The sequence below is a fragment of the Roseivivax lentus genome, assembly GCF_900156805.1.
GTDB lineage: Bacteria > Pseudomonadota > Alphaproteobacteria > Rhodobacterales > Rhodobacteraceae > Roseivivax > Roseivivax lentus.
On the sequence record NZ_FTOQ01000008.1, the window covers coordinates 1 to 54,944 of the forward strand.

General features: G+C 66.8%; 62 protein-coding genes and 1 tRNA gene (1 of these 63 running past the window's edge). 36 read left to right on the forward strand and 27 right to left on the reverse strand.

What is annotated here, in order from left to right; all coding sequences use genetic code 11:
* From BW990_RS13170 to rpsL, 4 genes are all read right to left on the reverse strand, one after another.
* The coding region (locus BW990_RS13170) for a GTP-binding protein (RefSeq protein ID WP_143526125.1) at positions 1-95 on the reverse strand (95 nt) is incomplete at its 3' end.
* A gap of 86 nt (positions 96-181) precedes the next feature.
* Positions 182-2,323 (reverse strand): elongation factor G, encoded by a 2,142-nt coding sequence (gene fusA / locus BW990_RS13175; RefSeq protein WP_076448518.1) that lies wholly within the window; start codon positions 2,321-2,323, stop codon positions 182-184.
* 28 nt (positions 2,324-2,351) lie between these two features.
* A complete protein-coding gene (rpsG, locus tag BW990_RS13180) occupies positions 2,352-2,822 on the reverse strand; it encodes a 30S ribosomal protein S7 (protein WP_076448519.1) in 471 nt (156 codons plus the stop codon).
* A 12-nt stretch (positions 2,823-2,834) separates the two neighbouring features.
* On the reverse strand, positions 2,835-3,206 hold the full coding sequence (gene rpsL / locus BW990_RS13185) for a 30S ribosomal protein S12 (protein ID WP_005862801.1): 372 nt from the start codon (positions 3,204-3,206) through the stop codon (positions 2,835-2,837).
* 475 nt (positions 3,207-3,681) lie between these two features.
* On the opposite strand from rpsL, the gene BW990_RS13190 reads away from it, so the two are divergent.
* Positions 3,682-4,512, forward strand: a complete 831-nt coding sequence (locus tag BW990_RS13190; protein ID WP_076448520.1) for a putative rhamnosyl transferase — start codon at positions 3,682-3,684, stop codon at positions 4,510-4,512.
* Here the strand turns inward: BW990_RS13190 and BW990_RS13195 are convergent.
* Positions 4,445-5,353 (reverse strand): DMT family transporter, encoded by a 909-nt coding sequence (locus BW990_RS13195; protein ID WP_076448521.1) that lies wholly within the window; start codon positions 5,351-5,353, stop codon positions 4,445-4,447. The genes BW990_RS13190 and BW990_RS13195 overlap by 68 nt on opposite strands.
* Before the next feature lie 256 nt (positions 5,354-5,609).
* Between BW990_RS13195 and parE the strand changes: the two genes are divergently transcribed.
* The 4 genes from parE to BW990_RS13210 all read left to right on the forward strand — a co-directional run bounded on the left by parE (position 5,610) and on the right by BW990_RS13210 (position 10,119).
* Entirely contained in the window at positions 5,610-7,568 is a 1,959-nt protein-coding gene (gene parE, locus BW990_RS13200) for a DNA topoisomerase IV subunit B (RefSeq protein WP_076448522.1), read from the forward strand.
* A gap of 823 nt (positions 7,569-8,391) precedes the next feature.
* Positions 8,392-8,523, forward strand: coding sequence for a hypothetical protein (locus BW990_RS22465; protein WP_268794339.1), 132 nt, complete (start codon positions 8,392-8,394; stop codon positions 8,521-8,523).
* A gap of 169 nt (positions 8,524-8,692) precedes the next feature.
* Positions 8,693-9,391 (forward strand): DUF1194 domain-containing protein, encoded by a 699-nt coding sequence (locus tag BW990_RS13205; protein ID WP_076448523.1) that lies wholly within the window; start codon positions 8,693-8,695, stop codon positions 9,389-9,391.
* A gap of 41 nt (positions 9,392-9,432) precedes the next feature.
* Positions 9,433-10,119: a hypothetical protein gene (locus BW990_RS13210; protein ID WP_076448739.1), complete on the forward strand. Its 687-nt coding sequence runs from the start codon at positions 9,433-9,435 to the stop codon at positions 10,117-10,119.
* A gap of 32 nt (positions 10,120-10,151) precedes the next feature.
* On the opposite strand, the gene BW990_RS13215 is transcribed toward BW990_RS13210, so the two are convergent.
* The 6 genes from BW990_RS13215 to BW990_RS13240 form a co-directional block, all read right to left on the reverse strand.
* Positions 10,152-10,562: a cytochrome c gene (locus tag BW990_RS13215; RefSeq protein ID WP_076448524.1), complete on the reverse strand. Its 411-nt coding sequence runs from the start codon at positions 10,560-10,562 to the stop codon at positions 10,152-10,154.
* Positions 10,563-10,716: 154 nt separating this feature from the next.
* Positions 10,717-10,914, reverse strand: coding sequence for a CsbD family protein (locus BW990_RS13220; protein WP_076448525.1), 198 nt, complete (start codon positions 10,912-10,914; stop codon positions 10,717-10,719).
* Between the two features lie 90 nt (positions 10,915-11,004).
* Positions 11,005-11,484: a DUF6505 family protein gene (locus tag BW990_RS13225; protein WP_076448526.1), complete on the reverse strand. Its 480-nt coding sequence runs from the start codon at positions 11,482-11,484 to the stop codon at positions 11,005-11,007.
* Positions 11,484-12,203, reverse strand: coding sequence for a DUF4444 domain-containing protein (locus tag BW990_RS13230; protein WP_159441655.1), 720 nt, complete (start codon positions 12,201-12,203; stop codon positions 11,484-11,486). The genes BW990_RS13225 and BW990_RS13230 overlap by 1 nt, the downstream gene beginning before the upstream one ends.
* Positions 12,196-13,260, reverse strand: coding sequence for an Mrp/NBP35 family ATP-binding protein (locus BW990_RS13235; protein ID WP_076448527.1), 1,065 nt, complete (start codon positions 13,258-13,260; stop codon positions 12,196-12,198). Before BW990_RS13235 ends, BW990_RS13230 begins: the two co-directional genes overlap by 8 nt.
* A gap of 8 nt (positions 13,261-13,268) precedes the next feature.
* Positions 13,269-13,457 (reverse strand): DUF6494 family protein, encoded by a 189-nt coding sequence (locus tag BW990_RS13240; protein WP_076448528.1) that lies wholly within the window; start codon positions 13,455-13,457, stop codon positions 13,269-13,271.
* A gap of 88 nt (positions 13,458-13,545) precedes the next feature.
* Between BW990_RS13240 and BW990_RS13245 the strand changes: the two genes are divergently transcribed.
* Positions 13,546-14,280, forward strand: a complete 735-nt coding sequence (locus BW990_RS13245; RefSeq protein ID WP_076448529.1) for a hypothetical protein — start codon at positions 13,546-13,548, stop codon at positions 14,278-14,280.
* Positions 14,281-14,470: 190 nt separating this feature from the next.
* Here the strand turns inward: BW990_RS13245 and BW990_RS13250 are convergent, their stop codons facing one another.
* Entirely contained in the window at positions 14,471-16,435 is a 1,965-nt protein-coding gene (locus tag BW990_RS13250; RefSeq protein WP_076448745.1) for a 4Fe-4S binding protein, read from the reverse strand.
* Between the two features lie 146 nt (positions 16,436-16,581).
* Here BW990_RS13250 and BW990_RS13255 point away from each other — a divergent pair, with 146 nt between their 5' ends.
* The 9 genes from BW990_RS13255 (at position 16,582) to BW990_RS22120 (ending at position 25,341) form a co-directional block, all read left to right on the forward strand.
* Positions 16,582-17,166 (forward strand): DUF3305 domain-containing protein, encoded by a 585-nt coding sequence (locus BW990_RS13255; protein ID WP_076448530.1) that lies wholly within the window; start codon positions 16,582-16,584, stop codon positions 17,164-17,166.
* Entirely contained in the window at positions 17,163-17,849 is a 687-nt protein-coding gene (locus BW990_RS13260) for a DUF3306 domain-containing protein (protein ID WP_076448531.1), read from the forward strand. Before BW990_RS13255 ends, BW990_RS13260 begins: the two co-directional genes overlap by 4 nt.
* Positions 17,846-18,457 (forward strand): TorD/DmsD family molecular chaperone, encoded by a 612-nt coding sequence (locus tag BW990_RS13265; RefSeq protein ID WP_076448532.1) that lies wholly within the window; start codon positions 17,846-17,848, stop codon positions 18,455-18,457. The genes BW990_RS13260 and BW990_RS13265 overlap by 4 nt, the downstream gene beginning before the upstream one ends.
* 125 nt (positions 18,458-18,582) lie before the next feature.
* Positions 18,583-18,777, forward strand: coding sequence for a twin-arginine translocation pathway signal protein (locus tag BW990_RS13270; RefSeq protein ID WP_076448533.1), 195 nt, complete (start codon positions 18,583-18,585; stop codon positions 18,775-18,777).
* 97 nt (positions 18,778-18,874) lie between these two features.
* Entirely contained in the window at positions 18,875-21,850 is a 2,976-nt protein-coding gene (locus BW990_RS13275) for a formate dehydrogenase subunit alpha (protein ID WP_076448534.1), read from the forward strand.
* Positions 21,851-21,865: 15 nt separating this feature from the next.
* Positions 21,866-22,459, forward strand: a complete 594-nt coding sequence (gene fdh3B / locus BW990_RS13280) for a formate dehydrogenase FDH3 subunit beta (RefSeq protein ID WP_076448535.1) — start codon at positions 21,866-21,868, stop codon at positions 22,457-22,459.
* Between the two features lie 173 nt (positions 22,460-22,632).
* Entirely contained in the window at positions 22,633-23,871 is a 1,239-nt protein-coding gene (locus BW990_RS13285) for a formate dehydrogenase subunit gamma (RefSeq protein WP_076448536.1), read from the forward strand.
* 7 nt (positions 23,872-23,878) lie between these two features.
* Positions 23,879-25,177, forward strand: a complete 1,299-nt coding sequence (locus tag BW990_RS13290) for a c-type cytochrome (RefSeq protein ID WP_076448537.1) — start codon at positions 23,879-23,881, stop codon at positions 25,175-25,177.
* The gene (locus tag BW990_RS22120; RefSeq protein WP_200798049.1) at positions 25,174-25,341 is read left to right on the forward strand and encodes a hypothetical protein; all 168 of its coding nucleotides are present in this window, start codon (positions 25,174-25,176) and stop codon (positions 25,339-25,341) included. The genes BW990_RS13290 and BW990_RS22120 overlap by 4 nt, the downstream gene beginning before the upstream one ends.
* Positions 25,342-25,397: 56 nt before the next feature.
* Here the strand turns inward: BW990_RS22120 and BW990_RS13295 are convergent, their stop codons facing one another.
* Positions 25,398-26,651 carry an MFS transporter gene (locus BW990_RS13295; protein WP_076448538.1) on the reverse strand — a complete coding sequence of 418 codons (1,254 nt, stop codon included), beginning with the start codon at positions 26,649-26,651 and terminating at the stop codon, positions 25,398-25,400.
* Between the two features lie 436 nt (positions 26,652-27,087).
* Here BW990_RS13295 and BW990_RS13300 point away from each other — a divergent pair, with 436 nt between their 5' ends.
* Positions 27,088-28,413, forward strand: coding sequence for an FAD-dependent oxidoreductase (locus tag BW990_RS13300; RefSeq protein ID WP_234990257.1), 1,326 nt, complete (start codon positions 27,088-27,090; stop codon positions 28,411-28,413).
* 196 nt (positions 28,414-28,609) lie between these two features.
* Here BW990_RS13300 and BW990_RS13305 read toward each other — a convergent pair whose 3' ends face one another.
* Positions 28,610-29,323: a hypothetical protein gene (locus BW990_RS13305; protein WP_076448539.1), complete on the reverse strand. Its 714-nt coding sequence runs from the start codon at positions 29,321-29,323 to the stop codon at positions 28,610-28,612.
* A 78-nt stretch (positions 29,324-29,401) separates the two neighbouring features.
* On the opposite strand from BW990_RS13305, the gene BW990_RS13310 reads away from it, so the two are divergent.
* The 10 genes from BW990_RS13310 (at position 29,402) to BW990_RS13355 (ending at position 37,947) form a co-directional block, all read left to right on the forward strand.
* The gene (locus BW990_RS13310) at positions 29,402-30,010 is read left to right on the forward strand and encodes a winged helix-turn-helix transcriptional regulator (RefSeq protein ID WP_076448540.1); all 609 of its coding nucleotides are present in this window, start codon (positions 29,402-29,404) and stop codon (positions 30,008-30,010) included.
* A gap of 322 nt (positions 30,011-30,332) precedes the next feature.
* Complete coding sequence (locus BW990_RS13315) at positions 30,333-30,563, forward strand: hypothetical protein (protein ID WP_076448541.1); 231 nt, start codon at positions 30,333-30,335, stop codon at positions 30,561-30,563.
* Between the two features lie 249 nt (positions 30,564-30,812).
* Entirely contained in the window at positions 30,813-31,376 is a 564-nt protein-coding gene (locus tag BW990_RS13320) for an ester cyclase (RefSeq protein WP_159441656.1), read from the forward strand.
* A gap of 319 nt (positions 31,377-31,695) precedes the next feature.
* Complete coding sequence (phnD, locus tag BW990_RS13325; protein ID WP_076448543.1) at positions 31,696-32,646, forward strand: phosphate/phosphite/phosphonate ABC transporter substrate-binding protein; 951 nt, start codon at positions 31,696-31,698, stop codon at positions 32,644-32,646.
* Positions 32,647-32,729: 83 nt separating this feature from the next.
* Positions 32,730-33,551: a phosphonate ABC transporter ATP-binding protein gene (gene phnC, locus BW990_RS13330; protein ID WP_076448544.1), complete on the forward strand. Its 822-nt coding sequence runs from the start codon at positions 32,730-32,732 to the stop codon at positions 33,549-33,551.
* Positions 33,548-34,354, forward strand: a complete 807-nt coding sequence (phnE, locus tag BW990_RS13335) for a phosphonate ABC transporter, permease protein PhnE (protein WP_076448545.1) — start codon at positions 33,548-33,550, stop codon at positions 34,352-34,354. The genes phnC and phnE (BW990_RS13335) overlap by 4 nt, the downstream gene beginning before the upstream one ends.
* Positions 34,351-35,163: a phosphonate ABC transporter, permease protein PhnE gene (gene phnE / locus BW990_RS13340; RefSeq protein WP_076448546.1), complete on the forward strand. Its 813-nt coding sequence runs from the start codon at positions 34,351-34,353 to the stop codon at positions 35,161-35,163. The genes phnE (BW990_RS13335) and phnE (BW990_RS13340) overlap by 4 nt, the downstream gene beginning before the upstream one ends.
* The gene (locus BW990_RS13345) at positions 35,127-36,053 is read left to right on the forward strand and encodes a TIGR01459 family HAD-type hydrolase (RefSeq protein ID WP_076448547.1); all 927 of its coding nucleotides are present in this window, start codon (positions 35,127-35,129) and stop codon (positions 36,051-36,053) included. The genes phnE (BW990_RS13340) and BW990_RS13345 overlap by 37 nt, the downstream gene beginning before the upstream one ends.
* Before the next feature lie 211 nt (positions 36,054-36,264).
* Positions 36,265-36,819 (forward strand): P-loop NTPase family protein, encoded by a 555-nt coding sequence (locus tag BW990_RS13350; RefSeq protein ID WP_076448749.1) that lies wholly within the window; start codon positions 36,265-36,267, stop codon positions 36,817-36,819.
* A gap of 405 nt (positions 36,820-37,224) precedes the next feature.
* Positions 37,225-37,947 carry a hypothetical protein gene (locus tag BW990_RS13355; RefSeq protein ID WP_076448548.1) on the forward strand — a complete coding sequence of 241 codons (723 nt, stop codon included), beginning with the start codon at positions 37,225-37,227 and terminating at the stop codon, positions 37,945-37,947.
* A 166-nt stretch (positions 37,948-38,113) separates the two neighbouring features.
* Here BW990_RS13355 and BW990_RS13360 read toward each other — a convergent pair whose 3' ends face one another.
* Positions 38,114-39,058 (reverse strand): LysR family transcriptional regulator, encoded by a 945-nt coding sequence (locus tag BW990_RS13360; RefSeq protein WP_076448549.1) that lies wholly within the window; start codon positions 39,056-39,058, stop codon positions 38,114-38,116.
* A gap of 98 nt (positions 39,059-39,156) precedes the next feature.
* Between BW990_RS13360 and BW990_RS13365 the strand changes: the two genes are divergently transcribed.
* A complete protein-coding gene (locus tag BW990_RS13365) occupies positions 39,157-39,792 on the forward strand; it encodes a sulfotransferase family protein (RefSeq protein ID WP_076448550.1) in 636 nt (211 codons plus the stop codon).
* A 241-nt stretch (positions 39,793-40,033) separates the two neighbouring features.
* Here BW990_RS13365 and BW990_RS13370 read toward each other — a convergent pair whose 3' ends face one another.
* The 4 genes from BW990_RS13370 to BW990_RS13385 all read right to left on the reverse strand — a co-directional run bounded on the left by BW990_RS13370 (position 40,034) and on the right by BW990_RS13385 (position 43,526).
* Positions 40,034-41,353, reverse strand: coding sequence for a TRAP transporter large permease (locus BW990_RS13370; RefSeq protein ID WP_076448551.1), 1,320 nt, complete (start codon positions 41,351-41,353; stop codon positions 40,034-40,036).
* A 1-nt stretch (position 41,354) separates the two neighbouring features.
* Positions 41,355-41,912 carry a TRAP transporter small permease subunit gene (locus tag BW990_RS13375; RefSeq protein WP_076448553.1) on the reverse strand — a complete coding sequence of 186 codons (558 nt, stop codon included), beginning with the start codon at positions 41,910-41,912 and terminating at the stop codon, positions 41,355-41,357.
* Positions 41,913-41,983: 71 nt separating this feature from the next.
* Positions 41,984-42,988, reverse strand: a complete 1,005-nt coding sequence (locus BW990_RS13380; protein WP_076448555.1) for a TRAP transporter substrate-binding protein — start codon at positions 42,986-42,988, stop codon at positions 41,984-41,986.
* Positions 42,989-43,025: 37 nt separating this feature from the next.
* The gene (locus BW990_RS13385; RefSeq protein ID WP_234990258.1) at positions 43,026-43,526 is read right to left on the reverse strand and encodes a gluconokinase; all 501 of its coding nucleotides are present in this window, start codon (positions 43,524-43,526) and stop codon (positions 43,026-43,028) included.
* A 100-nt stretch (positions 43,527-43,626) separates the two neighbouring features.
* Here BW990_RS13385 and gntR point away from each other — a divergent pair, with 100 nt between their 5' ends.
* Positions 43,627-44,661 carry an HTH-type transcriptional regulator GntR gene (gntR, locus tag BW990_RS13390; RefSeq protein WP_076448559.1) on the forward strand — a complete coding sequence of 345 codons (1,035 nt, stop codon included), beginning with the start codon at positions 43,627-43,629 and terminating at the stop codon, positions 44,659-44,661.
* An 86-nt stretch (positions 44,662-44,747) separates the two neighbouring features.
* Here the strand turns inward: gntR and BW990_RS13395 are convergent.
* Both BW990_RS13395 and BW990_RS13400 read right to left on the reverse strand, forming a co-directional pair.
* Positions 44,748-44,824 (reverse strand) — tRNA-Arg (locus BW990_RS13395).
* A 41-nt stretch (positions 44,825-44,865) separates the two neighbouring features.
* Positions 44,866-45,177: an ETC complex I subunit gene (locus BW990_RS13400; RefSeq protein ID WP_076448561.1), complete on the reverse strand. Its 312-nt coding sequence runs from the start codon at positions 45,175-45,177 to the stop codon at positions 44,866-44,868.
* A gap of 162 nt (positions 45,178-45,339) precedes the next feature.
* Here BW990_RS13400 and BW990_RS13405 point away from each other — a divergent pair, with 162 nt between their 5' ends.
* Genes BW990_RS13405 through BW990_RS13415 form a run of 3 tightly spaced genes read left to right on the forward strand, consistent with a single transcriptional unit; the run spans position 45,340 to position 46,941 of the window.
* Positions 45,340-45,795 carry a hypothetical protein gene (locus BW990_RS13405; protein ID WP_076448562.1) on the forward strand — a complete coding sequence of 152 codons (456 nt, stop codon included), beginning with the start codon at positions 45,340-45,342 and terminating at the stop codon, positions 45,793-45,795.
* Between the two features lies 1 nt (position 45,796).
* The gene (locus BW990_RS13410; RefSeq protein WP_076448563.1) at positions 45,797-46,375 is read left to right on the forward strand and encodes a hypothetical protein; all 579 of its coding nucleotides are present in this window, start codon (positions 45,797-45,799) and stop codon (positions 46,373-46,375) included.
* Complete coding sequence (locus tag BW990_RS13415; RefSeq protein WP_076448565.1) at positions 46,372-46,941, forward strand: SCO family protein; 570 nt, start codon at positions 46,372-46,374, stop codon at positions 46,939-46,941. The genes BW990_RS13410 and BW990_RS13415 overlap by 4 nt, the downstream gene beginning before the upstream one ends.
* Before the next feature lie 2 nt (positions 46,942-46,943).
* Here BW990_RS13415 and BW990_RS13420 read toward each other — a convergent pair whose 3' ends face one another.
* Positions 46,944-47,621, reverse strand: coding sequence for a DUF2270 domain-containing protein (locus BW990_RS13420; RefSeq protein WP_076448567.1), 678 nt, complete (start codon positions 47,619-47,621; stop codon positions 46,944-46,946).
* Between the two features lie 146 nt (positions 47,622-47,767).
* Here BW990_RS13420 and uvrB point away from each other — a divergent pair, with 146 nt between their 5' ends.
* Complete coding sequence (gene uvrB / locus BW990_RS13425) at positions 47,768-49,969, forward strand: excinuclease ABC subunit UvrB (protein WP_076448569.1); 2,202 nt, start codon at positions 47,768-47,770, stop codon at positions 49,967-49,969.
* Positions 49,970-50,035: 66 nt separating this feature from the next.
* On the forward strand, positions 50,036-50,797 hold the full coding sequence (locus BW990_RS13430) for a DUF6782 family putative metallopeptidase (protein ID WP_076448571.1): 762 nt from the start codon (positions 50,036-50,038) through the stop codon (positions 50,795-50,797).
* Between the two features lie 10 nt (positions 50,798-50,807).
* Here the strand turns inward: BW990_RS13430 and BW990_RS13435 are convergent, their stop codons facing one another.
* Complete coding sequence (locus tag BW990_RS13435) at positions 50,808-51,077, reverse strand: GlsB/YeaQ/YmgE family stress response membrane protein (protein WP_076448573.1); 270 nt, start codon at positions 51,075-51,077, stop codon at positions 50,808-50,810.
* A gap of 72 nt (positions 51,078-51,149) precedes the next feature.
* Positions 51,150-51,770: a rhodanese-like domain-containing protein gene (locus BW990_RS13440; RefSeq protein WP_327214088.1), complete on the reverse strand. Its 621-nt coding sequence runs from the start codon at positions 51,768-51,770 to the stop codon at positions 51,150-51,152.
* A 98-nt stretch (positions 51,771-51,868) separates the two neighbouring features.
* On the opposite strand from BW990_RS13440, the gene BW990_RS13445 reads away from it, so the two are divergent.
* Positions 51,869-52,054, forward strand: a complete 186-nt coding sequence (locus BW990_RS13445) for a PLD nuclease N-terminal domain-containing protein (protein ID WP_076448575.1) — start codon at positions 51,869-51,871, stop codon at positions 52,052-52,054.
* A gap of 87 nt (positions 52,055-52,141) precedes the next feature.
* On the opposite strand, the gene BW990_RS13450 is transcribed toward BW990_RS13445, so the two are convergent.
* Positions 52,142-52,549 carry a universal stress protein gene (locus tag BW990_RS13450; protein ID WP_076448577.1) on the reverse strand — a complete coding sequence of 136 codons (408 nt, stop codon included), beginning with the start codon at positions 52,547-52,549 and terminating at the stop codon, positions 52,142-52,144.
* Between the two features lie 76 nt (positions 52,550-52,625).
* Positions 52,626-52,937 carry an I78 family peptidase inhibitor gene (locus BW990_RS13455; RefSeq protein WP_234990259.1) on the reverse strand — a complete coding sequence of 104 codons (312 nt, stop codon included), beginning with the start codon at positions 52,935-52,937 and terminating at the stop codon, positions 52,626-52,628.
* Positions 52,938-53,030: 93 nt separating this feature from the next.
* Between BW990_RS13455 and BW990_RS13460 the strand changes: the two genes are divergently transcribed.
* Complete coding sequence (locus BW990_RS13460; protein ID WP_076448579.1) at positions 53,031-53,423, forward strand: hypothetical protein; 393 nt, start codon at positions 53,031-53,033, stop codon at positions 53,421-53,423.
* 126 nt (positions 53,424-53,549) lie between these two features.
* Positions 53,550-54,554, forward strand: a complete 1,005-nt coding sequence (locus BW990_RS13465; RefSeq protein ID WP_076448581.1) for a glycosyltransferase family 2 protein — start codon at positions 53,550-53,552, stop codon at positions 54,552-54,554.
* 134 nt (positions 54,555-54,688) lie between these two features.
* Here the strand turns inward: BW990_RS13465 and BW990_RS13470 are convergent, their stop codons facing one another.
* Positions 54,689-54,944: the 3' portion of a S1C family serine protease gene (locus tag BW990_RS13470; RefSeq protein ID WP_076448583.1), read on the reverse strand. 890 nt of this gene lie beyond the right edge of the window; only the last 256 of its 1,146 coding nucleotides appear in the window; its start codon lies beyond the right edge, outside the window; the stop codon is at positions 54,689-54,691.

The window sequence follows — 54,944 nt, forward strand, 5'->3', positions numbered from 1 at the left end:
ATCGCCGCCGTCAGCGTGGTCTTGCCGTGGTCGACGTGACCGATCGTGCCGATGTTGCAGTGCGGCTTCGAGCGGTCGAACTTTTCCTTTGCCATGATATGGCCTCCTGTTCTTTTGCGGATGGTGGGCTTTCGCCCACCCTACAATGGTGGGTAGGGCGGGGTTTCCCCCGCCACCCGGCTTATGCGTATTTCGCCTGGATCTCGTCGGAGATGTTCTGCGGAACCGGATTGTAATGGTCGAACTGCATCGTGAACTGCGCGCGGCCCGAGGACATCGAGCGCAGGTTGTTGATGTAGCCGAACATGTTGGCCAGCGGCACCATCGCATGGATCGCCACGGCATTGCCGCGCGGCTCCTGCCCGGTCACCTGGCCCCGGCGGGACGTCAGGTCACCGATGATGTTGCCGGTGTAATCCTCGGGCGTCACGACCTCGACCTTCATCATCGGCTCGAGGAGCTTCGCGCCGGCCTTCTTGAGGCCTTCGCGCATGCCCATCCGTGCCGCGATCTCGAACGCGAGAACCGAGGAGTCCACGTCGTGGAACTTGCCGTCGATCAGCGCGACCTTGAAGTCGATCACCGGGAAGCCCGCGAGCGGACCGGAATCCATCACCGACTTGATGCCCTTTTCGACACCGGGGATGTATTCCTTCGGCACCGCGCCGCCGACGATCTTGCTCTCGAACGAGTAGCCTTCGCCCGGCTCTGTCGGCGAAATCACCAGCTTGACCTCGGCGAACTGACCCGAACCACCCGACTGCTTCTTGTGGGTGTAGGTATGCTCGACCTCGTGGCCGATGGTTTCACGGTAAGCCACCTGCGGCGCGCCGATATTGGCCTCGACCTTGAACTCCCGCTTGAGGCGGTCGACGAGGATGTCGAGGTGAAGTTCACCCATGCCCTTCATGATGGTCTGGCCCGACTCGATGTCGGTCTCGACCTTGAAGGACGGGTCCTCGGCGGCAAGCCGCTGCAGACCGGCGGACATCTTCTCCTGGTCGGCCTTCGTCTTGGGCTCGACGGCGATCTCGATCACCGGATCGGGGAAGGTCATCGTCTCGAGCACGACCTGCTTCTGCGGATCGCAGAGCGTGTCGCCCGTGGTCGTGTCCTTCAGGCCCGCGATGGCGATGATGTCGCCGGAACCGGCCCAATCGATCTCTTCGCGCGAGTTCGAGTGCATCATCATCATCCGGCCGATGCGCTCTTTCTTGCCCTTCGTCGAGTTCATCACCGAACCGCCCTTCTCGAGGAGGCCCGAATAGATGCGGGTGAAGGTCAGCGAGCCGACGAACGGGTCGTTCATGATCTTGAACGCGAGGCCCGCGAAGGGCTGCTCGTCGCCGGGGCGGCGTTCGATGTTGCGCGTCTCGGTCTCGTCATCCGGTGCGAAGCCCATGTAGGGCGGCACGTCGAGCGGACCCGGCAGATAGTCGATCACGGCGTTCAGCAGGGGCTGCACGCCCTTGTTCTTGAACGCGGAACCGGCCAGCACCGGAACGAAGGACATCGACAGCGTGCCCTTGCGGATCAGCGCCCGCAGGGTCGGCAAATCGGGCTCTTCGCCTTCGAGGTACTTCTCCATCGCGTCGTCGTCCATTTCGACGGCGAGCTCGACGAGATTGGCGCGATATTCCTCGGCCTTGTCCTTCATCTCGTCGCGGATGTCCTGGATGACCCAGGATGCACCGAGATCCTCGCCCTTCCAGACCCATTCCTTCATGGTCACGAGGTCGATGATGCCCTCGAGCTGATCCTCCGCCCCGATGGGCAGCTGGATCGGCGCCGGGGTCGCACCGGTGCGGTCCTTGATCATGTGGACACAGTTGTAGAAGTCCGCGCCGATCTTATCCATCTTGTTGACGAAGACGATCCGCGGGACCTTGTAGCGGTCGGCCTGACGCCACACCGTTTCGGTCTGCGGCTCGACGCCCGCATTCGCGTCCAGAACGGCAACCGCACCGTCGAGCACGGCCAGCGAACGCTCGACTTCGATGGTGAAGTCCACGTGTCCGGGCGTGTCGATGATGTTGAAGCGGAACTTGGCTTCCTGCGGCGTGTCGCCGTAGATGCCGGTCGGGTTCTCGCCGTCCTCGGTACGGAACCAGAAGGTCGTGGTCGCAGCGGAGGTGATGGTGATGCCCCGCTCCTGCTCCTGCTCCATCCAGTCCATGGTCGCGGCGCCGTCATGGACTTCGCCGATCTTGTGGGACTTGCCGGTGTAGAACAGGATGCGCTCGGTGCAGGTGGTCTTGCCTGCATCGATATGCGCCATGATCCCGAAGTTCCGGTAGCGGTCGAGAGTGTATTCGCGTGCCATTGGGAATGGTCCTCAGGCTAGATTGTTATTACCAGCGGTAGTGGCTGAACGCCTTGTTGGCATCGGCCATCTTGTGCGTGTCTTCGCGCTTCTTCACCGCGGAACCGCGGGACTGAACCGCGTCCAGAAGCTCGCCCGCGAGGCGCTCTTCCATGGTGTTCTCGTTGCGGCCGCGCGACGCGATGATGAGCCAGCGGATGGCCAGCGCCTCACGGCGCTCGGGACGCACTTCGACGGGCACCTGGTAGGTGGCACCACCGACGCGGCGCGAGCGGACCTCGACGGCGGGCTTGATGTTGTCGAGCGCCTCGTGGAACACCTCGACGGGTGCCCGTTTGATCTTGCCTTCGACGCGATCGAGCGCGTTGTAGACGATCCGCTCGGCGACGGATTTCTTGCCGTCGACCATCAGGTTGTTCATGAACTTGGTCAGCACCGTGTCGCCATATTTGGCGTCGGGCAGAATCTCGCGCTTTTCGGCGGAATGACGACGGGACATGGTGTAATCCTCTTACTTCGGACGCTTGGCGCCATATTTCGAACGGCGCTGCTTACGGTCCTTGACGCCCTGGGTATCCAGCACACCGCGCAGGATGTGGTAGCGCACACCGGGAAGGTCCTTCACACGACCGCCGCGGATGAGCACGACAGAGTGCTCCTGCAGGTTGTGGCTTTCGCCCGGAATGTAGCTGATGACCTCGTAGCCGTTGGTCAGACGCACCTTGGCCACCTTCCGCATCGCCGAGTTCGGCTTCTTCGGCGTGGTGGTGTAGACGCGCGTGCACACGCCCCGCTTCTGCGGGCACTGCTCGAGGTGCTGCGACTTCGAGCGCTTGACTTTGGGCTGCCGCGGTTTGCGGATCAGCTGCTGAATCGTTGGCATTCCGGATTCCCCGTATAGCTCACATATGGGTGCGCAAGGCCCGGGCCCGGCGCGGTTTCTCTGGGTCGGCATGCCCGCGCGTCCGCGGGAACACCTGCTGTCTCGCTGAGAGGGCCTCCGGGGCGCCTGAATGGCTGCGCCGCCGTCTCCGGTCTGGTCCCCGCCATGGCCACGATAGCCCGACGCAAAAAGCCGCATTCGTTCCCTCATCTCGGGAACGACGCGGGAGATACCAGAGGATCGGGGCAACAGGGCCCGGATCATGACCGCTTCTCGTCTGTATGGTCAGACCGGATGCCACGTGGCAGGCCGGTCAGGATGGGCGGCGTATATGGGGAGTCGGGTACCTTGTCAACAGCCCGGGGGACACAGTTCCCGGCAGCGATTTCGCCCTGCAGGGACGGGCCTTGCCCGCATCGCCGCCCGCTGTCAGCCTGCGCCCCGAAGGCACGGTTTCGCGCGAGGCACAATCGACATGCAGGTGATCGGATTCTGCCGCTTCTCCTATCCCGCCGAGGGCGGCTTCCAGGTCGAGCATGACGACCTCGCCGCGCGCATGGCCTATCTCTACGCCCCCGCGCGGCTCGATGAAAGGTTGCGGCTCTTCGAGACGATCTGCCTGCCCTCCATCGCCGCGCAGACCGATCCCGACTTCACCTTCGTCATTCTGATCGGCGACAGCCTGCCCGAACCCGCCAAGGCGCGGCTCGAGGCGCTGGTGGCGGGCGTGCCGCAAGCGGTGATCGACGCCCGCCCGCCCGGCGCCCATCGCAAGGTCTGCCAGGACGCCATCAACGCCGCCCGATCCGACATGGCCGCGCCCTGCCTGCAGTTCCGCCATGACGACGACGATGCCATCGCGGTGGATTTCGTGGCCGCGCTGCGGCAGGCGGCGGCGGATTGCGCGGCGCTTTGCGCGGCGCACCGGCTCGTCGGGTTCGACTGGAACCGCGGCCACCTGGTCAGCGCCGATGCGCAGGGGCTCTGCGCCGAGCCCGTGGTGCATCCCTATTGGGGGGTGGCGCAGGCCCTCCACGTGCAGGGCGGCGTGCGGCAGAGCGTGATGAATTTCGGTCATCAGAAGATCGCCCTGCACATGCCGACGGTGACCTTCAACGCGCCCGACATGTATCTGCGCGGCCATAACGGCTTCAACGATTCGCGCCAGAAGGCGCATGTGAAGCCGCATCCCCTGCCCCGGCTCGATGCCGCGGGCGAGGACGCGATGCGCGCGCGCTTCAACGTGGACGCGGACCGGATCCGGCAGGTATTCGCGTCTGCGTCCGGACCGCGCGCCCGCGCCTGAGGGTGAAGACGCCCGCGCCGACGATGATCGCCGCACCCGCGAAGGTCAGCGGCTCGGGCCATTCGCCGAAGACCGCCCAGCCCAGCACCAGCGCCCAGATGAGCGAGGTATAGCGGAAGGGCGCCACCGCCCCCACATCGCCCACCCGCATCGCCGCGACCGACAGGAAATAGCCCGCGGTCACGAAAAGCGCCGAGCCCAGCACCAGCCCCGACAGGCGCGGCGTCATCGGCGACCAGCCCTGCACCGCCGTCAGCCCGACCGAGAACAGCGTCACGGCGATGGCCGCCGACAGCGTCACCAGCAGCGACGGCACCGCGACCGACATCCGCCGCGTCACCAGATCGCGCAGGGTCACGAAACCCACCGCGATGAGCACGTAGACCGAGGCCAGCGTGAAATCCCCGGTGCCGGGCCGGGTGATCAGCAGCATGCCGACAAAGCCCGCCGCGATGGCCGACCAGCGCCGCCAGCCCACCGCCTCGCCAAGAAACAGCGCGGCACAGAGCGTCACGGTCAGCGGCACCGATTGCAGGATCGCGGTCACGTTGGCGATGGGCAGCGCCAGAAGCGCGGTGAGGAAGAAATAGGCCGCGCCGATCTCGGCCGCGCAGCGCAGCGCGATCAGCCGCGCGTCGCGCGCGGGAACACGCCGCAGCGCATGGAAGCGGCGCGCGAGCAGCAACAGAACGGCGATGGCGATCACCCCGCGCAAGAGCAGGATCTGCCCCAGCGACAGGTCCGTCGCCGCCGCCTTCACGAAGACATCGTTGATGGTGAAGGCCGCCATCGAGGCCATCATCAGACCCGCCCCGCGGCGATTGTCGGCATCCGTGCTCATGGAGTTCGCTCTTAGACCTCCGCAAGTCCCGCGCAAGTGTTTTCAGGGCGGCGCGGAAAGGCTCGGCGCGGCGGGCTTGTCCGACCGTGGAGCCCGTGCGGCGCCCGGCCGCCCTGCCCCAAGTCCGAAAACACGGCACGACCGAACGCCACGAGCCTCGGCGGCGCAACCCACATATAGTGACGCTTGCCCCGCCCTGCGCCAGATGGTCTAATCCCTCTTCAACCCAACCACAGAATCCGGGACCGAGCAGCGCATGGCCGAAGACCTTCTCGCGGGGCACGAGCCCACCGATTACGACGCCTCCTCCATCGAGATCCTCGAAGGGCTGGAGCCCGTCCGCAAACGCCCCGGCATGTATATCGGCGGCACCGATGAACGCGCGCTGCATCACATGGTGGCGGAAATCCTCGACAATTCCATGGACGAGGCCGTCGCGGGCCACGCCAACCGCATCGAGGTGGAGCTGCTCGCGGACGGGTCGTGCCTGATCCGCGACAACGGGCGCGGCATCCCGATCGACCCGCATCCGAAGTTTCCCGACAAGTCCGCGCTCGAGGTCATTCTCTGCACGCTGCATGCGGGCGGCAAGTTCTCGGGCAAGGCCTACGAGACCTCGGGCGGCCTGCACGGGGTCGGCGCCTCGGTCGTGAACGCCCTGTCGGACCTGATGGTGGTCGAGGTGGCGCGCAACCGCGAGGTTTACGAACAGCGCTTCTCGCGCGGTGTGCCGCAGGGTCCGGTGGCCCGGATCGGCCAGGCCCCGAACCGGCGCGGCACGACGATCACCTTCCACGCGGACCCGGAGATCTTCGGGCATCACAAGCTCAAGCCCGCGCGGCTCTTCGCGATGGTCCGCTCCAAGGCGTATCTCTTCTCGGGCGTTGAGATCCGCTGGAAAACCGCCATCGACGACGGCGAGACCCCGAAAGAGGCCACGTTCCACTTCCCCGGCGGCCTCTCGGACTACCTGACCGAAAGCCTTGGCGGTGCGGCCACCTACGCCGCCGCCCCCTTCGCGGGCACGGTCGGTTTCCAGGAACGCTTCGGCAAGCCCGGCAAGGTGGAATGGGCGATCAACTGGACGCCGTCCCGCGACGGCTTCCTGCAAAGCTACTGCAACACGGTGCCGACCCCCGAAGGCGGCACGCACGAGGCGGGTTTTTGGGCCGCGATCCTCAAGGGCATCCGCGCCTACGGCGAACTGGCCAGCAACAAGAAGGCCGCCAACATCACCCGCGAAGACCTGGTGACGGGCGGTTGCGCGCTGGTCTCGTGCTTCATCCGCGAGCCGGAATTCGTGGGCCAGACCAAGGACCGGCTGGCCACGGTCGAGGCGGCGAAGCTCGTCGAAGGCGCGGTGCGCGACCATTTCGACAATTGGCTGGCCTCCGACACCAAGTCCGCGGGCGCGATCCTCGATTTCCTCGTGCTGCGCGCCGAGGAACGGATGCGCCGCCGGAAAGAGAAAGAGACCGCGCGCAAATCCGCCACCAAGAAGCTGCGCCTGCCCGGCAAGCTGACGGATTGCTCGTCGAAGACCCGCGAGGGCACGGAGCTTTTCATCGTCGAGGGCGATTCCGCAGGGGGTTCGGCCAAGGGCGCGCGCTTCCGCGAGACCCAGGCGCTGCTGCCGCTCAAGGGCAAGATCCTGAACGTGCTGGGCGCGGCCTCGTCGAAGCTGGGCTCGAACGCCGAAATCTCCGATCTCTGCGAGGCGCTCGGCGTGGGTCTCGGGACCAAGTTCAACCTCGACGACCTGCGCTATGAGAAGATCATCATCATGACCGACGCGGACGTCGACGGCGCGCATATCGCCTCGCTCCTGATGACGTTCTTCTTTTCGCAGATGCGTCCGCTGATCGATAACGGGCATCTCTACCTCGCCTGCCCGCCACTCTATCGCCTGACCCAAGGCGCCAAGCGCGTCTATGTCGCCGACGACGCCGAAAAGGAGCTTTGGCTCGAAAAGGGGCTCGGCGGGAAGGGCAAGATCGACCTGCAGCGCTTCAAGGGTCTCGGAGAGATGGACGCGAAGGACCTTAAAGAGACCACGATGGACCCCGCGACGCGCAAGCTGATCCGCGTGACCATCGACGAGGACGAGCCCGGCGAGACCGGCGATCTGGTGGAGCGGCTGATGGGCAAGAAGCCCGAGCTGCGGTTCCAGTACATCCAGGAGAATGCGCGGTTCGTGGAGGAGTTGGATGTTTGAGACTCAATTTAGATCAGGTATCTTTACCGCGCATCACCTACTAAATGCTGGGCGCGATTGAGCTGTGATACCTAAATATTGACAAGTCGGCAGGTATCTGGCTGAGTCGAGATAGCCCGAATCGACGGGGCAGACTGGAGCAGTCTCTTGACCAAGCTTTTGAATGTCCCTTGCCGAAGATCGAGAGCGGCAACTCGAGATGAGCGCCCAAAAGGGCTCAACTGGTAAGGTTTAAATCGCACCACGCTTTTGCCGAAGTGTGGTCCGCAACACCACGAATAAAGGCGCTTTGGCCCAACAGCGTGAAGCTCGCGGCCCCCGAGGCCCCTGGAAAAGGCTCGTAACCTCGCGGATAAGATCTTAGGCGCACCGTCTGGGCGTTCCCTGCTTGGCTCCAAGGCCCCACAAGTGTGGCAAACCCTTGAGGCTTGCAGGCGGAGAGAGACGGTGCGCCGCGCCGACATCTTCAAATAAAACAGCGCACCGTATCGAGCGCCGGTCCGGCGGGCTGGCGCTTAAACGGCTGAGGTCCGCACTTTACCTCCCCACATCATCGCGCCGCCGGAACCGCGCGCCAGCGGCCCCAAAGCGCCGGTCCGGTCGGGCCGGGCGCTTCACCGCCGCCAGACACGGAACACGCGGCGAAAATATCCCGCGCCGCAGCCCTTGCGCTGCACCCGTCGCCCTCCCCATTTCTAACGCGCAGCGCGCGTGGCGCGTCTGTCTCACCGGTGACATCGCCCTGACCTGTCAGGCAACCCTGCCCCTCTGAGCGCGACCCCGGGAGGCATTGGGCCTGCCGGAGCTACAAGGGAGACCTCCAATGTCCAAGAGCAAGAACCGCGGGAACCGCGAAGCGAAAAAACCCAAGAAGGAAAAGCCGAAGGTGCTTGCGACCGCGACCAGCGCGGCCGGCAAGTCGACGACGACCATCGCGGGCAAACCCGTCAAATAAGCCGCCTTGCGGCCGGCGCTCATGGCCTGCCCCCGGGGCGCGCGGGCCATGAGCGCACCCGGCATGATGCCATGACCCTGGCAACCAGTCCGGGGCGGTGCCGTTGCGCCCAAGAGATCACCCACCAAAACGTGAGCCGCCCCGCGCGCCGCCATGCTACGCTCACCGGATGCGCCACGTCCTCACAGCCCTCGCCCTCCTCGCCACGCCGCTTGCCGCGCAGGACACCGACCTCGAACTGGTCCTCCTCGCCGACGCCTCGGGCTCCATCGACGCCGCCGAGATCGCCTTCCAGCGCGAAGGCTACGCCCAGGCCATCACCGACCCCGAGGTGCTCGCCGCCATCGCCGACACCGCCTATGGCTCCATCGCCGTGACCTATGTGGAATGGGCCGCGAACCAGGCCGTGGTCGCGCCCTGGACCCGCATCGCCACCCTCGAACACGCCGAACGCTTCGCTGCCGACCTGCTGTCGAAACCGCGCCAGGCCTATGGGCGCAACGCCATCGGCTCTGCGCTTCTGGCGGGGCTCGAATTGATGGAGACCAACGATATCGACGGCTGGCGCCGCGTCATCGACTTCTCGGGCGACAGCGTCAACAACTATGCCGGCCCCTCCATCGCCGACGCCCGCGCGCAGGTGCTGGCCGCGGGCGTCACCATCAACGCCCTGCCGATCCTCAGACCCGACGATCCGGGCCGCGCCCATGGCGGGCTCGAAGCCGCCTACGAGGCCCAGATCATCGGCGGAATGGGGGCCTTCGTGGTCACCGCCGAAAGCCGCGCAAGCTTCGCCGAGGCGGTGAAACGCAAGCTTATCCTCGAGATCTCGGGCACCCACGCCCTGCCCCGCCATGCCGAACGGTGACGGGCTTGCCGCGCCCGCCGCTTTGCGGTTCCATGCCCGCCATGCGCCCGATCCTGTTTCTCGCCCTCGCCCTTCTCGCCACGGCCTGCGGCCGCCCGCTGACCGACAACGAGACGGCCTTCGCCCGCGCGCTGCACGGCGACGCGATCAACCCCGCGCGCGTGCGTTTCCATGACGGGCATTTCGCGGGCTCCTACAATTACACCCGCCCGGCGCGGCCCCGCGTCACCTGCCAGGAACGCATCTTCCCGCCGCGATCGGGCGAGGTCACGGTGTCGCCCGGCGCCACCACCTTCTTCAACCGCGTGCTCTACCGCGAGGACCTCTACCGCGACGATTTCCTCGGCGAATTGCCGGAGGTGATCGACCTTTTCGACGCGATGCTCTTCGCCCACGAGATGACTCATGTCTGGCAGTGGCAGAACCGCGACCGCACCGGCTTCACGCCGTGGCGCGCGGCGCTGGAACACACGGCCTCCGCCGACCCCTATCTCTTCGAGACGGACCAGGGCGATTTTCTCGATTACGGCTATGAACAGCAGGGCTCCATCGTCGAGGAATACGTCTGCTGCCGCCTGCTCGACCCGGATGCCCCGCGCACCGCGCGGCTGCACCGGATGATCGCGGGGGCGATGGATATCTCGGCGCTCGACACGGTTCTGAACGCGCCGCGTATCCGCATTCCCTGGGCGGAGGCCGAGACGGAGAATATCTGCCACGCGGAGTGAGGCGCGACGCGCCCCCGGCCGGGCGCGCCCGATCAATCCTGCAATGTCATCAGGTAGGCCGCGATGTCCGCGATCGGCGCGGGCATCATCACCGGCTGGCCCGACGCGGTCTTCAGCGCGACCGATTGCACCCCTTCGAAAAAATCGCCGTAGACCGGCATGGGCGAGCCATGCGCGATCAGCGGATCGCGCCCGTCGATGCGCATCACGACCCGCACCAGCGGGAATTTCCCGTCCTCGGCCGCGGACAGCGCCGTGAGGTCGGTGGGCTGGATCAGGAGCGCGGGCGCCATCGGCCCGCCCCCCGTCGCATCGAGACCGTGACAGGTGGCGCAATGCCGCGTGAACAGGGCCTCGCCCGCCTCGAGGTCCTGCGCCGCCAGCGCGACAGGCCAGAGAAACGAGACGCTCAGACAGATGGACAGCACGAGCAACCGGCGCATTGGGGCATCCTTTCGTGACGGGACGCTGCAGCCTGCGGCCGAATCCGCGCCGGCGTCCTTGATCCGCGTCAAGAACCGGCGCGATGCACCGCCCGTACGGCAAAAAGGCGGCTCGGGGGCCGCCTCTTGCAGGGATCGTCGCGATGGCGCGGGCTCAGAGCTTGGCGAGCCACTCGTCGAACTCACGCTCCGCCTCTTCGCGGGTCTTGCCGTACTTGGCCTGGATCTTGCCGATCAGCTGCTCGCGCTCGCCGCGGGTCTCGGCGACCTCGTCGTCGCTCAGATCGCCCCATTGCTCGCGGATATGGCCTTTCATCTCGGTGAAGCGGCCCTTCAACTCGTCCATGTTCATGTCGTCTCTCCTTCAGTTTCCTGAAGGACCAACGGGCCGGCACGGCGCGCTGTTCCGTCTTCGCGAAAAAATACGACTCTCGGGGTAATCTTATTCCTCCATGTCGCCATGCACCGCGAAGGCCTCGAGCTCGGCCTCCTGCGGCTCGATCACGCGGTAGGCCTCGCGCACCCCCGCATCGGTCAGCTCGCGCGACACGGTCAGGATGGTGTTCGGATTGAAATCGGCGCACATCTCGGCCATTTCGGCGATCTCGGCCTCGGCCACCGCGCGCGCATCCTCGATCGAGGGCGCGCCGTAGATGGCGACGAAATGCTCGGCCAGCCCCTCCACGAGGCGCACGCGCTCGGCCTCCTCGATCTGGGTGACGGCGATGAAGGTCACCCGCCCGAAGGTCTCGAGCCCGAGCCAGCCATTGGCGAAGGCCTGCCGCGCCTTGCCCTCGAGGTCGCCCTCGCCCCAGTTGGAAAACTCGAAACCGCCCGAGATGCACCATTCCCCGGTGCGCGCGGGGCTGGCGAAGACACGGGTGTCGCTTTCGTCGAAATGGATCGCACGGGCGAGGTTCATCAGGGCTGCTCCATCATGAGGGAGAGGGGAAGAAGATGCGTCGTGCCGTCCGCTTTCACAAGCGCGCCGAGCCGCTCGTCGAGGCCCAGGAAATGCCCGCTGCGGCCCGCCAGCGTGACCTCCTCGCCAAGCTGCCAGACCAGCCCGGAATATTCCCGGTGCAGCCCCGAAAGGCCGTCCGTGTCCCAGTCATGCAGCCAGTGCAGAAGGTGCCGCGCATAACTTTCGAGGACCGGCATCGGGGTCAGGTTGCCGCAGCCCTCCGCATGGAGCGTGGTCTCGTCGGGATGCATCCCGCCATCCGCGTCGCGCGGCACGAAATGCAGATCCAGCGTCACCACCAGCCAGTCCGGCGCGGCGTCATCGGCCGAGGCCGGCGCGATCATGGCGATGCGCCCGGCGCGCCCGCCATTGACATGGACCGAACCGTCCCAGCCGAGATGCACCGCCACCTCCGGCGGCGCGACGCTGCCCAGCGCGTTCTGCAGCGCGACACCCGCGAGCGGCAGCATCACCGCCGCCTCTTCCCGGGGCCGGTCGGGGGCGAAGACGATGGCCGCATGCAGGTCCTCGGCCAGCGCATCATACAGGATCAGCCCGGGATCAGCCCCCGCCTCGGCGGCGCGGATCGCGGCGGCGCGCGGCGCCTCGCCCGCCACCGCCCGGCCGGTCAGCAGCGGCGGGAAATCCGGCGCGCCCCCGCCCATGCCGTCACGCATGCCCGTTCCTGATGAGGTCGCGCGCCACGGTCCGGAAGGCCTGCGCCTGCGTGCTGTCGGGCTTGGAGACGACGATCGGCGCGCCGCCATCGGACGCGGTGCGGATATCGAGATGCAGCGGGATCTCCGCCAGAAGCGGCGCCCCCAGCTTCTCGGCCTCGCGGGCGACGCCGCCATGGCCGAAGATGTGTTCCTCGTGCCCGCAATTGGAGCAGATATGCGTCGACATGTTCTCGATCATGCCGATCAGCGGCACCTTGAGCTGGGTGAACATGTCGATGCCCTTGCGCGCGTCGATCAGCGCCACGTCCTGCGGGGTCGAGACGACGATGGCGCCGTCCACCTGGAACTTCTGGGACAACGTCATCTGCACGTCGCCGGTGCCCGGCGGCAGGTCCACGATGAGCACGTCGAGCGCGCCCCATTGCACCTGGTTCATCATCTGCTGCAGCGCGCCCATCAGCATCGGCCCGCGCCAGACGACGGCCTGGCCCTCGTTCATCATGAGACCGATGGACATCATGGTGACACCGAAATTCCTGAGCGGCAGGATGGTCTTGCCATCGGGGCTCGCGGGCCGGCCCGAGACGCCCAGCATGCGCGGCTGCGAGGGCCCGTAGACATCCGCATCGAGCAGGCCGACGCGGCGCCCTTCGGCGGCCAGCGCACAGGCGAGGTTCGACGACACGGTCGACTTGCCCACGCCGCCCTTGCCCGAGGCCACGGCGAGGATGCGGTCGATCCCCGGCACCTTCTGCGGCCCCTTCGGCTTGGGCTTGGCGCCGGTGCCCAGGTCGGGCGGCGGCTTCGGCGCGGAATGCGCGGTCATCACCACCGAGACCTTCTCGGCCCCCAGCGCCTTGACCGCGGCCTCGGCGGCCTCGCGCACCGGCCCATAGGCCGCGCCCTTGTCGCCCGGCACCTCGAGGACGAAGCGCACGGCGCCGGTCTCCTCGACATTCAGCGCCTTGACGCGGTTCGCACCGACGATGTCGCCGCCGGCGGGATCGGAAATGCCTTTGAGTGCGGTCAGAACCGCGTCGCGTGTCAGAGCCACTTTTGTGCTTATCCCTTGATTGTGCCGGTCACGGTATGGGTCAGGTCGAGCCCCTCGATCGTCAGGGTCACCCGCGCCTCGAAGCTTTCGCCCTCGATGCCGCCCTTGGCCGCGACCGCGTCCTCGATGGCCTTCTGCGACGTGACACCCACCTGCTTCAGGAACTTCCGCATCGACATGTTCAGTTCTTCGTTCATCGCCTGGCCTCCCCCATCAAAGCGTTGACCTCTGTAGGATAGGCCCACTAGCCTTGCAAGCCACGACACCACCGGCAGGGAGGGCCGGATGCGCCTCATCACCGTTCTGTGCGCGCTCCTCGCGGGCGGCCCGGCTCTCGCCGAGGCCGACAAGCGCTTCACCCTCGCCGCGCCCGCCGCGCTGGAAGACAGCGGCCTGCTCGATTTCCTGCTGCCGCGCTTCGCGCTCAAGACCGCGACGCGGATCACCCGCGGCGCCGATCCCGCCAGCGCCGACGCGGTCTTCGGCGACGGCGGCGCCGCGGTCTTCGAAGGGCCCGACCGGGTCTGGTCGCTGGCGGTCTCGGACGACCCGGATGCGCAGGCCTTCGCGGACTGGCTCGGCTCCGATATCGGGCGCGCCACCGTGGCGGCCTTCACGCGCGACGGCCGGGCGCCCTTCTCACCCGAGTTGAAGGTTGCGGTCGCGGTCAAGGCGCTCGAATTCGACGGCGACGCCGCGACCGGTGCCGACCTCTCGCTCAGCCTCTGCGGACGCTGTCATGTGGTGGGCGCCATCAACCGGATGAATTCCATCGGCTCGACCCCGTCCTTCGGCATGCTGCGCACCCTGCCCGACTGGTCCCGCCGCTTCGAGGGCTTCTACGCGCTCGCCCCGCACCCGGCCTTCACCCAGATCGCCGAGGTGACCCCACCCTTCGACCCGCGCCGCCCCTCGCCCATCGCGCCGGTCGAGATGACGCTGGACGAGCTCGACGATATCCTGGCCTTCGTCGCCGCGATCCCGCCCGCCGATCTCGGCGCCCCGGTGCAATCCCGCTGAGCGCCGCAACCCCGACCGGACCCACGCGCGCCCAGACAGGCCGAACACGCCCGGGCCATTCCGGCGTCCCGCGCCGACGCCCCGGGCGCCCCGCCCTCTCACGATCGGACCGGAAATACCTCCGGAGGTCTGGAGGCAGCGCCTCCAGCGCGGCCGGAGGCCGCGATCCCCCGCGCCGCAGGCCGCGCGATCAGTGATCGCGCCGCTTCGAGGGCCCCTCGGCGATGTAATCCTCCGAGGTCCGCACGCGCGGACGCTCGCCCGCGGCGAAGGGATTATTGGTCGAGTGGAACTGCGCCTTGACCCGGCAATCGTCGCACATCTGGATCATCCGCACCGCGTCCGGGTTCGCGAACATCGCATGGTTCCCGGCGAGCTTCTCGGTGATCCGGTCGATGGTGGATTTCACCCCGAAGAGCGATCCGCATTCGATGCAGGCGAAGGGCTCCTCCTCGTTCAGCACGACCTGGGAGAGGGCCTGGTCGGTGACGTTCATCCTCGGGGCCAGCGTGATCGCCTTTTCCGGGCAGATGGTCGCGCAGAGCCCGCATTGCAGGCAGGCATCCTCCTGGAACAGCAGCTGCGGCTTGTCGGGATTGTCGCCGAGCGCCCCCGACGGGCAGAGCGACACGCAGGACAGGCACAGCGTGCAGGCCTCCTGATCGACGAGCACCGCGCCATAGGGCGCGCCTTCGGGCAGCGCGATGATTTCCGCCTCGGGCTGCAGCGCCTTGGCGGCGACACGGGTGACCTGCCGCCGCGTGCCGAGCGGCAAGGCCGGGGCCGCCAGCGCCGCCGCCGCCCCGCCATATAGCGCCTCGGGCAGCGCGTCGGGATCGGCGAGATCGAGCAGGCGCACCGCCTCGGTGCCGCACAGCGCGTTGGCCAGCGCCGCCTCGCCCTCGGGCGTGGCACGCTCCGTCCGCGGGCTGAGCAGGATGTCGACCCGGGCGAACCCCGCCGCCAGCGCCGCCACCATCTCCGCATGGCCGAACCGCGCGATGGCATCGGCCTCGAAGGGGATGACATCGGCGGGCAGGCCGCGTCCGAACCGCGCGGCAAGGCGGATCATCTCGCCGCCATGCGCGGCGTCATGGACCAGAAGCCGCGGCGCCCCGCCGCCCGCGGCGCGATAGGCCCGCGCCAGCACGTCGAGCCTGCGGAAGACCGTCGCGACCGGCGGCGCGTCGTAGCTGATCGCCCCCGAGGGACATAGCGCCGCGCAGGCGCCGCAGCCCGCGCAGACCATCGGATCGACGCTGACGTGATCGCCCTCGGGGCTGATCGCGCCGGTCGGGCAGATGTCGAGGCACTTCGAACACCCGGTCTGCCCGGCGCGCGAATGGGCGCAGAGCGCGGGTTCGGCGCGGATATAGAGCGGCTTCTCGAAGGTGCCGACCATCTGCGCCGCCTGTGACGCCGCCTCGGCCAGCGCGACGGGCCGCGCGGGATCGGCGCGCAGATACCCCTCGCGCTTCTCGGGGGCCGGAAAGAGCGGCGTACCCCCCCGGAGATCGAGGATGATGTCGCACTCCGCCGACGCCCCGTCGCGGGGCTGGCCGAAACCGAAGGCGCCGCGCCCGCCGGGCACCAGTTCGCGGAAGCCGTCGATGCGCACGGAAAAGCCGCCCAGCGCGCCCGAGGCCCGCACGACGTGCCCGCGCACCACGTCGAAGCGCCGGTCGACCGGCGGCTCGGTCTCGTCGCCCTGCAGCACCGTGACGGCCAGCTGATCGGCCAGCGTCGCGGCGGTCTCGAAGGCCGCCGTGCCGTCGCCCAGGATGAAGCAGGTGCCCTCCGAGGTCACGTCGCGGCTGCGCGCGGGCGGAACCTCGATCAGCGCCTCGGCGGCCAGCGCGGCCTGTTTCGGCGCGGCGCGCGCGCCCTCGTCAGACCAGCCCGCCCGGTCGCGCAGATCGACGAAGCCCGGCGCATCCACGCCCAGCTCCTCGGCCAGCATCTCGAAAAAGGCGCTTTCCTGCTGGCAGGCGATGAGCACCTCGCCCTCCGCCAGCGCCTTCGCGGTGGCCTCGGCCTCTTCCTGGCAAAGCGCGCGATGCACCCGGCCGACCTCCAGCCCGGTCGCGGTCGCAAGTGTCGCCGGGTCCAGGTGCTGCGAGCCCAGACAGTCGCAGATCAACAGGCGTTTCACGATATTCCCTCCCCATCGTGACGCGTCCCGGCCCGCGCGCGGCGGAGCGATCCACAGGGCGGCGCGGGCTCGGGAAATTGTGATTTTCGATAGCGGCCCGATGGCGTATACACAAGACAAGGCTCAAAAAGAACGACATGACAGGGCCCATGGGAGAGACCGCTATATCCTTCACCGACCGCAAGGCGGCGAGCGTCCCCGTCGGGGTGATCGTCGAACGACGCCCCGGGGTCACCCGCTGGGTGCGCGAAATCTGGCAGCCCAAGGCGCTGTTGCCGCAGGCGCCGCCGGCCGATTGGCGCGAGCTGCGCCGCGATGGCGGGCGCATCGAATACCATGCCGCGACCGTGCCGCTCACGCTCTATCGCGGCGAGGCGGAGGCCTATCGCGTGGCGCTCAGCGAACCGGTACCCGCGGCCTACGTGGTGCTGCGTCCCTCGGCGCGCGAGGGCTTTCCGTGGTATGTCCATCTGGTGACCGCGTCGCCGCACGAGGCCGCCCTGTTCCAGCAATCCGGCGACGAGATCGTGGAAAAGGTGGCGCTGCCCGATGACCTCGTCGGATGGGCCGGGCGCTGGGTCGAGGCGCATTACCACGAGGAGCCCTTCGTGAAACGCAAGCGCCGCCGCGCGGAAGGCCCCGAGGCCGACAGCCCGCTCGGCGATCCGCGCATCTCCAAGCCCACCGACATCTACCGCGCGCCCACCGAACGGCGTCACGGGGGCGGATCATGAGCCGCCCGCGCGATTTCTGGTCCCGCCGCAAGGCCCGGGTCGAGGCCGAAGCGGCCGAGGACGCCCGCAGGGCGGAGGAGGTGCGCGCCGACGCCGTGGCGGGCGAGCTGGCCGAGAAGACCGACGCCGAGATCCTTGCCGAATACGGCCTGCCCGACCCCGACGAGCTGGTGCCGGGCGACGGCATCGCGGGGTTCATGCGCCGCGAGATCCCCGAACGCCTGCGCCGCCGCGCGCTGCGTACGCTGTGGCGCTCGAACCCGGTTCTGGCCTGTGTCGACGGGCTCAACGATTACGACGGCGATTACACCAATGCCGCGACCGACATGCCCGGCGTGAAGACCGCCTACCAGATCGGCAAGGGCATGAAGGCCCATGTCGAGGCGCTGGCCGCCCAGGAGGAGGCCAAGGCCGCCGCGCTGCAGCCGCGCCCCGAGGCGCCGTCCGCCGAAGATGCGCCCGCCCCGGCGGAGACCGCCGAACCGACGCCCGTCCGCACGGCCGCCCGGACCGGCGTCGCGGAGCAGGCCGACGCGCCCGAACCCATTGATGCTGCAGCCGCATCTGCGACCAAAGTCGCAGAGGCGACCCATGGGAAGGTCGCAGTACCATCGTATACAGATGACGGGGAACCGCCCCTCCGGCCACGCCGGATGCGATTCCGTTTCGAGGAGATTGGATGACCCACGCTTCCAAGGCCGATATCACCGTGAGCGAAGAGGACCGCCTGCGCGCGGATCTCTACAATTTCATCGGCCTGCTTCTGGCTGGCGCGCCGGACGAGCTGTTGCTCGCGCAGGTCGCGGGCCTTTCCGGTGATGACAGCGATCTCGGCCAGGCCATCACCCGGCTGGCGGAATGCGCCCGCACCTCGAAGCCGAAGGATCTCGAGCGCGAGTTCAACGCGCTCTTCATCGGTCTCGGCCGGGGCGAGCTTCTGCCCTATGCCAGCTACTACCTGACGGGCTTTCTCAACGAAAAGCCGCTGGCGACGCTGCGCCAGGACCTGCGCGCCCGCGGCGTGACCCGCGCGCCCAACGTGTTCGAGCCCGAGGACAACATGGCCTCGCTGATGGAGGTGATGGCGGCACTCATCGTCGGCCGTTTCGGCCCGCCCGCCACGCTGGCCGACCAGAAGACCTTCTTCAACCGTCACATCGGCCCCTGGGCCGGGCACTTCTTCGCGGATCTCGAGAACGCGAAATCGGCGATGCTGTATGCCGCCGTGGGCTCGGTCGGACGGGCCTTCATGGAAATCGAGCGCGAAGCGTTCCGATTGTCGCCGGAGTGATCCGGCCCGGGTCCGGCGCATCCGCGCCCGGGCCACAGCGCTCCGACGGTCCCGGGAGCAGAACGATCGGGATCGCACAGCCCGGACCGTACGCGGTCCGAATGACACCGAAGGGAGACATTGGGATGTCGACAGACGAGAAGGCGGACAAGGGCCGCCGGGACTTCCTGAAACTGGCCGGGACCTCGGCGCCTGCCGCGCTCGCGGCGGTCGCGATCAGCGGCACGGAAGCGCAAGCGGCAGACCTCGCGGAGACCGGGAAATCCGGCATGCAGGACACCGCGCATACCCGCGCCTATTTCGACAGCGCCCGTTTCTGACGGACGGTTTTGTTTGATAACCGGTGACAGGGCAGCCGCCCGAACGCCGGATCCTGGCCCGAGGTCACAAAGACCCGGGCACATAGCGGAGGGAACAATGCTCAGGAAAAAGACCACCGGGGTCGCGCGCCGATCCCAGAGAACCGGCCTTCTGTCGGAAATGGCGGGCAAGTCCGTCGACCGCCGCAGCTTCCTGCGCGGCTCGGGCCTCGCCATCGGGGGGCTCGCCGCGATCAGCGCGACCGCCGGTTCCGTCACCCAGGCCTCGGCCCAGCAGGCCGTGAACGACGCGGTCCAGACCGTGAAGTCGGTCTGCACCCATTGCTCGGTCGGCTGCACCGTCATCGCCGAAGTGCGCGACGGCGTCTGGACGGGCCAGGAGCCCGGCTGGGACAGCCCCTTCAACCTCGGTGCGCATTGCGCCAAGGGTGCCGCCGTGCGCGAGCACACCCATGGTGAGCGCCGCCTGAAATACCCGATGAAGAAGGTCGACGGCGAGTGGACCAAGATCTCCTGGGAACAGGCGATCAACGAGATCGGCGACGAGATGCTGCGCATCCGCGACGAGAGCGGCCCTGATTCGGTCTATTGGCTGGGCTCGGCCAAGCACAACAACGAACAGGCCTACCTGTTCCGCAAGTTCGCCGCCTATTGGGGCACCAACAACGTCGATCACCAGGCACGGATCTGCCACTCGACGACGGTGGCCGGCGTGGCGAACACATGGGGCTACGGCGCCATGACCAACAGCTACAACGACATCCACAATTCGCGCGCGATCTTCCTGATCGGCGGCAACCCCGCCGAGGCGCACCCGGTGTCGCTCCTGCACATGCTGAAGGCCAAGGAGCAGAACAACGCCCCCTTCATCGTCTGCGACCCGCGCTTCACACGCACGGCATCCCATGCGGACGAATACGTCCGCTTCCGTCCGGGCACCGACGTGGCGCTCGTCTGGGGCATTCTCTGGCACATCTTCGAGAACAAGTGGGAGGATGAGGAATTCATCCGCACCCGCGTCTGGGGCATGGACCAGATCAAGGAAGAGGTCGCCCGCTGGACCCCCGAAGAGGTCGAGCGCGTCACCGGCGCCCCGGGCGCCCAGCTCGAGCGCGTCGCGCGCACGCTCGCCAACAACCGTCCCGGCACCGTGATCTGGTGCATGGGCGGCACCCAGCACACCAACGGCAACAACAACACCCGTGCCTACTGCATCCTGCAGCTGGCACTCGGCAACATGGGTGCGGCCGGTGGCGGCACCAACATCTTCCGCGGCCATGACAACGTGCAGGGCGCCACGGACCTCGGCGTTCTCGCGGACACGCTGCCGGGCTATTACGGCCTGTCGGCGGGCTCCTGGGCCCACTGGGCGCGCGTCTGGGACGAGGATCTCGACTGGCTCAAGAGCCGCTTCGACGTCATGCCGGGCGCCGGTGCGGACGGTGCCGACCGGATGATGATGAACGAGACCGGTATCCCGGTGTCGCGCTGGATCGACGGCGTTCTCGAAGAGGCCGCCGATATCGACCAGCCCGACAATACCAAGGCGATGGTGTTCTGGGGTCACGCGCCGAACTCGCAGACCCGTCTGCCCGAGATGAAGACGGCGATGGAAAAGCTCGACCTGCTGGTCGTGATCGATCCCTACCCGACGGTCTCGGCGGTGATGAACGACCGCACCGACGGCGTCTACCTGCTGCCGGCGGCAACGCAGTTCGAGACCTACGGCTCGGTCACGGCGTCCAACCGCTCGCTCCAGTGGCGCGAGAAGGTCACCGATCCGATCTTCGAATCGCTTCCCGATCACACGATCATGAAGATGTTCGCGGACAAGTTCGGCTTCTCCGACCGGCTCTTCCGGAACATCGAGGTGAACGGCGACGAGCCCCTGATCGAGGACCTCACCCGCGAGTTCAACCGTGGCATGTGGACGATCGGCTATACCGGCCAGTCGCCCGAGCGCATGCGGCTGCACATGGAGAACCAGCACACCTTCGACCGCACCACGCTCAAGGCGGTCGGCGGCCCTGCCGATGGCGACTATTACGGTCTGCCCTGGCCGAGCTGGGGCACGCCCGAGATGAATCACCCGGGCTCGCCGAACCTCTACGACATCTCCAAGCCCGTCGCCGATGGCGGCATGGGGTTCCGGGCACGCTTCGGCGTCGAGCGGGACGGCGACAACCTTCTGGCGGAAGGTGTGGCACCCGTGGGCTCCGAGATCATGGACGGCTACCCCGAGTTCACCATGCAGATGCTCATCGACCTCGGTTGGGACAGCGATCTGACCGACGAGGAGCGCGCCACGATCGAGATGGTCGCGGGCTACATCAAGGAAGACATGCCCGAGACCGGCGAGCAGAGCCAGACCGGCCCCTTCCCGTCGGATTACGCCGAGAAGGTGGGTGGCGTGAACTGGAAGACCGACCTCTCGGGCGGTATCCAGCGCGTCGCGATCAAGCATGGCTGCGCGCCCTACGGCAACGCCAAGGCCCGTGCCGTCGTGTGGACCTTCCCGGATCCGGTGCCGGTCCATCGCGAGCCGCTCTACACGCCGCGTTACGACCTGGTCGCGGATTATCCGACCTACGAGGACAAGAAGTTCTGGCGGGTGCCGACGCTCTACGCGTCGATCCAGAAGGACGATTACTCGAAGGACTTCCCGCTCATCCTCACCTCCGGCCGTCTGGTCGAATACGAGGGCGGCGGGGACGAGACACGGTCGAACCCGTGGCTTGCGGAACTGCAGCAGGACATGTTCATCGAGATCAACCCGCGCGATGCCAACAACCTGGCCATCCGCGACGGGTCCGACGTCTGGGTCTACGGCCCGAACGGCGGCAAGGTGAAGGTGATGGCGATGGTGACCCCGCGGGTCGCCGAGGGGGTGACCTTCATGCCCTTCCACTTCGGCGGTTTCTGGCAGGGCGAGGATCGCCGCAGCCACTACCCCGAGGGCGCCGATCCCTATGTCCTGGGTGAGAGCACCAACACTGCGCAGACCTACGGCTACGACTCGGTCACGCAGATGCAGGAAACCAAAGCCACGCTTGTTCGCGTCGAAGCCGCGTAAGGAGGACCAAGAATAATGGCACGCGCAAAATTTCTCTGCGACGCCGAACGCTGCATCGAATGCAATGCCTGCGTCACGGCCTGTAAAAACGAGCACGAGGTGCCGTGGGGCATCAACCGTCGGCGGGTGGTGACCATCCAGGACGGCCAGCCGGGCGAACGCTCGATCTCGGTCGCCTGCATGCACTGCTCGGACGCGCCCTGCATGGCCGTCTGCCCGGTGGACTGCTTCTACGAGACCTCCGACGGCGTGGTCCTGCACTCCAAGGACCTCTGCATCGGCTGCGGTTACTGCTTCTATGCCTGCCCCTTCGGCGCGCCGCAGTACCCGCAGGCGGGCAACTTCGGCAGCCGCGGCAAGATGGACAAGTGCACCTTCTGCGCCGGCGGCCCCGAAGAGGACACGTCCCAGGCCGAGTTCCAGAAGTACGGCCGCAACCGGATCGCCGAGGGCAAGCTGCCCATCTGCGCCGAGATGTGCGCCACCAAGGCCCTGCTCGCCGGTGACGGCGACGTGGTCTCGGGCATCTACCGCGAGCGCGTCGTCGCCCGCGGCTTCGGCTCGGGCGCCTGGGGTTGGGGCACCGCCTACGACCAGAAGAGCCAGTAAGCGTCTTCACGAACGGGCGGGGGCCAGCCACAGCGCTGGCCCCCGTTTTCCATCCCGACCGGCGCCCGTTCCCGCGGGTGCGGCGGACAGACCCGAGCGGCGCATCCCGATCCCGCGCCGTTCCGGTTTATCCGCGACACATCACACACGATAAGGTTCATGGGGGCACCGCGATGACCATCCTGAGATCTCTTCTCCTGACGCTTGCGCTGCTCGGCGTGGCCCTGCCGCAGGACAGCGCGGCACAGGCCGTCGATCCGACCGTCACAAAAGCCGCGCCCGACCAGGCCACCACGACGCTGGAGGATATCCTCCGCCGTCAGCAGGGCCTGAAATCGGACGACACCGAGGCCCGCCGCGCGCTGGTGGGCGACGCGCTCGAGCCCGGCGCCGAGACCGGCACGACGCTCGGCACGCAGGGCGCCTCGTCCGATTCCGATCTCTGGCGCGCCTTCCGCTTCGACGAACGCGACATCACCACGGTCACCCGCGGCCCCGCTACGAACGTCATCATGCAGGGCGGCGGCCAGTGGTGGCTCGACCTGCGGCAGGGGCCGGTCATGGTCTATGGCGGCTACCTGCTGCTGGGCACGATCGGCCTTCTGGCGATCTTCTTCCTCGCCCGGGGACGCATCCGCATCGACGGCGAGAAGACGGGCCGCACCCTCACCCGCTTCACCGGGATCGAGCGCTTCGGCCATTGGCTGCTGGCGGGCTCCTTCCTCATCCTCGGGATCACCGGCCTTCTGTCGCTGATGGGCCGCACCTTCCTGATCCCGCTGCTGGGTCACGAGGCCTTCGCCACCATCGCGCAGGCCTCCAAATGGCTGCACAACAACGTCTCGTGGGCGTTCATGATCGCGCTGGTGATGGTCTTCGTGATGTGGGTGATCCACAACATCCCCGACCGCACCGACATCAACTGGATCCTCAAGGGCGGCGGCATCTTCACCAAGGGCCACCCGCCCGCGAAGAAGTTCAATGCCGGGCAGAAGATGATCTTCTGGGTGGTGATCCTGTTCGGCGCGTCGGTTTCCGCCTCGGGGCTCGCGCTGCTCTTCCCGTTCCAGATCACGCTGTTCGAGCCGACCTTCGCGATGCTCAATTCCTGGGGCGTGCCGTCCCTGATCGGGATGGAGGCCTTCCCCACCGGCATGGAGCCGCAGGAAGAGATGCAATACGCGCAGCTCTGGCACGCCATCGTCTCCTTCGTGATGATGGCCGTGATCCTCGCTCACATCTATATCGGCTCGGTCGGGATGGAGGGCGCCTACGACGCCATGGGCTCCGGCGAGGTCGAGGAGCAATGGGCCAAGGAGCACCATTCGATCTGGGCCGAGGAGGAGATCGCCAAGCGCGGCAGGACCTCCGCCAAACCGGCCTCCGGCGCATCGGCCACGCCGGCGGAGTGAACCCTCCATGCGCGGCGCTGCCCTCGTGACCTGCCTCGCGCTCGCCGCCCTCCCGGCGGCGGCGCAGGAATACTACACGCTGGAGGGACATGGCGGTCCGGTCATGGACGTGACCGTGGGCCCCGACGGGCGCGTCGCCACGGCGAGCTTCGACAATGCGGTGGGTCTCTGGGCCGACGCCGCGCCGCGCTGGCTCGACGGGCACGCGGCGGCGGTGAACGCGGTGCTGTTCCTGTCGGACAGCGAGGCGGTGTCCGGCGCCGACGATTTCGACCTGATCCGCTGGGATCTGCAGACCGGAAGCGCCACCCGCATGCCGGGCCACAAGGGCAAGGTCATGGCGCTCGATGCCGCGGGCTCATGGATCGCCTCGGCGAGCTGGGACGGGACGATCGGCCTCTGGCCGCGCGATGGTGGGCCCGTGCGCTTTCTCGACGGCCATGACGGCCCGGTCAACGACGTGGCCTTCGTTGCCGGCGGCGCGCGGCTCTACTCGGCCTCCGCCGATGGCACGCTCTGCCTCTGGGACGTGGAAACCGGCGATCTGATCGCGCTCGTCGTGGAACACGGCTTCGGCCTGAACGAGATCGTCCTCGACGAGGCGGCGGGCTGGCTGGCCTACGGCGCGGTCGACGGGGTGACCCGGGTCATCGACATGGCCACCGGCGACAGCCTCGCCGATCTGACCCTCGACCGCCGCCCGATCCTTGCACTGACCCGCTCCGCCGATGGCGGGCAGATCGCCATCGGCGACGGCGAGGGTTATATCTCGGTGATCTCGACCGGCGACTGGCGCATCCTGCAGGATTTCCGCGCCACCACGCGCGGGCCGATCTGGGCGCTGGCCTTCTCGCCCTCGGGCGAGAACCTGCACGCGGCGGGGCTCGACAGCCGGGTGCATTCCTGGCCCGTCGCCCGGCTGGGCGAGGATGGCCGGATGGACACCGCGGGCAGCGCCTTTCTGGCCGACCCGGACTCGATGCCCAACGGAGAGCGGCAGTTCAAACGCAAATGTTCGATCTGCCATACGCTGACACCCGGCTCGGCACGCCGGGCGGGCCCATCGCTTTACGACCTGTTCGGGCGCGTGGCGGGCACGGTCGAGGATTACGCCTATTCCGACGCCCTGAACGGCCGCGACCTCGTCTGGACCGAAGAGACCGTCGATGCCCTCTTCGATATCGGACCGGAACACTATATCCCCGGCACCAAGATGCCGATGCAACGGATCACCGGCGCGCAGGACCGCGCCGACCTGATCGCCTATCTGCGCCGGGAAACCGCGCCAAAGGAGACAACCGAATGAAAGCCATGATCCTCGGATTCGCCGCGATTGCCGTCATTTCCGTCGGCGCGTGGTACGGGCTGAACGTCTGGGGCTTTTCTGCCGCCGATACCACGTCCAGCCCCTCGGCCGTCCGCGTCGGCGATGCCGGACCGAGCAACCCAACCCTCCGGCTGTCCGACTGAGACCCGCCGACCGCGCCGCCCCATAGGGACGGGCGCGCTTGCCCGGCGCGTGGCGTCTATTCCTTCGTCGCGGCGGGCACCTCGTCCTCGCCCGCAAGCACCGCCGTTTCCGGCGTCATCGCCCGGGTCGAGGGCGCCGCCTTGAAGGCGGTCTTGTCCTCCTGCGGGACGGGCGCGCGGGTGCGGATGCGCAGAAGCGCGAAGAGGATCAGCAGCACATGCGCCGATCCGGTGACCCAGAACAGCGCCGACGTGCCGAGCCCGGTCATCGCGAAACCCGCAATCGTCGGCCCGACGATGGAGCCCACCCCGAAGACCAGCAGCAGCCCGCCCGAGACCTGCAACGAGGTTCCCGGCGCCGCGTGATCGTTGGCATGCGCCACGATCAGCGGATACATCGCGTAGACCGACGCGCCGAACACCGCGGCCACCGCGAGGGTCAGCGTCACCCCCTCGAGCCCCGCGAAGATGAAGATCAGGTCGGCGCAGAGCCCCAGCAGCGCCACCCCCACCAGCACCACCCGCCGGTCGAGCCGGTCCGACAGCGCGCCCACCGGCACCTGCGCGAGCGCCCCCGCGAGGACCGGCACGCTCGCGAAGAGCGCGACATCCGACAGGGTGAGCCCGATCCGCGCGGCATAGACCGCCGAGAGCGATCCGAAGGCCGCGTTCGAGACCCCCACCATGAGCACCGAGAACACCGCGATGGGCGAGTTGCGCCACAGCCTCTTGAGGTCGAGCTTCACGCTGACCAGCGCGGTCGGAGTGGTCGTTGCGGACATCGCCGTTGGCAGCAAGGCCGTGCAATAGATCATCGCCGCCAACACGAAGAACAGGTATCCCGACGGATCGCCCAGCGTGATGACCAGCTGGCCTGCCGTCGTGGCCCCGAGATTGACCATTGTGTAGATCCCGAAGATGCGCCCGCGCGACTTGTTGTCGGCCTTGTCGTTGAGCCAGCTCTCCACCACCATCGCGGCCCCGGCGAAGCAGAACCCGCAAAGCCCGCGCAGCGGGATCCACACCCAGGGTGTCAGGAACAGCAGCGAGGCGAGCACGGTGATGGCGGCGATGGCGCACATCGCGCCGAAGGCCCGGATATGGCCCACCCGCTTCACCAGCCAAGGCGTGAACAGGCAGCCCATCACGTAGCCCAGCGCCCAGCCGGTGCCCAGAAGACCCAGCGAGGCGGCGGTGAAACCCTCGATCTCGCCGCGGATGGGCAGGATCAGCCCGTTGAGACCGCCCGCGAACAGCAGAAAGGCCGAGCCCATGAGCAGGGCTCCGAGAGGCAGGAGGTTTCGGATCACGCGTTATCCCCGGTCTGGTCTGATGCGGAAAGGCTAGCGATGCCGCCCTTGCGTGGCAATCTCACTGCAGCCGCCGGGGTGCAAGCCCCGGCACCGTTCGCGTGATGCTGGCAGGCACCGCCTTGCCGAGCATGCGAAGGGCGCGGCGCCGCTCCGCCATGTGCGAACATGGCAGGCGATCCGGGAAAGGGGGCGCTCCCAAGCCTGCGGATCGGAAGCAAACTGCGGCAGCCTGGATCGTCCCGATCTCACCGGCGATCCGACATGGCCCGCCGTCAGCCGCCCATCGGCGACCGCGATCAATCGACTTCGGTCGTCCGGCGCGGTGCTGTATAGCGAACAGCATGGGCGGCATCGGCCCCGGCCCGCACGAACGATCTACCGGAGAAGACCCATCGCCACCCAGACCATTTCAGAACCCGCACGCCAAACGCCCGTGGTTCACGCGACAGATGTGCTCGTCGTCGGATCGGGCCCGGGCGGTCTGTCCGCCGCATTGGCCGCCGCGAGATGCGGCGTTCAAGTGACCTTGCTGGAGCGTTTCGGCTGTTTCGGCGGCAATATCACCGTGGTCGGCGTCGAGGGGTTCGCATGGTACCGCCACGAGGCCACGGTCGAGGCAGGCGGCATCGGGCGGGAATTCGAGGAGCGCGCCAAGGAGATGGGCGCGGCGGTTCCCGAAAGCCAGTCCCTCAGCTACGAGCTCGACAGCGAAGGGTTCAAGATCGTCGCGGACACGCTGGTCCGGGAGGCGGGCATCCACCCTTTGCTGCACCGCCAATTCGTGGCACCGATCATGGACGGCCGCGAGATCATCGGCGTGATCGTCGAATCCAAGGCCGGGCGCGAAGCCATCCTCGCCAAGCGCGTGATCGACGCCACCGGGGATGCGGATGTGGCCCATCGCGCAGGCGCGCCGACGCGAAAGACACCTATCGAAGAGATGCAGGCGGCAAGCGTGATGTTCCATCTGGCCGGTGTCGACAAGGCGGCCTTTCTGGCGGGCGTGAGAGACGATCCGCAATCCTACAGGGACTGGTCTTCCGGCGAGTGGGAGGTCGAGACCGATGGCAAGGAAGACGACATGTTCTCGCCTTTCCTCGGGAAACCCTTCGCACAGGCGATCAGGGACGGCGTCATTCCGGCCCATCTCAATACCATCGGCGGCACCTGGGGGGCGATGCATGACAGCGGTGAGCTCACCTACATGAACGTGCTGCATCTCGCCGGCTGCGACGGCACCGATCCGGACAGCATGACGAGGTCCGAGATGGAGGGCCGCCGCCAGGCGATGCACGCCATCGACGCGCTGCGCCGATACACGCCCGGTTGCGGCGCGGCGCGGTTGCGCAATTTCGGAATGTCGATCGGCATTCGCGACACGCGCAAGATCAACGCCCTCTACAACATGACCGAGACCGACGTGCGCGGCGAGGCGCGGTTCGAGGATTCGATCGGGATCTATCCCGAATTCATCGACGGCTACGGTATCCTGGTCATCCCGACGACCGGCCGTTACATGCATATTCCCTATCGGTCGATGCTTCCCAAGAATGTCGAAAACCTGCTCGTCGCAGGACGCGCCATCGGCGGCGACAGGATCGCCCATGCGGCGACGCGTAACATGGCCTGTTGCGCCGTCGCGGGACAAGGCGCGGGGGTCGCGGCGGCTTTGTCGGTGAAGACCGACTGCGCGCTTGCCGCTCTCGACGTGGCCGCCCTGCAGAAGGTTCTGCTGTCGCAAGGTGTCAGGATCGCCTGAAAGAAACGGCGGGCGCTTTACACGATTTGTAGCGAGCGGCGGCTTACCCCGCCTCCTGCGCGACGCGCCGAACGGCTTAAACGGCCCGCAGCGGGCATCCACTTGAGGCTGCGGTTTTCGCGCCGATGGCGGACATCCGCTTCAAGCGCACAGTTGCTCTGCCGTTCCAGAATAGCCTGCTGCGCCTTGCTGCAGGCTATTCTGGAACGGCACTGGTTCGGTGACGGCTTTGCCTGATCAGGTAACTCAAAGACGAAACATGCAAGAATACGGCCCCCGCAACCGCCACAGAGGCGATCCAGACGGTCGGGAAATAGAGGCCGACCAGGACATCCGGCTTTGTCTGGTACCCACCGAGCAGGGCCCTCAACGGCGTGGGGCTGGAAAGTGCGACGATTGCAATGATGTTCACCAGCATCGCCAACCCCAACGCATTGAAGGCGAAGGCAATCAGGCGTGGCCGGATGTCCCGTGCAATCACGACCGCAGCGGGTATCGCAAGCAGGCCTGTGATGACGTCCAGGTTGTCTCCGCGCCACGTCATCTGCTCTGGCATGAAACCGGCCCCGTTCCATTGGATCAGCACGTATTCCAAAGGCAGCCGGAACACATGGATCGCGGCCAACCATGCCAGACCGTTCGCCGCGACAACACGGTGACCAGGCTTGGTCAAGCCAAGGAGAACAACGAGGACCAGGGTGAGGGCAAATGACGGGAACTGCCCGGCCGGACCAAGATCGAGCCACACGAAAAGAAACGGCAGCGCCCCGGTCAGCGCAAGCCACGTGACCATGACCAAAGCGGACGCTACGGGTCCCCATTGCATGGCCCGGGCCATGATCGCCGCCAAAGCGGCCGATAACCCGGCAATGACCAGCACGAATAGCGTCAGGGGGACCGGGGCGATCATATTGCCGCTCACTTTACTTTCTAATAGCGTTCGCCAGGCATCATTCGCCAGTGACTATCAAAAAGTAAAGTAGAAAACGTGAAGACCTACAATCAGTTCTGTGGCACGGCATATGCGCTGGATGTTCTGGGCGAACGCTGGACTCTGTTGATCTTGCGCGATCTTCTTGCCGGGCCACGGCGTTACGGCGACCTGTTGGAAGGTCTTCCCGGGATCACGACAAACCTGTTGGCCAAGCGCCTCGCCCATCTGACCGACGCGCAGCTGATCGCGAAGTGCACGGGCGGATACGAACTGACCGAGCGTGGCCGCAAGGTAGAGCCAATCGTGTTGGCACTGGCAGATTTCGGCAGCCAGTCTCTCCGCCTGCCGCCAAGGCATGATGAAACAGTTTCGCGTCGCGCATTGGTTTTGAACCTGAAACGCCGGTACAGGGGCGGTTGTGACTGCACGATTGGCCTTGTATTCGAGACGGCCAGCTTCTTGCTGACGATCACCGAAACCTCCCTTGATATCGGTCCGCTGAACATCGTCCCGGACGCAACCCTGACGCATTCAAATGGGGGCCTTGCGCGCTGGATCATCGCGGGCGACCCGATCGATGACCTCATCAAGACGGGTGACGTCACGGTGGAAGGTCGTGCGGATTGCGTTCGCGCGTTCGATGCACGGCTTGACCGGCCCTGATTGGTCTCAGCTGTCGCCGGCCCCTCCCCCCCGACGTTCCCGGCAAACACCCCGGCGAACCCCGCGCAGGTGACGCATGCATGGCTCGGCAGCCGTCTCGAAACAAAAAAAAGGCAAGATGCGCGGACAAGGACATTCGGATCGATTGAAACCGTGCTCGGGCCTCACAAGAAGGCGGCGCTCGTCGTCCCGCCAAGACGTTTTCCGTGACTGCGCGAGGCATGTTCTGTCGCGGAGGTTTCCGAAGAAAAAATTCACAAAGTGAAACTTCGTGCGGTCAGTGTCCGTGGCTCCGTTACGCAACGTAAATGGGAGATCACAGATGACACTGACCAGCAAGCTCACCGTTCTGACTTTGACGGCCGCCCTCGCCGCGGGTTCGGCTATCGCCAAGGGCCACGATCAGGGGGCCGGGCCCAACGGATCGCCCGAGACCCCGGCGGGTCAGAATGCCGGTGCAGAAACGGCCAGCGCCGCGCAAACCCTTGGCAAGGGCAAGAGCACCGATGGCGGCCCGAGCGGTAAATCCGGCGACGCCAACGCCCAGGACTGAGCTTGGCTCATCACGCGATCAAGGGAGGTCCGGCCGCACAGGTCGGACCTCGCTCGTCACTGGACGCCGGTTCCTGGACACAAGCGGGTTCACGCGACCGCCACGCTTCGGCCAGCGAGAACGGCCGGGCGGCGCGCGCCCCGCGCCCTGCCCCTCACCGATTTTGTTTTCCGGCGGCCAAGCGGCTGACCCGCGAGGCACGGGCGGCCCGCTTGAAAAACTTTCATCCCGGCAATGCCCTGTGCAGCCTTGGCCGATTTCTGCCCCGAGCTGGCCATGTCGCTCTTCGCGGCCAAGCCCGGCCTGACCCACGCGACGGAGTTTCCGGTGGACGGACAAGGGTCGGCTGCTAAGCTCGCCGGGTCTTGCTCGGAGGGAACGAAGGTCATGCATCCGACTGAAAAGGTCGTTCGGCAATTTCACGAATCCTGGGATTTGCGCGATCCTGACCGTGGGGCGGAGGTTATTGCCGAAGATTGTGCTTTCGAGGATATCGCCCGCGGCGAAACGCTTCCCGGGAAGGAAGCCTACAAATCCGACTACCATCGCTGGCGCGAGGCGTTCCCGGACGGTCTTTGCAAGGTCGAGAACGTCATCGTCAGCCAGGACGGGCAATGGGCGACTGTGGAGTTTCGCAACACCGGCACACATACTGGGGTTCTGCGCTCAAGCCTTGGGGATTTCCCGCCCACCGGCAAGAGGGCCGAAGTCCGGTATTGTTCGGTGATGCGCGTCGAAGACGGCATGGTTGTCGAGGGCCGGGATTACTACGACAGCGCCACCATCCTCCGACAGCTGGGACTGATCGGCTGATCGCACGAATGTGCTGACCCCGCCGTGTTTCAGACGCACCATGACGCGCAGGCGCGAAGCCCGCTGCCGTCCGCGCAGCAGAATGCGGGGCCACCCGCAGCCATCGACCGCGCCCCGCAAGCAGCAGCCAATCACAGCCGTCGCAACCGGAAACCGCCTTGCACCAAAGTGAGATTCGCCGCGACGCCCCGCAGCGGACGCCTCCTCCCTCGGACATGACAAAGAAAAAAGGCTTGTCATGGGGCCGTTACAAAACTTTCATGTAACCGAAGCAGTCCGGCCTTAGGCGTCCGGCCATCCCTTCCAAGCAGGACATGACATGAAGACCTTGACCACACTCGCAGCCGCCGCAGCCCTCGCATCGGCAACCCAGGCCCACGCGGAGTTCCAACTCGGCGATCGCTACGTCGACAATGACGGCGACCTGATCGCCGACATCCCGACCGACCCCGCGGAGCTGCTCGATCCCGACACGCTCATCTTCGCCTACACGCCCGTCGAAGACCCGGCCGTCTATGCCGAGGTTTGGCAGGGTTTCCTCGACCACATGTCCGAGGTCACCGGCAAGAACGTCCAGTTCTTCCCGGTCCAGTCCAACGCGGCACAGATCGAGGCGATGCGCGCGGGGCGTCTGCATATCGCAGGGTTCAACACCGGCTCGAACCCGCTTGCGGTCGCCTGTGCGGGCTTCCGCCCCTTCGCCATGATGGCTGCGGAAGACGGCTCTTTCGGCTACGAGATGGAAATCATCACCTATCCCGGTTCGGGCATCGAAAGCGTCGAGGACCTGAAGGGGCAGTCGCTGGCGTTCACCTCCGAGACCTCGAATTCCGGCTTCAAGGCGCCGTCGGCGATCCTCAAGGCCGAGTTCGGCCTCGAAGCGGGCACCGATTTCGAAGCCGCCTTCTCGGGCGCGCATGACAGCTCGATCCTCGGCGTTGCCAACAAGGATTACATCGCCGCCTCGATCGCGAATTCGGTGAAGAGCCGCATGCTCGACCGCGAAGTGGTGACCGAAGACCAGCTCGTGACCGTCTACACGTCCCAGACCTTCCCGACGACCGGCTACGGCACCGTGTACAACCTGACGCCCGAGCTTCAGGAGAACATCCGCGAGGCCTTCTTCAGCTTCGACTGGGACGGCACCGCCCTCGCCGAGGAATTCGGTCGCAACGGCGAAGACCAGTTCATCGAGATCAGCTTCAAGGACGACTGGTCGGTCATCCGCACGATCGACGAAGCCAACGGCGTCGTCTACGAGTGCAACTGACGTAGACAGACGACCGGAACCCAAGGGATGCGGGTGGCAGCGATGCCGCCCGCATTCCGTTCCGGTTTCAGGGGGGGGCAGACATGCTGAAACTCGAGGGGCTATCCAAGACCTACAAGACCGGCGACGCGGCGCTGAGCGACGTCACACTGACCATTCCCAAGGGTCAGATCGTCGGCCTGATCGGTCCGTCGGGTGCGGGCAAGTCCACCCTGATCCGCTGTATCAACCGGCTGGTGGAGCCCACCGCCGGAAAGGTGCTTCTGGGCGATATCAACCTTGCGCGCCTGGGCAAGACCGAGCTGCGCCGCCAGCGCCGCCGGATCGGCATGATCTTCCAGGAATACGCGCTGGTGGAGCGTCTGACGGTGATGGAAAACGTCCTGTCGGGCCGCCTGGGCTACGTGCCGTTCTGGCGCAGTTTCCTGCGCCGCTATCCCGGGCGCGACGTACAGCAAGCCTACCGCCTGCTGGACCGGGTGGGATTGATGCACCAGGCCGACAAGCGCGCCGATGCGCTGTCGGGCGGCCAGCGGCAGCGCGTGGGCATCGCCCGCGCCCTGGCCCAGGAGCCCGAATTGCTGCTCGTCGACGAACCGACGGCAAGCCTCGACCCCAAGACCTCGCGCCAGATCATGCGGCTTCTGACCGAGGTCTGCGCGGAACGCGATCTTCCGGCAATCGTCAACATCCACGACGTGCCGCTTGCGCAGCAGTTCATGCAGCGCATCATCGGTCTGCGCGCGGGTTCGGTCGTGTTCGACGGCGCGCCGTCGGAGCTGACCGAAAGCGTGCTGACCACGATCTACGGCGCGGAGGATTGGCACGCCATGCGCCGGGGCGACGAGGAACAATCCGAGGCCGAAGCCGACGCGCGCGACCGGATGGCGGCGCTGGCAGAATGAGCGACAAGACCTATCCCACGACGTGGCGGCGCCCGCCGCAGATCGTCGCCGACCGCCGCTGGCGCATCGCGCTGCAACTGGGCATCCTGGCCTACCTCGTCCTCGCCATGGGCTCGGTCGAAGTGGACTGGCAGCGCGTTTCGGTCGGGCTTGAACGCGGCCAGCGCTTCATCATGGGCTTCCTGCAGCCGGACTTCACCAGCCGCTGGAACGACATCTCCCGCGGGCTGGTCGAAAGCCTGACCATGACGCTGACCTCCACGGTGGTGGGCGTGCTGGTCTCGGTGCCCATCGGCATCGGCGCGGCGCGCAACCTCGCCCCGGCCTGGATCTACTATATCTGCCGCTCGATCATCGCGGTCAGCCGGGCGCTGCAGGAAGTGATCATCGCGATCTTTCTGGTAGCCATGTTCGGCTTCGGCCCCTTCGCGGGCTTCCTGACGCTGAGCTTCGCGACAATCGGCTTTCTGGCGAAGCTCTTGGCCGACGATATCGAAGAGATCGACGAGGCGCAGGCCGAAGCCATCCGCGCGACCGGCGCGTCCTGGTGGCAACTCGTGAACTACGCGGTGCAGCCGCAGGTCATGCCGCGGCTGATCGGTCTGTCGCTCTACCGCCTCGACATCAATTTCCGCGAAAGCGCGGTGATCGGCATCGTCGGCGCGGGCGGGATCGGCGCGACGCTGAACACCGCCATCGACCGCTACGAATACGACAGCGCCGGGGCGATCCTGCTGATCATCATCGGCATCGTGATGATCGCCGAATACGGCTCCAGCTACCTGCGGAAGTTCCTGCAATGACCGAGATCACGCATTACAGACAGACCTGGACGCACCGCACGCCGCGTGCGCGCCTTCTGCTCTGGACCGGCTGGGCAGCGCTGGTCGCGCTGTTCCTCTGGTGCTGGCAGGTGATGACCGAAAACACGATCTGGGCTTTCGTGTGGGATGCGCCGCGCCAGGCCGCCGATATCGGGTCGCGAATGATGCCGCCCCGTCTGTCCTACCTTCCGGAACTGATGGTGCCGCTTTGGGACACGCTTAACATCGCGACGCTCGGCACGATTGCCGGCGTCATCATGGCCGTCCCGGTGGCGTTTCTGGCCGCGCGCAACACGACCCCGTCGACGCGTCTCCTGCGGCCCATCGCCTTGTTCATCATCGTAGCCTCCCGGTCGATCAACTCGTTGATCTGGGCGCTGCTGCTCGTCGCGATCATCGGGCCCGGCCTGCTTGCGGGCATCGTGGCCATCGCGCTGCGCTCCATCGGTTTCGTCGGCAAGCTGCTCTATGAAGCGATCGAGGAGACCGACGCGCGGCAGATCGAGGCGATCGAGGCGACGGGCGCCAGCGCCACGCAGGTGCTGAGCTACGGCATCGTGCCGCAGATCATGCCGGCCTTCTGGGGGATCTCGGTCTTCCGTTGGGACATCAACATCCGCGAGAGCACCATCCTCGGCCTCGTCGGGGCGGGCGGCATCGGGTTGAAGCTGCAGGCGTCGCTCAACGTCCTGGCCTGGCCGCAGGTGACCGTGATCCTGCTTCTGATCCTCGGGACCGTCGTCGTCAGCGAATGGGTCTCCGCATCGGTGCGGAAGGCGATCATTTGACCCCGTCCGAGGCCTTCGCAGCCTACGAGGCCGTGCGCCACCGACTGCCGCCCGCTGCCGAAGGCGGCGCGGCGGAGCCCGTGGACACGCTGGATGACCTCGCGGACCGGTTCGATGTCTTCCTGCTCGATGCGTTCGGGGTCCTGAACATCGGCGAGGCGGCAATTCCTGGTGTCGTGGATCGCATCGCGGGCCTGCAGGCGATGGGCAAGCGGTGCATCGTGGTGACCAACGCGGCAGGCTACCCGCATGCCATGCTCATGGCGCGGTACGAAAAGCTGGGCTACAGCTTCGCCCCCGAGGACGTCATCTCGAGCCGCAAGACGCTTCTGGCCGCCCTCCGCGAGGCCCCTTCCCGACATTGGGGCATGATGGCCACGAAACGGTTCGGCACCGAAGACCTCGAAGGGCTGGACGTCACCTTCCTCGGCGAAGACCCGGCGGATTACGACGCCGCCGACGCCTTCCTGCTTCTGGGCTCTGCCGAATGGACCGATGCGCGGCAGTCGCTTCTGGAGCACGCCCTGCGCGCCCGCCCGCGTCCCGTCTGGGTCGGCAATCCCGATATCGTCGCCCCGCGCGAGCAGGGTTTCTCGATCGAGCCCGGGCATTTCGCGCATCGTCTCGCGGAGGCGTCCGGCGTGGCGCCGGAGTTTTTCGGAAAACCCTTCGGCAACATCTACGATCTTGCCTTCGCTCGTCTCGGCGCGGTCGACAGATCACGCATCCTGATGGTCGGCGACAGTCTCCACACGGATGTCTTGGGCGCGCATACCGCCGGGATCGCATCGGCGCTCGTGACGGAGCACGGGTTTTTCGCGGCATCCGATGCAAAGAGCGCCTTGCAGGCGGCGGGCATCTCTCCCGATTTCCTGCTGGCGCGGCCATGACCGGAATTGCGCTTCGAAGAACGGGGTCCGGCACGAGAACGGCATAGCGGCGTGCCAAGGCCGCTTGGCTATGCGGGAAGATGACAGGGGCCCTGAGCGATCATTCGTGAGCGTCGCGGCGCCCGAATATCCAAGCCCGGACTGACGCATGCTGCAGGCGTCGCGAATAGCCGCTATCTTGAAGACCGGGCTTTTCAAACGGACCCACCGAATGCCGAACAACGTGTCGATATCTCAGGCAGCCAATGTGCTGCAATCGGCGAACCGCGTGCTCGTCGTCGGCTGTTCGGGAGGCGGAAAGAGCACGCTTTCCATCAAGATATCGGAACGATTTGGCTTGGATTACTTGTCCTATGATCGGGACGTCCGCTGGCTGCCGGGCTGGCAGGTTCGTGACCGCCAAGAGCAGCGCCTGATTGTTGCCGATCTGGTGAAAAGGGATCGATGGATCATGGACGGCACTACCGTGTCAACATTCGACTTGCGTCTGCCGCGCGCCGACCTGTTGATTTGGGTTCGCGTGCCGAGACGTGTCGCACTGACCGGGATCGCGCGAAGAGTTCTGGCAAACTACGGAAAAGTCAGGACTGACATGGCGGAAGGATGTCCTGAGAAATTGCCTGATTGTGAGTTCCTGACCTTCATCTGGACATTCGAGACCCGGATGGCGCCGCGCATATCAAGTGGCATTGATCGCCATGGTCCTGAGGTTCCGGTGGTGACACTACGGTCCCATCGCGAGTTCGCGGAATTGCTCGATGCCTAAGAATTGCACCGACCGGCGAAATGGAGGTTCGGCAGTAACACATCACGACCGCGCCGTCCGCCGTGCAGACCTTCGTGTTACCCGTAGCGACGTGCCGCAATTGATCCAAAGCAGTCGATGCCGGAGGCGGGCCCGGACGGGATCCGCCCCCTCCAGGTCGCAGCCCGCATGATCGCGATCCGGGCACGGGCCCGCGCGACCCCCGGTGTCATCCCAAGCTGCCATTATGCCATGCCGCGCGGGACATTCCCCGCGCGTTCCGGCAAGCTGCGCCATCGCTTTCGCGAACCCGTGCCGACCAAGGCATTCCCGAGACCCAGACCCGCGAATTTGCCGACAGGCCGCGGGAGGACATCGTTCGAACCGACGACGAGTTGTCGAAACAAACCGCGAGGAGTGCAGCAAATGGCCCCCCTGTCCGCAGTGACCGTGATCGCAGCGCGGTTCAGCCGCCCCCTGAGCAGGGGGGAAGACGCCTCGGCGCGGCCGGAAGGGGCCACGCTTGCCACCGCCGGCACCGAAACCAGTTGGGACACCGCAGACGGCTATCCAAGACGCGAACGCAGCGTGCGCATCTGGATGGCGATCTGGCCCGATCCCGGCGCCGCGGAGGCTCACCTGTCCGGTCGCGCCGACCACCTGCCGATCCTGGCGGAGGCGTCGGAGACGATCGCGCTTCTCGGCATCCCGTTCTCTTGCCACGGCAACCTCAACTGGAGCGCGGATGGCGACGTATCCTCGCTCTACCCCCATCTCGGAAAGCGCCCCGGGCAGACGCAGCCGATCCTCGTCATGACGAGCCTTGGCATCGGCGACCCCGAAGACGGGCTGGTGGAATTCGGGCAGGGCGTGAAGGCCGTGCGCGATGCCTTTGCGAAAAACCCCTCCGTGCTTCTCGACATGAACATGCTTCCGGACCTGCCCGTGATCGACGGCCCGACCCTCACGCTCTGGCGGTCCGAGCGTGAGATCATCCACGGCGCCTATCGCAGCGACCCGCACAAGACGGCCATGACGCTGCGCAACGGCGCCACGGCGCGTGCGTCCTTCACGCGGATGGCCGTCGTTTCGGCAGAGGGCGTCTGGAATGGAACGGATCTGGGAAAGGCCCTTGCGGCCGCTGGATGACCGGGCTGGTCCGGTCCCGCGCCATCAACCATCATACGCTTCGCACCCGTGCGGCGGTGACGCGAGGGCCGGTCTGTACACACCCTGTGCCCCCGGTCGCTTGACGCCTGACCGCAGCACGACGCGATCTTGCGCCTGCGCCCACCTGCTGGGTTTCCCTCACGGCCTAGCCAAGCGCCTGCTCGACCAGATGGTCCGCCTCGGCATGGCGTGCGGCATAGGCCGTCAGGACGATCTCGCGGATCCATTTCGAGGCCGGATCGCTGGCGAGGCGCGACGACCAGAAAAACCGTGTGCGGAACATCGCCGGCGTGATCTGTGGAACGACCGGGCGCAACCCGTAGGTCTGCATGTCCCAGGCCATCATGATCCTCGGAAAGGTGCCGATCAGGTCGCTTTCCGCCAGAAGCGGACCGAGGCTCGAGAATTCCGAGATCAGCGCACCGATGGTCCTGTCGGGTGGCGTGCCGTCGGCGGGGTTGTCGAGCGGACTGCGCGCATCGTTCGCGATGTTGACCTGGACATGCGGATAGCGTGACCAGGCCTCGGGCCCCCAATCCGCGAGCGCGGGATGACCGTCGCGAAGGAAACTGGTCCACCGGAAAGGCGCCACCTCGACCGCGTCGAGGCCATCGGGCAGCCGGGTTTCGCCACCGAGATGCGCGATATCGACCAATCCCTCGGCCACCGCATCGTAAACCTGCCGCGGGGCGGACAGCCATTCGAGCTTGACGCCCGGGGCCTCGGCCCGGATCCGTCGCATGACGTCCGACAGGACCTTCCCGCTGATCGGGCAGGCCACGCGGAACACACGGTCGCTGGTGGCCGGATCGAAGGCCTCGGGCACCGCGAGGACCCGCTTGATGCTGCGCAGGATCGGGCGGACGTCCTCGATCAGCACGAGCGCGAAGGGGCTTGGCTGCATACGCCCGCCGACCCGGACCATGAGCGGGTCCCCCACCTGCTCGCGCAGACGCGCCAGCGCATGGCTGATCGCCGAAGGCGTCTTTGCAAGCGTCTCCGCCGCCCCCGCCACGCTTCCTTCGGACATCAGCGCCTCGAACACGACGAGGAGGTTCAGGTCGATCCGGTGAAGCTGAATCTCCTTCATGACCGCTGAAAACCATTCGTTTGAGTGACGCCGAAGCTTGGCGCAATCTGAGCGCACTTCACAAGCACAGACTGGCAGCAAGGAAAGGACCCATTCCCATGGGACTGAAAATCATTGGCTCCGGGTTCGGCCGGACCGGCACGATGTCGACCAAGATGGCCCTCGAACAACTGGGCTTCGGCCCGTGCCATCACATGGTCGAAGTCATGCAGAACCCCGCGCAGCCCGCGCATTGGCATGCCCTTGCCCGAGGGGCGGAGCCCGACTGGGCCGAGGTCTTCGACGGCTATTCCGCGCAGGTGGATTTTCCCGGTGCCGCGGTCTGGCACGCGCTTGCGATCGCCTTCCCCGAAGCAAAGGTCATCCATACCGAACGCCCCGAGGAAGATTGGTGGGCCAGCTATTCGGCCACGATCGGCAAGTTCTTCCGGCATCGCGAAAGCCTGCCTCTGCCCCCGCCCGTGGCCGCCGTCTTCGCGACCATGGACAAGCTTCTGATCGAGGGCGTGATGGGCGGGCATGACAAGGACAGCGCCATCGCAGCCTATCGGCGCAACAACGAAAAGGTCCGCGACACGATCCCGAAAGACCGCCTGCTGGTCTTCACGCCGTCGGACGGATGGGAGCCGCTCTGCGATTTCCTCGGCGTCGATGCGCCGGAGGGCGCTTTCCCCAGAAGCAACGCCCGCGAAGAATTCTGGGCCCTCTTCGGCGGCGAACCCGCATTCGCCTGAGATGCCGGGGAATTGGCAAGACGGAGCACCTGCCGTTCGGCGCACCTCGCCGAACGGCAGGTTCGTCGGCTGAACCCACATTCTTCATTGGCAGCGCATCGTCCCTGTGCCCGGGCTGGCGCACGTCCCCAGATCGACCTTCGCGAAGTGTCGACCAACCCGTGCAAAAAAGCACCGGCGCCGTCACGACGCCTGCGACAAACCCCGCCAGCCCGGGCGTGCTGGCGGGTCTCAACGAGCCTCACCGCCCGGTGACACCCGGGAAAGCGATCAGCACGGCAAGGGCCAGGACCTGCAGCGCGATGAACGGCAGCAGCGCGCGGAAGATCTCGCCCAAGCTGATATCGGGCGGGGCCACCGATTTCAGGTAGAACGCGGCCGGGCCGAAGGGCGGCGAGAGGAAGCTCACCTGCATGTTCATGCAGAACAGCACCCCGAACCACACCGGATCGTAGCCGAGATCGGTGATGATCGGCACGAAGATCGGCATTGCCAGAAGCGCGATCCCCACCCAGTCGAGGAACATGCCCAGAAGGAACAGGATCCCCATCATGAAGAGCAGCACGTAGAGCCGGTCCTCCGAGATGCCGGTGATCAGCGAGGAGACGAAATCGATCCCGCCCATGAGGTTGAACACCCCCACGAGGGCCGAGGCGCCGATGCCGATCCAGACGATCATGCCGACGGTCTGCAGCGTCTGAAGCGCCGCGTCGCGCAAGAGCGCGAGGGTGAACTCGCCGCGCAGGATGGTCGAGAGGATCACGCCCAGGACACCCACCGCCGACGCTTCGGTGACCGAGGCGATGCCGCCGTAGATCGACCCCAGCACGCCGATCACCACGAGAATCGGCAGGATCAGCCCCTTGAGCAGCTTCAGCCGCTCGCCGACCGGCGTCTTGTCCTCCTCTTCGAGGATCGGCGCCATGGCCGGGTTGAGGTAGGACCGGACCAGCACGTAGGTCACGTAGAACCCCGCCAGCATCAGGCCGGGCAGGAAGGACGCGGTGAACAGCTCTCCGATTGAGACATTCGCGGTCAGCCCGTAGATGATGAGCACGATCGAGGGCGGTACCATCGTGCCCAGCGCGCCGCCTGCGCAGACCACGCCGATGGCGAGCTTGCGATCATAGCCGAGGCGCAGCATCTGCGGCAGCGCGATGAGGCCCAGAAGGACGATCTCGCCGCCGATGATGCCGGACATGGCGGCAAGGATGACCGCGACGAAAATGGTCTGGATCGCCACACCGCCGCGCAACCGTCCGCCGACTAGCTTCATCGCGTCGAAGAGATCGCGCGCGATGCCCGACCGGTCGAGGATCGCCGCCATCAGCACGAACATCGGCACCGAGACGAAGACGAAGGACGACACGAAGGAATAGACCCGGCTCGTGATCAGCGGAACCGCCATCGGGCCGAACCAGCCCAGCGCGAAGATCAGCGCGACGAGCAGCGTCACGAAGGCCAGCGGGATGCCCGTGACGAGAAGCAGCAGCAACATCCCGAACATGAGATAGGTCGCGGTCTCGACGCCGAGCCCCTGGAGCGATCCGAAGATTTCCATGTCAGCGTCTCCCGCGGGCGTAGTTGAACGCCAGGATGAGGAATTGCAGCGCCATCACGGCGAGAACCGCCAGAAGGAAGACCTTCATCAGGCCCGGATAGACGGGATCCCAGGCACTGCCCGACCGCTCGAGGCGGAACGCCCCCGACGGCGTGAAGGCGGCGCGCTGGACCATCAGCCAGGCGGCATAGGTGAACATCATCGAGGCGGCGGCGCAGACGAGCGAGATGGTCACGTCGAACACCTTGCGCCAGCGCGGCGACAGCGCGTCGTAGATCAGCACGACACGGATGTGACGGTCGCGGGCGGCGCAATAGAGCCCGCCATAGATGAAGGCGACGCCGCAGAGAAAGATCGTCGTCTCGTGGGCCCATGTCGTCGGCGCGTTGAAGAAGTAGCGCAGCACGACCTCCTGGATCAGGATCAGCATCGCCAGCACGATGCCGGCGGCAAAGATCAGCCCCGCTTTCGAGATCGCGCGCCCGAGAAGACCCGCCTCCGGGATCGGCCCCGCAGGTGCCTCGCGGGCCGTCTCGTCCGTGGCCTGGTGATCGCTCATTGTCCCCTCCCCTATCGAAAAAACGGGCCGGCGCATGTGCCGGCCCGCTGTCTGATCGCGGATCGCGCCGCTTACATCAGCCCGGCTTCGGTCAGGTAGGACGTCAGCGCGTCATAGACCTTCTGGGCGTTCTCGGACCGTGCCGCGACCTTCTCCCATTCGCCCTGGGCGATCTGGCGGAACTTGGCGCGCTCCTCGGCGGACCAGTCATGCACGGTGATGTCGCCGGCGGCCTTGGCCGCTTCGACGGCCTCCTGATCGGCCTCGCGCAGCGTCGACACCTGCAGTTGCGCGAACTCTTCCACCGATTCCTCGAGCGCAGCCTGCTGTTCGGCGGTCAGGCTGTCCCACTTGGCCTTGTTCATCGAGATCTCGACCAGCGGCATGGAGTGGAAGCCGGGATAGACCGGGTGCTTGGCCACGTCGTGCAGGCCCTGCGCCTGGTTGGTGGAGAAGACGGTGTAATCGGCCGCGTCGATCACCCCCTTGTCGAGCGAGGTGAAGACCTCGGAGCCCGGCAGGTTGACCGGGGCCGCGCCCGCCGCCGCGAAGACCTGCTGCACGAGGCCCTCGGGCGCGCGCATCTTCAGACCCTGAAGGTCGTCGACCCCCTCCAGCGGCACCTTCGAGACGAAGGCCTCGAGGCCCGGCGTGGTCGCGCCGATGAATTGCAGGCCATACGGCTGCACGAGCTCGTTCATCAGCTCCTTGCCGCCGCCTTCGTTCATGAAGTCGAACATTTCCTGCGGGTCGGAATAGGCACCGACCGGGTTCGCGATCAGGCCGAAGGCCGGGTCCTTGCCCGAGAAATACGACGTGTCGGTCACGTGTCCGTCGAGGATGCCCGCCGCGATGGCGTCCTGCGTCTCGTTATGGGCGACGATCGACTCGACCGGCAGCAGGTTGATCTCGATGGTTCCGCCGGTCTTCTCCGACACGCTTTCCGCCCATTGCTGCTGAAGCTGGAAATTCGGATTGCCCGCCGGGTCGGACGACTGGAAGCGCAGGGTGATGTCCTGTGCGAAGGCGGTGCCTGCGACGCTGGCCAGAAGGGCTGCGATTGTAAGATGTTTCATGTGATGGGTCCTCTTCCCTTGGTGAAATGAAAGCCGGTCACGCCAAAGGGCGTGTCCGGGTCGCGAAAGTCTCGGCGGCGTCCACGATCTCCTGGACCGGACGGGCGATATCGATGGTCAGGACATCCTCCCCGTCCGGGGCCTCCAGAAGCGCGAACTGGCTGTCGATCAGGCTGGCTGGCATGAAGTGATCCTTGCGCCCGGCCATCCGTTCGGCAACGAGCGACCGGGAGCCCGACAGATGCACGATCCGGAGGTCTTCCAGCGCCGCCGCCAGCCGGTCACGGTAGGATCGCTTCAGCGCGGAGCAGGCGATGACCGTGTCCCCGCCCGCCTCTCGGGCCGCCTCCGCGATCCGGTCGAGCCAGCTCCAGCGATCCGCATCGGTCAGCGGCTCGCCCCGGCTCATCCGCGCGACGGCCGAGGCGGAATGATAGCTGTCGGCCTCGATGAACTGCGTGCCCAGACGGTCGGCCAGGCGGCTGGCGACGGACGACTTGCCCGTTCCGCACACTCCCATGACCAGCACATGTGTCACGCAATCCCCTCCCGAAATGCGGCTGTTCGCCGAATGACAGCGCTATCATTAGTTGACAGCGCTGTCATCGGTCAAGGATAGACTCCGTAAGGAGCCAAAAATGACCAAAGCCCCGGAAAAAGCCCCGCATCGCGTGACCTTGGAGGATGTGGCACGCCGTGCGCAGACCTCGTCGATCACCGTCAGCCGGGCGCTGCGCCGTCCCGAAATGGTGTCGGAGAAGCTGCGCGCGCGAATCGCCGAGGCCGTGACCGAGCTCGGATACGTGCCCGATCCCGCGGCGAGCGCGCTGGCCTCGCGGCGCTCCAACGTGATCGGCGTGCTGATCCCGTCGGTCACCAACTCCGTCTTCGCGGATGTCCTCGCGGGGCTTTACGACACGATCGCGGGCCAGCCGTTCAACGCGCAGCTGGGCAATACGCGCTATGCCCCCGGGATCGAGGATGCGCTGATCCGCGTCTTCCTCGGCCAGCGGCCCGCGGGACTGATCGTGACCGGGGTGGACCAGTCCCCCGTCTCCCGCGCCCTGCTCGAGGCCGCCGATTGCCCGATCGTGCAGATCATGGATCTCGGCAATGCGCCGATCGACATGATGGTCGGCTTCTCGCACCGGGATGCGGCCCGAACTGCGACGGAGCACCTGATCGCGCGGGGCTACAGCTGCCCGGCCTTCATCGGCGCGCGCATGGACCCCCGGTCGGAGCGGCGTCTGCAAGGCTTCCGCGACGCCCTCGCGGCGGCAGGCATCACCGAGGGCGCCCGGGTCGTGACCACGACCACGCCGTCGAGCGTGGCCCTGGGCGAGACCCTTCTGGCGCAGCTTCTGGCGCAGGCGCCCGAGACCGACGCCATTCTCTGCAACAACGACGATCTGGCCCTTGGCGTGCAATTCGCCGCCCTGCGACGGGGCATCGCCATCGGTCCGGAGCTTGGCCTTTGCGGGTTCAACGACCTCGAGGTCATGGCGGCCGCGCACCCGTCCATCACCAGCGTGCGCACCTTCCGGCGGGAGATGGGCAAGCTGGCCATCGAAATGCTTCTTGCGCGCATCGAAGGCCGCGACCCGGACGCAAAGGTCCGCGACCTCGGCTACGCGTTGATGCCCCGCGACAGCACCCGACGGGACCGCGCGTAGGTCATGCGACAAAGGGAATAGCGTCGCGACCCGGACTGAGCATCGCCCGCACGGCGCGCCTCCCGGCCCTTGGCAAACGTCTGAAATGGCGATCCCTGAAGGACTCGAACCCTCAACCTGCTGATTAGAAGTCAGCTGCTCTATCCAGTTGAGCTAAGGGACCGCTGGCGCCGTTCTAGAACGTCCCCGGCGGGACGGACAAGCTCAATGCGTCCAGACCGACCGGCGCGTATAGGAGAAGTTCTCGGCATAGCCCTTGGGCCGCACGTTGTGCTTGCGCCGCTTGGGCTCGAAGACCTGCGCGTCGATGCCGTGATCCTCGGCGTATTCGACCGCGGCTTCCTTGGTGTCGAACTGCATCTTCACCTGCGCCTGCGTGTCCGAGGACGAGGTCCACCCCATAAGCGGATCGACCGAGCGCGCCGTCTCGGGCACGAATTCCAGAACCCAGCTCTTGGTCTTGGCGAAGCCCGAAGACATGGCCGTCTTGGCGGGCTGGTAGATGCGTGCGCGCATGGTGACCTCCGTCGATCTCTGCGCCGCTTATCGTCAAAATCCCGCCTCTTGGCAAGGCATCCGCCCGCACGGGGCCGCGCACGGACCGGCCACGCATTCGTGACGCAATGTCACACCAAAATGCGTAGGCTGGGGGCAGGACATTCAGGACGGGAGGACGCGATGAGACGATGGACAGGGGCCGCTTTCATGGCGGTATCGGCCACGATGGCCCAGGCCGAGGGCGGCACGCCGATCACCGTGGAGGGCGAGATCATCGACACCTGGTGCTACTTCTCGGGCGTCATGGGCGGGCCCGACGCGGTCGTGGGCTCGGCGCATCACACCTGCGCGCTCTGGTGTTCGGCGGGCGGCATCCCGGTGGGGCTGCTGACCCCCGACGGCACCGTCTACATGGTCCTGAAGCTGCCGGGCACCGATCAGCTGGCGGGCGGCGACACGGCGCTGACGCTGGCGTCGCACACCGTGCGCGCCGAGGGCCTGCATTACCAGCGCGACGGGCTGAATTACATCATGGTCGAGGACGTCGTCTCGGACATGGACATCACCAATCTCAATCACGAGGATTACGGCGTCACGCCGGGCTTCGCGATCCCCGATGATGCATTGGAGAACTGAGATGCGCCGCATGTTCCCCGCACTGGCGCTGGCCGCCAGCCTCGCCGCCCCTGCCGCAGCGCAGGATTTCTCCGCCGGATCGGAGGCCAATGAATGGGGCCTCTGGGGCGAACAGAAGGCCCGCTTCGAGGCCGAGGTCGTCGATCCGATCTGCGTGCTCTCGGGCCAATGCGACGATGCCTGCGCGCCGGGGCGCCAATCGGCCCTGCTGCGCAGCGCCGACGACGCGCTGATCATGCCGCTGAAGAACAACCAGCCCATCTTCACCGGGGCCGCGGCCGATCTCGCGCCCTATTGCGGCCAGACGGTCGAGGTCGACGGCCTGATGATCGAGAACCCCGAGAACGGCGCGACCCATGTCTACCAGGTCCAGCGCATCCGTGCCCTGCCCGATGGCGAGTGGACACCCACCAACCGCTTCACCGACGAGTGGGCCAAGGCCAATCCCGAGGCCGCGGGCGACGGGCCATGGTTCCGCCGCGACCCGCGCATCCGCGCCGAGATCGCCGCCGAAGGTTATCTGGGTCTCGGCGTGGCCGAGGAAGAGGCGTTCCTCAAGGACTGGCTCGGCATCGAATGAGGCGGCTGGCGCCCCTTCTCGCGCTCTGCCTCGCGGCGGGCGGCGCGGCGTCCGAGACGCCCGCGCCGGCGCCCTTTCCCATCGCGCTCGGCGGGCCCTTTACCCTGACCGACCAGTCGGGCGCGCCCCGGACCGAGGCCGCGCCGGGGGCCGATCTGCAGCTCGTCTTCTTCGGCTACGCCAATTGCCGCTCGATCTGCGCGGTGGCGCTGCCCACCATGGCCGCCGCCGCCGATACGCTGGCCGCGGGCGGCATCGATGCGCGCCCGGTGATGATCACCGTCGATCCCGACCATGATACGGTCGCGACGATCGGCCCGCCGCTCGCGCGCTTTCACCCCGCCTTCGAGGGGCTGACCGGCAGCGCGGCCGACCTCAAGCCGGTCTACGACCTCTTCGCGGTCGAGCACGAGGTGCTTTTCACCGACCCGTCGGGCCAGCCCGTCTACGCCCATGGCAGCCATATCTACCTGCTCGACGGGGACGGCGCCTTCCTGACGCTCCTGCCCCCGATCCTCGGGCTCGACCGCATCGCCGAGATTGCCAAGGGTTACGTCCGGCGCTGACCTCAGCCCATGCTGGCCGGGTTGTGCCGCCGTCGCGCGCGCTGGCGGTCGTCATGCCAGCTCCAGACCGACGCGGCGCCCCAGCTTGCGCAGTAAACCACGCCCAGCGCCAGCACGACCCAGCCCGGCAGGGGGCCGATCGCGGCGCGCCCGGAGAAATCCGCGAGGCTCTCCACCGGCGTGGGATGCACCACGAGCTTGCCGGTATAGGCCGAGCTCTGGATCAGCAGGATCCAGAAATAATTGCGCCGGATCCGCCGCCCCAGCGCCACCCACATCGACACGTGATAACGCGGCGCCCAGTAATCCTCGGCCAGCGTCTTCTGCCAGCCATCCTCCATGTGCAGATCGCCGTCATGCAGCATCGGCGCGAAGAAATGCGTCTCCATCCAGCGGCAGCGCGCGCGCCAGACGTTGAAATAGCGATAGCGCCGCGCCTCGAGCGTGAGGAAGAAGCAGATGAGGATACCCACGAGGATCAGCGGCAACGCCGAGGCCGCGGGCGAGGAATAGGAGATCGACAGCGCGATCCCCAGCGTCACCACCGCCCAGTTCGTCGTGGTGTCGAGCCGCGTGCGCCACAGCGTCGACCGGTAGACCTCGCCGCGATAGAGATGCGCCAGCGCGCCGATCTCTGCGGCATCCAGCGTCTTGCGTGCGTCGCCTACGGCCCTGTCCATGCGGCGCCTCCCCCGGGGCAAGCTTGGCATGGGCAGGCTTTTGCGGGCAAGCAAAACCGCGCGGCGGGCCTCTGCGCGGTTTTCCGGCCCCCTTGAAACCCCGCTGGCAGGGCGCAAGTGTAGCAGGCCAGAAGGAAGCCCGCCCGATGCACAACAACAACCCCGCACAGATGCCCGCGCTCTTGCATGCGCCGGCCCCGCACGTCGCCGAGCGCGAAAAGCTCGAAGGCGGCCGGCGTTTCGTGATGCATACCGAGTACAGCGCCGCGGGCGACCAGCCCGGCGCCATCGTCGAGATCTCCGAGGCGATCCGCGCGGGCGAGCGCGACCAGGTGCTGCTGGGCGCCACCGGCACCGGCAAGACCTTCACCATGGCCCGCGTGATCGAGGAAACCCAGCGTCCGGCGATCATCCTCGCGCCCAACAAGACGCTGGCCGCGCAGCTTTACGGCGAGTTCAAGCAGTTCTTCCCGGAAAACGCGGTCGAGTATTTCGTCAGCTACTACGATTACTACCAGCCCGAGGCCTACGTGCCGCGCTCGGACACCTATATCGAGAAGGAATCGCAGATCAACGAACAGATCGACCGGATGCGCCACTCGGCCACCCGGGCGCTGCTGGAGCGCGACGACGTGATCATCGTGGCCTCGGTGTCCTGCATCTACGGCATCGGCTCTGTCGAGACCTACGGCGCGATGACCGTCGATCTGTTCACCGGCAAAGAATACGACCAGCGCGCGGTGATGGCGGACCTCGTGGCGCAGCAATACCGCCGCAACGATCAGGCCTTCCAGCGCGGCTCGTTCCGGGTGCGCGGCGACGTTCTGGAAGTCTGGCCGGCCCACCTCGAAGATCGCGCCTGGCGCTTTTCCTTCTTCGGCGAGGAGCTGGAGGCGATCACCGAATTCGACCCGCTGACCGGCCAGAAGACCGGCAGTTTCGACCGGATCCGCATTTACGCCAATTCGCATTACGTCACTCCGCGCCCGACGATGAAACAGGCCGTGGTCGAGATCAAGAAAGAGCTGCGCATGCGGCTCGACCAGCTCGTCGCCGAGGGCAAGCTGCTGGAAGCCCAGCGGCTCGAACAGCGCACGAATTTCGACATCGAGATGTTGGAGGCCACGGGCGTCTGCAACGGGATCGAGAACTATTCGCGCTACCTCACGGGCCGCGCGCCGGGCGAGCCGCCCCCCACCCTCTTCGAATTCATTCCCGACAACGCCATCGTCTTCGCCGACGAAAGCCACGTCTCGGTGCCGCAGATCGGGGGCATGTACAAAGGCGACTACCGGCGCAAGTTCACGCTGGCCGAACATGGCTTCCGCCTGCCCTCCTGCATGGACAACCGCCCCCTGAAGTTCGAGGAATGGGACGCTATGCGCCCGCAATCGGTCTTCGTCTCGGCCACCCCCGCCGCGTGGGAGCTGGACCAGACCGGCGGCGTCTTCACCGAACAGATCATCCGGCCCACCGGCCTGCTCGATCCGCAGGTTGAGATCCGGCCCGTCGAGACGCAGGTCGACGACCTTCTCGACGAGATCCGCAAGGTCGCGCAGGACGGCTACCGCGTGCTCTGCACCGTGCTGACCAAGCGCATGGCCGAGGATCTGACCGAATACCTGCACGAACAGGGCATCCGCGTGCGCTACATGCATTCGGATATCGACACGATCGAGCGGATCGAGATCCTGCGCGACCTGCGGCTCGGCGCTTTCGACGTGCTGATCGGCATCAACCTTCTGCGCGAGGGCCTCGACATTCCCGAATGCGGGCTGGTGGCCATTCTCGACGCGGACAAGGAGGGCTTTCTTCGTTCGGAGACCTCGCTCATCCAGACCATCGGCCGCGCCGCGCGCAACGCCGAGGGCCGCGTCATCATGTATGCCGACCGCATGACCGGCTCGATGGAGCGCGCCATCGGCGAGACCAACCGCCGCCGCGAAAAGCAGATCGCCTATAACGAGGAACACGGCATCACGCCCGCGACAATCAAGAAGAACGTCGAGGATATCCTGGCCGGGCTCTACAAGGGCGACGTGGACATGAACCGCGTCACCGCCCAGATCGACCCGAAGGCGCAGGGATCGAACCTGCAGGCGGTGCTGGAGGGGCTGCGCGAGGACATGCGCAAGGCCGCCGAGAACCTCGAATTCGAGGAAGCCGCGCGGCTGCGCGACGAGGTCAAGCGTCTCGAGGCGGTAGACCTGGTGGTGGCCGACGACCCCATGGCGCGCCAGCAGGCGGTCGAGAAGGCCTCGGAAGAGGCAACGAGACGCACGGGGCGCTCCACCGCCGGACGCGGGGGCATGCGCGGCGGCAACGTGCAGCGGCGCAAGAAACGCTAGCCCGGCTTTACAGCGCGCCGTCTTTGCGCCGAAACTCGCCGCGATGACCCCGATCCGGCCCGATCCGTGCTGAGCCTCGCGCGCGCCTCGGCGCTCGCCCTGACCTGCGCCGCGCCGTTCGCGGCGCAGCCGCTGAGTTGCGCGTCGGCCCCCTTCACCGATCTGCCCGGGGTGACCCAGGCGCTCGATGCGCTCGCCCCCGCGCTCGACGAATATGCGGCCCTGCGCCGCACGCTCGACGACACGGTCGCGGCGATCTGCCTGCGGGACGGCCCGGGCGAGGCGCAGGGCTATTTCGAACCCGAGACGCGCCGGATCGTCCTCTCGGACGGGCTCGAGACGCCGCTGATGATGGCGGTGCTGGTGCATGAGCTGCGCCACGCCGCGCAATACGAAAGCGCGGTCTGTCCCGACCGCGCGCTGGCGATGGGCGATTACGCGCAGGCCGTGGCGGCGATGGAGGCCGATGCCTCCGTCACCAGCCTCGTGATCGCGGATGCCCTTGCGCGGGCGGGTGCGCCGGCGATGTGGCAGGCGCTGGCCGATTGGCCGATGCAGGCCGATATCGCCGCGGCCTTTGCCGAGGCGCGGGCGGCGGGCGCGGATCTCGCCGGCGCCGCATCCCTTGCCTTCGATGCCTGGTATCTCGCACCCGACCGGGTCTCGACCTATTACGTCGCGGCCTGTTCGGATTACCTCGACGCCGCCGACCGCGACCATCTCCTGCCGCGCTACGGCAGCCTGTCCGAGGGGTATTTCACGGCCCTCTGCCACCTGCCGGACGGCACGCGCTACAGCTGCGCGCCGCCTTCTGCGCCTGAGCGCTGACCTCCGGGCCCTAGCGTTCGAGCATGCGGGCCAGCGCCAGCACGATGACCGCGCCGATCAGCGCCGCGATGAGAATCGCGATCAGCCCGCCCGCGGCGAGGATACCGACACCGAGCGCGGCGAGAAGGAAGGGCAGCGCCACGGCGCCCACCACGCCCAGCACGATGTAGCGGACGCGGTGCCCGCCCGCGATGACGCTGGCGATCCAGCCCGACAACAGGCCGATCAGCACCAGAAGTGTCAGCGACACGGCCCCCAGCACATCCAGAAACGCTTCCATCGTCACCTCCGTTCGTCACGCAGACATTCGGCGCGCCCGCCGCTCTTCAAGTCCCCAAGCACGGGGCCGAAATCAGGACCCGCCCGCCACGGTCAGGCCCAGCAGACGCCAGCCTTGCATGCCCCAGCGATAATAGCTGATCTTTTCGGCCGGAAAGCCCGCCTCGATGATGCGCCGGATCGCGGTCGGCGATTGTCCGCACCAGGGCCCGTTGCAGAACAGCACGATGGCGCCGACGTCCGGACCGCATTCGAACCCGTCGAAATCGGGCTCGCAGCCCAATTCGTGCAGGCGGTCGGGCATTTCGGTATAGGGCATGGAGATGGCCCCCGGGATCGTGCCCGTTTCCCAATCCGGGCGGACGCGGCTGTCGATCACGGTCACCTCCGGGTCCTGCAGGGCCGCCAGCAATTCCAGCTCGCCGATCGTGGTGACGCCCGGGGCGGGCTGCATCGGCTGGATGCAGAAATCCGGACAGGGCCGCGAGGTGCGCGCGAAGGCGCCGGTCAGCACGTTGTCCACGTCCTGAATGCGCTTGATCTCGACCGCGCCGCCGCCGGTCTCGACGGTGACCGAGGGCAGATCCCGCGTGATGTTCACCGCCTCCTCGGCCTCCGCCCCGTTCGGGCTGAGCCCACCGATGGCCATGCCGAGCACCAGCGCCAGCGCTCCGATCCGTCGCGTTTCCGTCATCTCGTGATCCTCCCTGTGCTTCGATCCACCTTTCGGGCGGAACCATTCCCTCACGGTTTCGTTAACCTGTATATTGATTGCAACTTTGGAGCATGACAATGGAATACGGCCTTCTCGGACTGATCATCCTCGTTCTGGATATCTACGCGATCTACCAGACCCTGACCTCCGGCGCCTCGACGCTGGCGAAAATTCTCTGGACGCTGGCGATCCTGATCCTGCCGGTGCTGGGCTTCCTCGCCTGGCTCGTCGCGGGCCCGCGCGGCGCCGCCGTTCGGACCTGACAGGCGCGCCGTCGGCCCATGCCGAAGGCCGATCGCCCTCAAAAACCACCGGGGCGCGTTGGGGCGCGCCCCGGCCTCCAGCGCGGGTCAGCGGATGACATGCACCCCGCAAGGCGCATGCCGCACCACCCGGCCCGCGGTCGAGCCCAGAAACCAATCGCTCATATCCGGCTTGTGCGACCGCACCACCACCAGGTCCGCCCCCACATCCTTGATCTTGTCGAGGATCAGCGTCGGTGCATGGCCGTGCACCACCTGAAGCGTCACGTCCGCCTCGTCCTTCAGCGCCGTTTTCAGCGCCTCTTCCGCCTCGTCCTGCGCCTGTTCGAAGATCACCGCGGGCACTTCGGCGGCGATGTAAAGCGGCACCGCCTCGATCACCGACACCACGGTGATCTTGGCCCCGTCCGCGGCCAGCGCCCGGGCAACCGAAAGCTGTTCGGACAGCCGTTCGGGATGGTCGGGGGCCACGGGAATGAGAATGTTGTGATACATGAAGGGTCCTCCTTTTCCGCCTGAGTGACACGCGCGGACGGACGGCGCCTTGATCTGGATCACCCCCCGTCGCGGATCACCCGCAGAAAAGCTCGCGCACCGCGCCGGTCTCGTCGGTCCGCACGTTCAGCCGGTCGGGGTGGTAATCCATCGTCATCATCGCGCCCGGCGGCAGATAACGCACGGTCCGGTCCGGGTCGGGCTCCTGCCCCTCAGGCAGCCGCTGCAGAACGCCGCCCTCCGCCGTCGGCAGACAGACATGTCGGTCGGGATCGAGATCCGCTTCGGTCCGCCCGGTCTCCGTCTCCGGCGCGCAGCCGACCAGCAGCGCGGCGGCCAGGCCCACACGCGCCCCCTCCGCACAGAACATCCGTCGCGCCTTCTGCATGACCCGCATCTTTCCCACCTTTCCGCATCGTTCTCGCAAGACTATGATGGATCGACACGTCCCGCCAGACCGGCCCCTGTCCGAGAGCCCCCGATGCGTCTTCCGCGCCCCCTCTTCCTCCTGCCGTCCTGCCTGCTGCTTGCGGCTTGCCTCAGCCCGCTGGAGCGGTGCGTGGAACAGGCCAATCGCAGCCTCTGGGCCGCCGAGGAGGAGTTGCGCGAGATCGAGGCGACGCTGGCCCGCGGCTACGCGCTCGAGACGGTGGAGACCACCGTGCCGTTCTACACGACCTGCTACGATTCATCGCTCGACCGGCGCGTGCCCTGTTTCGAGGACCTGACCCGCACCCGCACGATCCGGGTCGAGGTCGATGAAGCAGAGTTGCGCCGCCGCCGCGACGAGCTTGCCGCGCAGATCGTGGTGCTGCGCCCGGGAGCCGAGGCCGCCGCCGCCGAATGCCGCGCCCGCATCCCCGAAGACGCCTGAGCGCGGCCCGGCAGCCCGCGCCCCGACACCGCGCGGACACAGATCGCCCCCTTCCGGTACGGCGCCCCTTTACCGGCTGCGCCCGCAGGCCCTACCCTGCCCAAAAGACAAGAGCAGTGAGCCGCCATGAAGATCGCCGCCCTCACCATGGTCTATCGCGACCACTGGTACCTGCGCCAGTGGCTCCGGCATTACGATGCCCAGATCGGACGCGAGAATTGCGTGATCCTCAGCCATGGCGACGAGCCCGAAATCCGCGAGATCGCGCAGGGCGCCCGCATCATCGCCTATCCGCGCGACGATCTCGCCAATTTCGACGATGCGCGCTGGCACGAGTTGAACACCCGGCAGGCGGAGCTGCACGAGACCTATGATTGCGTCATCACCGGCGATGTCGACGAACTGGTCTTCGCCAGCGACGTGGACCGGCCGCTGGATCAGGTGCTCGCGCAATGGCGCGACCGGCCCTGCGTCTTCGCGTCGGGCTTCGACCTGGTGGAGCATCCCGACCTCGACGCGCCCTTCGACGATTCCGCGCCGATCTGGACGCAGCGGCGCTACGGCCTCTGGGCCTCGGGCTACACGAAGCCCGCGGTGAGCTTCCGCCCGGTCTTCTATCGTCCGGGCGGGCACCGGGCGCTCGACGTGGAGTATTACGTCGCGCCGGGCCTGCACCTCGCGCATCTGCATTACGCCGACAGCCGGCAATTGACCGCCCGCCGCGCGATCCAGACCGAGGTCGCGGCGCATTGGCCGGACCGCGCGCGCTTCACCAATCACTGGAAGGAAGGGGTGGAGCGCGATGTCTCGCTTGGCCCCGAGGAGGCGGCGATCTCGAGCTACGAGGAAAGCTTCATCGCCTTTCACGACCTCGTCCGCGACGGCTTCCGCGGACGCGGGCGCGGCGTGGGGGCGCCGCGCACCCAGACCCGCCTGCCCTTCCGCCTGCCCGCGACCTTCGCGCGGATCGCCACGGCGCCCGCGCGGCCTTCTCCCAAGGCGGCTTCGAAGGCGAAGACCGCCGCCAAGTCGGGGACGCGGACCGCCACCTCGAAGAAAAGCACTACCGCGCGCAAGAAGGCCCCTGCGAAGACGGCCTCGCGCAAGACCACCTCCGCGACTGCAAGCTGACCGGGCCCGCCCGCGCGTCCCTGTGGGCGAGCCCGCAGGCGCGGCGCAAAAAGAAAGGCGCGGGTCTGGCAACCCGCGCCTTCCCGCCGCCCCGGCAGGGTTCGTCTTGGGGCCGCCCGCCGGGGCGTGCCCGATCAGGCGTCGATGTTCGACCGGTCGCCCAGCGTCACCGTCACCTGGGTTTCCTCGCCGCGGCGCAGATAGGTGATGTCCACCTCGGCACCGGGGCGCAGCGTGGCGATCGCCCGGGTCAGATCGCGCGGGGTCTCGACGCCCTCGCCGTTCACCGACAGGACGATGTCGCCCTTCCTGAAGCCCGCTGCCTCGGCGGGGGTGTCCGCGGTCACGTCCTCGATCATCACGCCGGTGCCCTCGTCGAAGCCCAGCGCC

Coding starts and splice junctions, on each gene's coding strand:
- BW990_RS13230 (WP_159441655.1), bottom strand. CDS start 12,203: ATGCGTGACGGCATGGGCGGGGGCGCGCCGGATTTCCCGCCGCTGCTG.
- BW990_RS13240 (WP_076448528.1), bottom strand. CDS start 13,457: ATGAACGAAGAACTGAACATGTCGATGCGGAAGTTCCTGAAGCAGGTG.
- BW990_RS22465 (WP_268794339.1), top strand. CDS start 8,392: ATGTCCAAGAGCAAGAACCGCGGGAACCGCGAAGCGAAAAAACCCAAG.
- BW990_RS13265 (WP_076448532.1), top strand. CDS start 17,846: ATGACCCACGCTTCCAAGGCCGATATCACCGTGAGCGAAGAGGACCGC.
- BW990_RS13205 (WP_076448523.1), top strand. CDS start 8,693: ATGCGCCACGTCCTCACAGCCCTCGCCCTCCTCGCCACGCCGCTTGCC.
- BW990_RS13420 (WP_076448567.1), bottom strand. CDS start 47,621: ATGGACAGGGCCGTAGGCGACGCACGCAAGACGCTGGATGCCGCAGAG.
- gntR (WP_076448559.1), top strand. CDS start 43,627: ATGACCAAAGCCCCGGAAAAAGCCCCGCATCGCGTGACCTTGGAGGAT.
- BW990_RS13345 (WP_076448547.1), top strand. CDS start 35,127: ATGGGTCTCCGCATCGGTGCGGAAGGCGATCATTTGACCCCGTCCGAG.
- parE (WP_076448522.1), top strand. CDS start 5,610: ATGGCCGAAGACCTTCTCGCGGGGCACGAGCCCACCGATTACGACGCC.
- BW990_RS13455 (WP_234990259.1), bottom strand. CDS start 52,937: ATGCAGAAGGCGCGACGGATGTTCTGTGCGGAGGGGGCGCGTGTGGGC.
- uvrB (WP_076448569.1), top strand. CDS start 47,768: ATGCACAACAACAACCCCGCACAGATGCCCGCGCTCTTGCATGCGCCG.
- BW990_RS13285 (WP_076448536.1), top strand. CDS start 22,633: ATGACCATCCTGAGATCTCTTCTCCTGACGCTTGCGCTGCTCGGCGTG.
- BW990_RS13450 (WP_076448577.1), bottom strand. CDS start 52,549: ATGTATCACAACATTCTCATTCCCGTGGCCCCCGACCATCCCGAACGG.
- phnC (WP_076448544.1), top strand. CDS start 32,730: ATGCTGAAACTCGAGGGGCTATCCAAGACCTACAAGACCGGCGACGCG.
- BW990_RS13275 (WP_076448534.1), top strand. CDS start 18,875: ATGCTCAGGAAAAAGACCACCGGGGTCGCGCGCCGATCCCAGAGAACC.
- BW990_RS22120 (WP_200798049.1), top strand. CDS start 25,174: ATGAAAGCCATGATCCTCGGATTCGCCGCGATTGCCGTCATTTCCGTC.
- BW990_RS13215 (WP_076448524.1), bottom strand. CDS start 10,562: ATGCGCCGGTTGCTCGTGCTGTCCATCTGTCTGAGCGTCTCGTTTCTC.
- rpsL (WP_005862801.1), bottom strand. CDS start 3,206: ATGCCAACGATTCAGCAGCTGATCCGCAAACCGCGGCAGCCCAAAGTC.
- BW990_RS13210 (WP_076448739.1), top strand. CDS start 9,433: ATGCGCCCGATCCTGTTTCTCGCCCTCGCCCTTCTCGCCACGGCCTGC.
- BW990_RS13380 (WP_076448555.1), bottom strand. CDS start 42,988: ATGAAACATCTTACAATCGCAGCCCTTCTGGCCAGCGTCGCAGGCACC.
- BW990_RS13225 (WP_076448526.1), bottom strand. CDS start 11,484: ATGAACCTCGCCCGTGCGATCCATTTCGACGAAAGCGACACCCGTGTC.
- BW990_RS13415 (WP_076448565.1), top strand. CDS start 46,372: ATGAGGCGGCTGGCGCCCCTTCTCGCGCTCTGCCTCGCGGCGGGCGGC.
- BW990_RS13195 (WP_076448521.1), bottom strand. CDS start 5,353: ATGAGCACGGATGCCGACAATCGCCGCGGGGCGGGTCTGATGATGGCC.
- BW990_RS13355 (WP_076448548.1), top strand. CDS start 37,225: ATGGCCCCCCTGTCCGCAGTGACCGTGATCGCAGCGCGGTTCAGCCGC.
- BW990_RS13290 (WP_076448537.1), top strand. CDS start 23,879: ATGCGCGGCGCTGCCCTCGTGACCTGCCTCGCGCTCGCCGCCCTCCCG.
- BW990_RS13405 (WP_076448562.1), top strand. CDS start 45,340: ATGAGACGATGGACAGGGGCCGCTTTCATGGCGGTATCGGCCACGATG.
- rpsG (WP_076448519.1), bottom strand. CDS start 2,822: ATGTCCCGTCGTCATTCCGCCGAAAAGCGCGAGATTCTGCCCGACGCC.
- BW990_RS13400 (WP_076448561.1), bottom strand. CDS start 45,177: ATGCGCGCACGCATCTACCAGCCCGCCAAGACGGCCATGTCTTCGGGC.
- BW990_RS13365 (WP_076448550.1), top strand. CDS start 39,157: ATGGGACTGAAAATCATTGGCTCCGGGTTCGGCCGGACCGGCACGATG.
- BW990_RS13465 (WP_076448581.1), top strand. CDS start 53,550: ATGAAGATCGCCGCCCTCACCATGGTCTATCGCGACCACTGGTACCTG.
- fdh3B (WP_076448535.1), top strand. CDS start 21,866: ATGGCACGCGCAAAATTTCTCTGCGACGCCGAACGCTGCATCGAATGC.
- BW990_RS13315 (WP_076448541.1), top strand. CDS start 30,333: ATGACACTGACCAGCAAGCTCACCGTTCTGACTTTGACGGCCGCCCTC.
- BW990_RS13260 (WP_076448531.1), top strand. CDS start 17,163: ATGAGCCGCCCGCGCGATTTCTGGTCCCGCCGCAAGGCCCGGGTCGAG.
- BW990_RS13255 (WP_076448530.1), top strand. CDS start 16,582: ATGGGAGAGACCGCTATATCCTTCACCGACCGCAAGGCGGCGAGCGTC.
- phnD (WP_076448543.1), top strand. CDS start 31,696: ATGAAGACCTTGACCACACTCGCAGCCGCCGCAGCCCTCGCATCGGCA.
- fusA (WP_076448518.1), bottom strand. CDS start 2,323: ATGGCACGCGAATACACTCTCGACCGCTACCGGAACTTCGGGATCATG.
- BW990_RS13375 (WP_076448553.1), bottom strand. CDS start 41,912: ATGAGCGATCACCAGGCCACGGACGAGACGGCCCGCGAGGCACCTGCG.
- BW990_RS13440 (WP_327214088.1), bottom strand. CDS start 51,770: ATGACGGAAACGCGACGGATCGGAGCGCTGGCGCTGGTGCTCGGCATG.
- BW990_RS13220 (WP_076448525.1), bottom strand. CDS start 10,914: ATGAACATGGACGAGTTGAAGGGCCGCTTCACCGAGATGAAAGGCCAT.
- BW990_RS13360 (WP_076448549.1), bottom strand. CDS start 39,058: ATGAAGGAGATTCAGCTTCACCGGATCGACCTGAACCTCCTCGTCGTG.
- BW990_RS13190 (WP_076448520.1), top strand. CDS start 3,682: ATGCAGGTGATCGGATTCTGCCGCTTCTCCTATCCCGCCGAGGGCGGC.
- BW990_RS13270 (WP_076448533.1), top strand. CDS start 18,583: ATGTCGACAGACGAGAAGGCGGACAAGGGCCGCCGGGACTTCCTGAAA.
- BW990_RS13445 (WP_076448575.1), top strand. CDS start 51,869: ATGGAATACGGCCTTCTCGGACTGATCATCCTCGTTCTGGATATCTAC.
- BW990_RS13435 (WP_076448573.1), bottom strand. CDS start 51,077: ATGGAAGCGTTTCTGGATGTGCTGGGGGCCGTGTCGCTGACACTTCTG.
- BW990_RS13370 (WP_076448551.1), bottom strand. CDS start 41,353: ATGGAAATCTTCGGATCGCTCCAGGGGCTCGGCGTCGAGACCGCGACC.
- phnE (WP_076448545.1), top strand. CDS start 33,548: ATGAGCGACAAGACCTATCCCACGACGTGGCGGCGCCCGCCGCAGATC.
- phnE (WP_076448546.1), top strand. CDS start 34,351: ATGACCGAGATCACGCATTACAGACAGACCTGGACGCACCGCACGCCG.
- BW990_RS13350 (WP_076448749.1), top strand. CDS start 36,265: ATGCCGAACAACGTGTCGATATCTCAGGCAGCCAATGTGCTGCAATCG.
- BW990_RS13410 (WP_076448563.1), top strand. CDS start 45,797: ATGCGCCGCATGTTCCCCGCACTGGCGCTGGCCGCCAGCCTCGCCGCC.
- BW990_RS13460 (WP_076448579.1), top strand. CDS start 53,031: ATGCGTCTTCCGCGCCCCCTCTTCCTCCTGCCGTCCTGCCTGCTGCTT.
- BW990_RS13245 (WP_076448529.1), top strand. CDS start 13,546: ATGCGCCTCATCACCGTTCTGTGCGCGCTCCTCGCGGGCGGCCCGGCT.
- BW990_RS13305 (WP_076448539.1), bottom strand. CDS start 29,323: ATGATCGCCCCGGTCCCCCTGACGCTATTCGTGCTGGTCATTGCCGGG.